At 71.4% G+C, this 55430-nt stretch carries 53 protein-coding genes, 1 tRNA gene and 1 pseudogene (2 of these 55 running past the window's edge); 21 read left to right on the forward strand and 34 right to left on the reverse strand.

The window, feature by feature from the left end; translation table 11 throughout:
• Positions 1 to 1904, reverse strand: partial view of a phosphoenolpyruvate carboxylase gene (gene ppc, locus ACFYZB_RS05825; RefSeq protein WP_388754785.1) — the 5' portion only. Its footprint begins 829 nt before the window's first position; only the first 1904 of its 2733 coding nucleotides appear in the window; its start codon is at positions 1902 to 1904; its stop codon lies off the left edge, out of view.
• A gap of 301 nt (positions 1905 to 2205) precedes the next feature.
• Between ppc and ACFYZB_RS05830 the strand changes: the two genes are divergently transcribed.
• Positions 2206 to 3213 carry an acyl-CoA desaturase gene (locus tag ACFYZB_RS05830; RefSeq protein ID WP_388754788.1) on the forward strand — a complete coding sequence of 336 codons (1008 nt, stop codon included), beginning with the start codon at positions 2206 to 2208 and terminating at the stop codon, positions 3211 to 3213.
• Positions 3210 to 3887 (forward strand): TetR family transcriptional regulator, encoded by a 678-nt coding sequence (locus ACFYZB_RS05835; protein ID WP_388754791.1) that lies wholly within the window; start codon positions 3210 to 3212, stop codon positions 3885 to 3887. The genes ACFYZB_RS05830 and ACFYZB_RS05835 overlap by 4 nt, the downstream gene beginning before the upstream one ends.
• Before the next feature lie 76 nt (positions 3888 to 3963).
• On the opposite strand, the gene ACFYZB_RS05840 is transcribed toward ACFYZB_RS05835, so the two are convergent.
• Complete coding sequence (locus ACFYZB_RS05840; RefSeq protein WP_388754793.1) at positions 3964 to 4344, reverse strand: VOC family protein; 381 nt, start codon at positions 4342 to 4344, stop codon at positions 3964 to 3966.
• A gap of 2 nt (positions 4345 to 4346) precedes the next feature.
• Positions 4347 to 5159: a trans-aconitate 2-methyltransferase gene (locus ACFYZB_RS05845; RefSeq protein ID WP_388754796.1), complete on the reverse strand. Its 813-nt coding sequence runs from the start codon at positions 5157 to 5159 to the stop codon at positions 4347 to 4349.
• An 89-nt stretch (positions 5160 to 5248) separates the two neighbouring features.
• On the opposite strand from ACFYZB_RS05845, the gene tamR reads away from it, so the two are divergent.
• Complete coding sequence (gene tamR, locus ACFYZB_RS05850) at positions 5249 to 5746, forward strand: MarR family transcriptional regulator TamR (RefSeq protein ID WP_351206006.1); 498 nt, start codon at positions 5249 to 5251, stop codon at positions 5744 to 5746.
• Here tamR and ACFYZB_RS05855 read toward each other — a convergent pair.
• Positions 5705 to 6472, reverse strand: coding sequence for a response regulator transcription factor (locus tag ACFYZB_RS05855; protein ID WP_351206008.1), 768 nt, complete (start codon positions 6470 to 6472; stop codon positions 5705 to 5707). The two genes, tamR and ACFYZB_RS05855, sit on opposite strands and share 42 nt — an antisense overlap.
• Positions 6473 to 6857: 385 nt before the next feature.
• Between ACFYZB_RS05855 and ACFYZB_RS05860 the strand changes: the two genes are divergently transcribed.
• The 3 genes from ACFYZB_RS05860 to ACFYZB_RS05870 are packed head-to-tail and all read left to right on the forward strand — an operon-like array spanning position 6858 to position 7455.
• A complete protein-coding gene (locus ACFYZB_RS05860; RefSeq protein WP_388754799.1) occupies positions 6858 to 7148 on the forward strand; it encodes a hypothetical protein in 291 nt (96 codons plus the stop codon).
• Positions 7145 to 7306: a hypothetical protein gene (locus tag ACFYZB_RS05865; protein WP_388754801.1), complete on the forward strand. Its 162-nt coding sequence runs from the start codon at positions 7145 to 7147 to the stop codon at positions 7304 to 7306. Before ACFYZB_RS05860 ends, ACFYZB_RS05865 begins: the two co-directional genes overlap by 4 nt.
• The gene (locus ACFYZB_RS05870; protein ID WP_388754803.1) at positions 7303 to 7455 is read left to right on the forward strand and encodes a hypothetical protein; all 153 of its coding nucleotides are present in this window, start codon (positions 7303 to 7305) and stop codon (positions 7453 to 7455) included. Before ACFYZB_RS05865 ends, ACFYZB_RS05870 begins: the two co-directional genes overlap by 4 nt.
• Positions 7456 to 7487: 32 nt before the next feature.
• On the opposite strand, the gene galK is transcribed toward ACFYZB_RS05870, so the two are convergent.
• The 3 genes from galK to galT are packed head-to-tail and all read right to left on the reverse strand — an operon-like array spanning position 7488 to position 10662.
• Complete coding sequence (galK, locus tag ACFYZB_RS05875; RefSeq protein WP_388754804.1) at positions 7488 to 8642, reverse strand: galactokinase; 1155 nt, start codon at positions 8640 to 8642, stop codon at positions 7488 to 7490.
• Positions 8642 to 9604, reverse strand: coding sequence for a UDP-glucose 4-epimerase GalE (galE, locus tag ACFYZB_RS05880; RefSeq protein ID WP_388754807.1), 963 nt, complete (start codon positions 9602 to 9604; stop codon positions 8642 to 8644). Before galE ends, galK begins: the two co-directional genes overlap by 1 nt.
• Complete coding sequence (gene galT, locus ACFYZB_RS05885; protein ID WP_351206018.1) at positions 9601 to 10662, reverse strand: galactose-1-phosphate uridylyltransferase; 1062 nt, start codon at positions 10660 to 10662, stop codon at positions 9601 to 9603. Before galT ends, galE begins: the two co-directional genes overlap by 4 nt.
• A 179-nt stretch (positions 10663 to 10841) precedes the next feature.
• Between galT and ACFYZB_RS05890 the strand changes: the two genes are divergently transcribed.
• Positions 10842 to 12533, forward strand: coding sequence for a sodium:solute symporter family protein (locus ACFYZB_RS05890; protein ID WP_388754809.1), 1692 nt, complete (start codon positions 10842 to 10844; stop codon positions 12531 to 12533).
• Between the two features lie 21 nt (positions 12534 to 12554).
• Positions 12555 to 12899, forward strand: a complete 345-nt coding sequence (locus ACFYZB_RS05895) for a hypothetical protein (RefSeq protein ID WP_388754812.1) — start codon at positions 12555 to 12557, stop codon at positions 12897 to 12899.
• Positions 12900 to 13060: 161 nt separating this feature from the next.
• Here ACFYZB_RS05895 and ACFYZB_RS05900 read toward each other — a convergent pair whose 3' ends face one another.
• From ACFYZB_RS05900 to ACFYZB_RS05915, 4 genes are all read right to left on the reverse strand, one after another.
• Positions 13061 to 13744: a LuxR C-terminal-related transcriptional regulator gene (locus ACFYZB_RS05900; protein ID WP_388754814.1), complete on the reverse strand. Its 684-nt coding sequence runs from the start codon at positions 13742 to 13744 to the stop codon at positions 13061 to 13063.
• 241 nt (positions 13745 to 13985) lie between these two features.
• The gene (locus tag ACFYZB_RS05905; protein WP_388754816.1) at positions 13986 to 15719 is read right to left on the reverse strand and encodes a PQQ-binding-like beta-propeller repeat protein; all 1734 of its coding nucleotides are present in this window, start codon (positions 15717 to 15719) and stop codon (positions 13986 to 13988) included.
• Positions 15720 to 15801: 82 nt separating this feature from the next.
• Positions 15802 to 17547 carry a PQQ-binding-like beta-propeller repeat protein gene (locus ACFYZB_RS05910; protein ID WP_388754818.1) on the reverse strand — a complete coding sequence of 582 codons (1746 nt, stop codon included), beginning with the start codon at positions 17545 to 17547 and terminating at the stop codon, positions 15802 to 15804.
• Positions 17548 to 17791: 244 nt separating this feature from the next.
• On the reverse strand, positions 17792 to 19600 hold the full coding sequence (locus tag ACFYZB_RS05915) for an ABC-F family ATP-binding cassette domain-containing protein (protein WP_388754820.1): 1809 nt from the start codon (positions 19598 to 19600) through the stop codon (positions 17792 to 17794).
• Positions 19601 to 19757: 157 nt separating this feature from the next.
• Between ACFYZB_RS05915 and ACFYZB_RS05920 the strand changes: the two genes are divergently transcribed.
• On the forward strand, positions 19758 to 20348 hold the full coding sequence (locus ACFYZB_RS05920; protein WP_388754823.1) for a Uma2 family endonuclease: 591 nt from the start codon (positions 19758 to 19760) through the stop codon (positions 20346 to 20348).
• A 4-nt stretch (positions 20349 to 20352) separates the two neighbouring features.
• Here ACFYZB_RS05920 and ACFYZB_RS05925 read toward each other — a convergent pair whose 3' ends face one another.
• From ACFYZB_RS05925 to rsmI, 6 genes are all read right to left on the reverse strand, one after another.
• On the reverse strand, positions 20353 to 21246 hold the full coding sequence (locus ACFYZB_RS05925) for a 4-(cytidine 5'-diphospho)-2-C-methyl-D-erythritol kinase (protein ID WP_388754826.1): 894 nt from the start codon (positions 21244 to 21246) through the stop codon (positions 20353 to 20355).
• Positions 21243 to 22127, reverse strand: a complete 885-nt coding sequence (gene rsmA / locus ACFYZB_RS05930; RefSeq protein ID WP_388754829.1) for a 16S rRNA (adenine(1518)-N(6)/adenine(1519)-N(6))-dimethyltransferase RsmA — start codon at positions 22125 to 22127, stop codon at positions 21243 to 21245. Before rsmA ends, ACFYZB_RS05925 begins: the two co-directional genes overlap by 4 nt.
• 109 nt (positions 22128 to 22236) lie before the next feature.
• Positions 22237 to 23754 carry a ubiquitin-like domain-containing protein gene (locus tag ACFYZB_RS05935; RefSeq protein WP_388754832.1) on the reverse strand — a complete coding sequence of 506 codons (1518 nt, stop codon included), beginning with the start codon at positions 23752 to 23754 and terminating at the stop codon, positions 22237 to 22239.
• Positions 23755 to 23909: 155 nt separating this feature from the next.
• Positions 23910 to 24806 (reverse strand): TatD family hydrolase, encoded by an 897-nt coding sequence (locus tag ACFYZB_RS05940; protein ID WP_351206040.1) that lies wholly within the window; start codon positions 24804 to 24806, stop codon positions 23910 to 23912.
• A gap of 47 nt (positions 24807 to 24853) precedes the next feature.
• Entirely contained in the window at positions 24854 to 25255 is a 402-nt protein-coding gene (locus tag ACFYZB_RS05945) for a hypothetical protein (RefSeq protein ID WP_351206042.1), read from the reverse strand.
• A 371-nt stretch (positions 25256 to 25626) separates the two neighbouring features.
• A complete protein-coding gene (rsmI, locus tag ACFYZB_RS05950; RefSeq protein WP_388754835.1) occupies positions 25627 to 26475 on the reverse strand; it encodes a 16S rRNA (cytidine(1402)-2'-O)-methyltransferase in 849 nt (282 codons plus the stop codon).
• A gap of 110 nt (positions 26476 to 26585) precedes the next feature.
• Between rsmI and ACFYZB_RS05955 the strand changes: the two genes are divergently transcribed.
• Entirely contained in the window at positions 26586 to 28334 is a 1749-nt protein-coding gene (locus tag ACFYZB_RS05955) for a dolichyl-phosphate-mannose--protein mannosyltransferase (RefSeq protein WP_388754838.1), read from the forward strand.
• Between the two features lie 192 nt (positions 28335 to 28526).
• Positions 28527 to 30197, forward strand: a complete 1671-nt coding sequence (locus tag ACFYZB_RS05960) for a penicillin-binding transpeptidase domain-containing protein (protein WP_388754840.1) — start codon at positions 28527 to 28529, stop codon at positions 30195 to 30197.
• Here the strand turns inward: ACFYZB_RS05960 and ACFYZB_RS05965 are convergent, their stop codons facing one another.
• Positions 30198 to 30536, reverse strand: coding sequence for an SsgA family sporulation/cell division regulator (locus ACFYZB_RS05965; protein ID WP_388754842.1), 339 nt, complete (start codon positions 30534 to 30536; stop codon positions 30198 to 30200).
• 158 nt (positions 30537 to 30694) lie between these two features.
• Between ACFYZB_RS05965 and ACFYZB_RS05970 the strand changes: the two genes are divergently transcribed.
• The 6 genes from ACFYZB_RS05970 to ACFYZB_RS05995 all read left to right on the forward strand — a co-directional run bounded on the left by ACFYZB_RS05970 (position 30695) and on the right by ACFYZB_RS05995 (position 35928).
• On the forward strand, positions 30695 to 31750 hold the full coding sequence (locus ACFYZB_RS05970; protein WP_388754844.1) for an energy-coupling factor ABC transporter permease: 1056 nt from the start codon (positions 30695 to 30697) through the stop codon (positions 31748 to 31750).
• Between the two features lies 1 nt (position 31751).
• A complete protein-coding gene (gene cbiQ / locus ACFYZB_RS05975) occupies positions 31752 to 32513 on the forward strand; it encodes a cobalt ECF transporter T component CbiQ (protein WP_388754847.1) in 762 nt (253 codons plus the stop codon).
• Positions 32501 to 33274, forward strand: a complete 774-nt coding sequence (locus ACFYZB_RS05980) for an energy-coupling factor ABC transporter ATP-binding protein (RefSeq protein WP_388754850.1) — start codon at positions 32501 to 32503, stop codon at positions 33272 to 33274. The genes cbiQ and ACFYZB_RS05980 overlap by 13 nt, the downstream gene beginning before the upstream one ends.
• A 360-nt stretch (positions 33275 to 33634) precedes the next feature.
• Complete coding sequence (locus tag ACFYZB_RS05985) at positions 33635 to 34099, forward strand: MarR family winged helix-turn-helix transcriptional regulator (RefSeq protein ID WP_388754852.1); 465 nt, start codon at positions 33635 to 33637, stop codon at positions 34097 to 34099.
• Positions 34100 to 34237: 138 nt separating this feature from the next.
• On the forward strand, positions 34238 to 34684 hold the full coding sequence (locus tag ACFYZB_RS05990) for an organic hydroperoxide resistance protein (protein ID WP_351206060.1): 447 nt from the start codon (positions 34238 to 34240) through the stop codon (positions 34682 to 34684).
• A gap of 83 nt (positions 34685 to 34767) precedes the next feature.
• Positions 34768 to 35928 carry a serine hydrolase domain-containing protein gene (locus ACFYZB_RS05995; protein WP_351206062.1) on the forward strand — a complete coding sequence of 387 codons (1161 nt, stop codon included), beginning with the start codon at positions 34768 to 34770 and terminating at the stop codon, positions 35926 to 35928.
• A gap of 34 nt (positions 35929 to 35962) precedes the next feature.
• On the opposite strand, the gene ACFYZB_RS06000 is transcribed toward ACFYZB_RS05995, so the two are convergent.
• From ACFYZB_RS06000 to ACFYZB_RS06015, 4 genes are all read right to left on the reverse strand, one after another.
• The gene (locus tag ACFYZB_RS06000) at positions 35963 to 36238 is read right to left on the reverse strand and encodes a DUF1876 domain-containing protein (RefSeq protein ID WP_055704292.1); all 276 of its coding nucleotides are present in this window, start codon (positions 36236 to 36238) and stop codon (positions 35963 to 35965) included.
• Positions 36239 to 36304: 66 nt separating this feature from the next.
• Entirely contained in the window at positions 36305 to 37216 is a 912-nt protein-coding gene (locus tag ACFYZB_RS06005) for an NAD(P)-dependent oxidoreductase (RefSeq protein ID WP_388754855.1), read from the reverse strand.
• A gap of 43 nt (positions 37217 to 37259) precedes the next feature.
• Positions 37260 to 38108, reverse strand: coding sequence for an EamA family transporter (locus ACFYZB_RS06010; protein ID WP_388754857.1), 849 nt, complete (start codon positions 38106 to 38108; stop codon positions 37260 to 37262).
• Positions 38105 to 38620, reverse strand: coding sequence for a YbaK/EbsC family protein (locus ACFYZB_RS06015; protein WP_388754859.1), 516 nt, complete (start codon positions 38618 to 38620; stop codon positions 38105 to 38107). The genes ACFYZB_RS06010 and ACFYZB_RS06015 overlap by 4 nt, the downstream gene beginning before the upstream one ends.
• A 224-nt stretch (positions 38621 to 38844) precedes the next feature.
• Here ACFYZB_RS06015 and ACFYZB_RS06020 point away from each other — a divergent pair, with 224 nt between their 5' ends.
• Entirely contained in the window at positions 38845 to 39879 is a 1035-nt protein-coding gene (locus ACFYZB_RS06020) for a PP2C family protein-serine/threonine phosphatase (RefSeq protein ID WP_388754861.1), read from the forward strand.
• A 36-nt stretch (positions 39880 to 39915) separates the two neighbouring features.
• Here the strand turns inward: ACFYZB_RS06020 and ACFYZB_RS06025 are convergent.
• The 3 genes and pseudogenes from ACFYZB_RS06025 to ACFYZB_RS06035 form a co-directional block, all read right to left on the reverse strand.
• Positions 39916 to 40089 (reverse strand): annotated as a pseudogene (locus tag ACFYZB_RS06025) (multiprotein-bridging factor 1 family protein); the annotation flags it as partial.
• A gap of 141 nt (positions 40090 to 40230) precedes the next feature.
• Positions 40231 to 42456 carry an MMPL family transporter gene (locus ACFYZB_RS06030; protein WP_388754864.1) on the reverse strand — a complete coding sequence of 742 codons (2226 nt, stop codon included), beginning with the start codon at positions 42454 to 42456 and terminating at the stop codon, positions 40231 to 40233.
• Positions 42457 to 42608: 152 nt separating this feature from the next.
• Entirely contained in the window at positions 42609 to 43214 is a 606-nt protein-coding gene (locus tag ACFYZB_RS06035; protein WP_388754867.1) for a TetR/AcrR family transcriptional regulator, read from the reverse strand.
• 154 nt (positions 43215 to 43368) lie between these two features.
• On the opposite strand from ACFYZB_RS06035, the gene ACFYZB_RS06040 reads away from it, so the two are divergent.
• The gene (locus ACFYZB_RS06040; protein WP_388754870.1) at positions 43369 to 46737 is read left to right on the forward strand and encodes a S41 family peptidase; all 3369 of its coding nucleotides are present in this window, start codon (positions 43369 to 43371) and stop codon (positions 46735 to 46737) included.
• 126 nt (positions 46738 to 46863) lie between these two features.
• Here the strand turns inward: ACFYZB_RS06040 and ACFYZB_RS06045 are convergent, their stop codons facing one another.
• From ACFYZB_RS06045 to ACFYZB_RS06060, 4 genes are all read right to left on the reverse strand, one after another.
• A complete protein-coding gene (locus ACFYZB_RS06045) occupies positions 46864 to 47094 on the reverse strand; it encodes a hypothetical protein (protein ID WP_351206080.1) in 231 nt (76 codons plus the stop codon).
• A 94-nt stretch (positions 47095 to 47188) separates the two neighbouring features.
• Entirely contained in the window at positions 47189 to 48073 is an 885-nt protein-coding gene (locus tag ACFYZB_RS06050; RefSeq protein ID WP_388754872.1) for an SDR family oxidoreductase, read from the reverse strand.
• Positions 48070 to 49020: an alpha/beta fold hydrolase gene (locus ACFYZB_RS06055; protein ID WP_388754875.1), complete on the reverse strand. Its 951-nt coding sequence runs from the start codon at positions 49018 to 49020 to the stop codon at positions 48070 to 48072. The genes ACFYZB_RS06050 and ACFYZB_RS06055 overlap by 4 nt, the downstream gene beginning before the upstream one ends.
• Positions 49017 to 50597 (reverse strand): flavin-containing monooxygenase, encoded by a 1581-nt coding sequence (locus ACFYZB_RS06060; protein WP_388754877.1) that lies wholly within the window; start codon positions 50595 to 50597, stop codon positions 49017 to 49019. The genes ACFYZB_RS06055 and ACFYZB_RS06060 overlap by 4 nt, the downstream gene beginning before the upstream one ends.
• Positions 50598 to 50773: 176 nt before the next feature.
• Here ACFYZB_RS06060 and ACFYZB_RS06065 point away from each other — a divergent pair, with 176 nt between their 5' ends.
• Positions 50774 to 51403, forward strand: coding sequence for a MerR family transcriptional regulator (locus tag ACFYZB_RS06065; protein ID WP_351206406.1), 630 nt, complete (start codon positions 50774 to 50776; stop codon positions 51401 to 51403).
• Here ACFYZB_RS06065 and ACFYZB_RS06070 read toward each other — a convergent pair.
• Positions 51391 to 52194 (reverse strand): exodeoxyribonuclease III, encoded by an 804-nt coding sequence (locus ACFYZB_RS06070; protein WP_351206088.1) that lies wholly within the window; start codon positions 52192 to 52194, stop codon positions 51391 to 51393. The two genes, ACFYZB_RS06065 and ACFYZB_RS06070, sit on opposite strands and share 13 nt — an antisense overlap.
• A gap of 79 nt (positions 52195 to 52273) precedes the next feature.
• Between ACFYZB_RS06070 and ACFYZB_RS06075 the strand changes: the two genes are divergently transcribed.
• The gene (locus tag ACFYZB_RS06075) at positions 52274 to 52759 is read left to right on the forward strand and encodes a GNAT family N-acetyltransferase (RefSeq protein ID WP_351206090.1); all 486 of its coding nucleotides are present in this window, start codon (positions 52274 to 52276) and stop codon (positions 52757 to 52759) included.
• Positions 52760 to 52808: 49 nt separating this feature from the next.
• Here the strand turns inward: ACFYZB_RS06075 and ACFYZB_RS06080 are convergent.
• The 4 genes from ACFYZB_RS06080 to ACFYZB_RS06095 all read right to left on the reverse strand — a co-directional run.
• Positions 52809 to 52882: transfer RNA gene (locus ACFYZB_RS06080), tRNA-Ala, on the reverse strand.
• Positions 52883 to 52973: 91 nt separating this feature from the next.
• Positions 52974 to 54167, reverse strand: a complete 1194-nt coding sequence (glpR, locus tag ACFYZB_RS06085) for a gephyrin-like molybdotransferase receptor GlpR (RefSeq protein WP_388754881.1) — start codon at positions 54165 to 54167, stop codon at positions 52974 to 52976.
• Between the two features lie 173 nt (positions 54168 to 54340).
• Positions 54341 to 54964, reverse strand: a complete 624-nt coding sequence (locus ACFYZB_RS06090; protein ID WP_351206094.1) for a GNAT family protein — start codon at positions 54962 to 54964, stop codon at positions 54341 to 54343.
• Positions 54965 to 54984: 20 nt separating this feature from the next.
• On the reverse strand, positions 54985 to 55430 hold the 3' portion of the coding sequence (locus tag ACFYZB_RS06095; protein ID WP_388754883.1) for a molybdenum cofactor biosynthesis protein B. The gene runs 55 nt beyond the window's last position; only the last 446 of its 501 coding nucleotides appear in the window; its start codon lies beyond the right edge, outside the window — the gene reads right to left on this strand; it ends in the stop codon at positions 54985 to 54987.

The raw sequence follows: 55430 nt of genomic DNA on the forward strand, positions 1-55430 counted from the left end.
TGTTCGGTGACCTTGATCTCGCCTTCGAGGGTGCCCCAGGGCTGGGCGAGGATGGCGTCGTGGGAGGGGCCGCCGCCGCGGCCGACGGTGCCGCCGCGGCCGTGGAAGAGCCTGAGCCGGACGCCGTAGCGGTGGGCGACGTCGCGCAGCCGGCGCTGGGCGCGGTGGATCTCCCACTGGCTGGTGGTGATGCCGCCGAACTTGGAGGAGTCGGAGTAGCCGAGCATGACCTCCTGGACGTCTCCGCGCAGCGCGACCAGGCGCCGGTAGGAGGGGTCGGAGAGCATGTCCTCGAGGATGGTGTCGGCGGCGCGCAGCTCGTCGGTGGTCTCCAGCAGGGGGACGATGCCGATCTTCGCCCAGCCGGCGTGGAGGTCCATCAGGCCGGCCTCGCGGGCGAGGACGGCGGCGGCGAAGACGTCGTCGGCGCCCTGGCACATGGAGATGATGTAGGACTCGACGACCTCGGGGCCGAAGACCTCCAGGGCCTTCTTGACGGTCTCGAAGACGCCGAGGGTCTTCTGCCCGGCCGCGTCGACGGGTGCCGGGGTGGGGGCGAGCGGCCGGCGGGACCTGAGCTCCTTGGCGAGGAGCTTGGCGCGGTACTCGCGGGGCATGTCGGCGTAGCGCCAGGACTCCTCGCCGAGGCGGTCGAAGAGCTGGCCGAGGGCGTGGTGGTGGGCGTCGGCGTGTTCGCGGACGTCCATGGTGGCGAGCTGGAGGCCGAAGGCGGCCATGGTGCGGATGGTGCGGGCGAGGCGGCCGTCGGCGAGGAGGCCGCCGCGGTGCTCGCGCAGGGAGGCCTGGATGATCCTGAGGTCGGCGAGCAGTTCGCTGGTGCCGAGGTAGTCGCGGCCCACCTCGTGCGGGATGCCCTTGGCGAGGCGCTGCTTGGTGTTCTCCAGCTTCTGCCGGATGCAGGTGGCCTTGAGCCGGTAGGGCTCCTCGGCGTTGAGGCGCTTGTAGCGGGGGCTGATCTCGGGGAGCAGGTCGAGGTCGGTCTGCAGGGACGTGAGGAGCTCTTCGGTGGCGCCGGTGTAGCGGATGGAGTTGGAGAGCAGTCCGCGCAGTTCGTCGATCATCTCCAGGGCGTCGTTGATGCCGTGTTCGTGCTGGAGGATGAGGACGTCCCAGGTGACCTGGGGGGTGACGTTGGGGTTGCCGTCGCGGTCGCCGCCGATCCAGGTGCCGAAGGTGAGGGGGCGGGTGTCGTCGGGGAGCTTGACGCCGACCCGTTCCAGTTCGGCCGTCAGGTCCTCCAGGACGTCGCCGACGGCCTCGGCGTGCAGTTCGTCGAGGTAGTAGATGGCGTTGCGGGCCTCGTCGGCGGGCTCGGGGCGTACGACGCGCAGCTCGTCGGTCTGCCAGACGAGGTCGATGTTCTCGGCGAGGCGGACGTCGTGGCGGCGGCGGTCGGAGCCCTGGACGGGGGTCTCCAGGAGCGCGGCGATGCGCCGGAGCTTGTTCAGCACCGAGCGGCGCGCGGCCTCGGTGGGGTGTGCGGTGAACACGGGGCGAACGTTCAGGTGCTGGACGGTCTGCCTGAGGTGTTCGGGGTCGGCGTCCTTCAGGCGGTCCGCCGTCCGGGCGAGCAGGCCGCCCTCGGCGGCTCGCCGGGTGCGCAGTTCGCGGCCGCGGTGCACCTGCTCGGTGACGTTGGCGAGGTGGAAGTAGGTGGAGAAGGCGCGCACCAGCTTGGCGGCGGTCTCCAGTTCGGTGCCGCGCAGCAGCTCGGCGGCGGCCTCGCCGTCCTCGCGGGTGAGGCGGCGGACCTTCTCGACCAGCTCGAGGAGCTCGGGTCCTTCCTGCCGTACGAGGGTCTCGCCCAGGAGATCACCCAGCCGGCGGATGTCGGCGCGCAGCTCGCTGCTGGTCGTGGTGGTCTGGTCGTCGGCACTGCTCACAGGTGCGGCTCCTTGCAGTGTGGAAGCTCTCTGGGAGGGAACCCGGCCGGCTGCCGCGCGGCGGACGCCGCATACGGGCCGGAGCGTCCGGGAAGGAAACTTCAGCGGACCGCGCTGTCCGACCGAGTTCAAGGATAGGTGTCGATGGGGACGCGCAGGCTCCGGGGCTCTTGCCGCCGCTCGACACGCTGCCATACTTACGACGCCGTAGGTTACGGAACCGTAGGGAAGTGCCGTCGCCTCCTGTCCGGTCCCGGCGGCCCGGCACCTGTCTCGACCCTCGACCCCACAGGGGACGCGCATGACCTCAAGTTCCGATGTGATCGAAGAAGCCCGTCAGGCCACCGACACCTCCACCCCCTCCGCCACGCTGGGCGGCGAGCAGAAGCGCTCGATCGAGCAGATCACGCTGCTTTTGTTCATCACCGTGCCGTTCCTGGCGCTCGTGGCGGCCGTGCCGCTGGCCTGGGGCTGGGGGGTGAGCTGGCTCGATGTGGGCCTGCTGGTGTTCTTCTACTTCCTGGGGTGCCACGGCATCACGATCGGTTTCCACCGGTACTTCACCCACGGTTCGTTCAAGGCCAGGCGCCCGCTGCGGATCGCGCTGGCGGTCATGGGCTCGCTGGCGGTCGAGGGACCCCTGGTGCGCTGGGTGGCCGATCACCGCAAGCACCACAAGTTCTCCGACGCCGACGGTGACCCGCACTCTCCGTGGCGGTTCGGCGAGACGGTTCCGGCGCTGATCAAGGGCCTGTGGTGGGCTCACATCGGCTGGATGTTCGACGAGGAGCAGACCCCGCAGGACAAGTACGCGCCGGATCTGATCAAGGATCCGGCGATCCGGGCGATCTCCCGCCAGTTCGTCCTGTGGACGGCCGTCTCCCTCCTTCTGCCGCCGCTGGTCGGCGGTCTGGTGACGATGTCCTGGTGGGGCGCGGTCACCGCGTTCTTCTGGGGTTCACTCGTACGGGTGGCGCTGCTGCACCATGTGACCTGGTCGATCAACTCGATCTGCCACGCGGTGGGCAAGCGGCCGTTCAGGTCGCGGGACCGTTCGGGCAACGTGTGGTGGCTGGCGGTGCTGTCGTGCGGTGAGTCCTGGCACAACCTGCACCACGCCGACCCGACCTCGGCGCGGCACGGTGTGATGCGCGGGCAGATCGACTCCTCGGCGCGGTTCATCCGCATCTTCGAGCTGCTCGGCTGGGCGTACGACGTGCGCTGGCCGTCACGCTCGCGTATCGATTCGCGCCGGAACACCGAGGAAGGCGGCCTCCGGCGCCGGGGGGAGACCGCGAAGGCGGCATGATTGACGCCGTGGCGACCGACTCCAGCAGCACCTCCAGCAACGACAAACCACGGCGGACCCGCCGGACCCGTATGACCGGTGCCGAGCGCCGCCAGCAGCTGCTGGAGATCGGTCGCACCCTCTTCGCGGCGAAAGGTTTCGAGGGCACCTCGGTGGAGGAGATCGCGGCGAAGGCCGGGGTGTCCAAGCCGGTGGTGTACGAGCACTTCGGCGGCAAGGAGGGCCTGTACGCGGTGGTGGTGGACCGGGAGATGCGCCGCCTGCTGGACATGGTGACCAGTTCCCTGACGGCCGGCCATCCGCGCGAGCTGTGCGAGCAGGCCGCGTTCGCCCTCCTGGACTACATCGAGGAGTACACGGACGGCTTCCGCATCCTGGTCCGCGACTCCCCCATCCCCCAGTCCACGGGTTCCTTCGCCTCGCTGATCTCCGACATCGCCACCCAGGTGGAGGACATCCTGGGCCGCGAGTTCAAGTCCCGCGGCTTCGACCCGAAGCTGGCCCCGCTGTACGCCCAGGCGCTGGTCGGCATGGTGGCCCTGACCGGCCAGTGGTGGCTGGACGTGCGCCGCCCGAAGAAGGCGGAGGTCGCCGCGCACCTGGTGAACCTGGCGTGGCACGGCCTGGACGGCCTGGAGCCGAAGCCGCGGCTGATCGGGCACCGGAGGAGCTGAATCGGCCGACTGCGGGACGGCCCGGTCCAGTGGCCGCGGGCTGCGAGCCGGGGAGGCACCGCCGGCCGCATCCTCGTCACTGACCTCGGCCGGAGGACCTGTTCGGCTCCACGAACTCCAGCCGGTTGCCGACCGGATCCTCCGAGTAGAAGCGCAGATGGCCGGGGAGGTTGTCGTCCCAGGTCACCGGCGCGCCGAGCGAGGTCAGCCGGGCCGCGTACGCCTCGATCCCCTCGACCCGGAGCCCCGGGTGGGCCTTCTTCGCCGGCCGGAAGTCGGTCTCGATGCCCAGATGCAGCTGCACGGCACCCGCCTGGAACCAGCAGCCTCCTCGCGCCGCCAGCACCGGGGGCTTCGGGATCTCCGTCATTGCGAGGACGTCGACGTAGTACGCGCGCAGCGCATCCTCCGAGCCGGGCGGGGCCGCGAGCTGGACGTGATCGACGGCGACGAGCATGTTCAGGCCTCCTTCACGGCGACGGCGAACAGGCGGCGGAAGGGCAGGACGGTGCCGTACGGCGCGCTGGGGTAGGACTGCCGCAGCAGTTCCCGGTACTCGGCCACGAAGGCGTCGCGTGCCTCGGGGTCGTCGGCGAGCGCGGTCAGCGCGGGCCGCAGGCCGGTCCCCTTCACCCAGTCCAGGACCGGGTCCTCGCCCTCGAGGACGTGGAAGTACGTCGTCTGCCACACGTCGGTCGCGCAGCCGAGGCGGGCGAGACGGTCCAGATAGGCGCCGGGGGTGTGCACGGAGTCGGTGCGGCGCAGGACGTCGGCGAGGCGGGACTTCCAGCGGGGGGTGGCGGCGAGTTCGCGCATCAGGGCGTGCAGCGGGGCGTCGATGTTGTCGGGTACCTGGAAGGCGAAGGTGCCACCGGGCCTGAGGCCGGCGATCCAGTCGGCGAAGCGGTCGGTGTGCCCCGGCACCCACTGGAGGGTCGCGTTGGAGACGATGAGGTCGTACGGCTCCTCGGGCGCCCAGGTGCGCACGTCGGCGTGGGCGAAGTCCAGCCGTCCGCCCCCGGCGGTGGGGCCCTCGTGCTCGGTGTGGGCCTTGTCGAGCATCTCGGGCGAGTTGTCGTAGCCGGTGACGTGGGCGGCGGGCCAGCGTTGGGTGAGCAGCAGGGTGACGTTGCCGGGGCCGCAGCCGAGGTCGGCGATGCGGGGCGCCGGTGTGGGCGGGGCGGGGACGCGGGCGAGGAGGTCGGCGAAGGGGCGGGCGCGGTGACCGGCGTGCCGCAGATACTGCCCGGGGTCCCAGATGGGTGTCGTCATGCCCATCACTGTCTCCCGCCATTTATCTCGATGTCAAGAGACTCGACATCAAGAGACTTCATGTCGACACAACCACTACACTGATCTCCATGGAGGACGAGGTCGATCGGCTGGTCGCAGCGTGGCGCCGGGAACGTCCGGACCTCGACGTGGAGCCGCTGGAAGTGCTCAGCCGGGTGAGCCGACTCGCCCGGCACCTGGACCGTGCGCGCCGGCTCGCCTTCGCCGAGCATCAGCTGGAGCCGTGGGAGTTCGACGTGCTGACCGCGCTGAGGCGCGCGGGCACGCCGTACCAGCTCTCCCCCGGTCAGCTGCTGACGCAGACCCTGGTCACCTCGGGCACGATGACCAACCGGATCGACCGGCTGGCCAAGAAGGGCCTGGTGGAGCGGCTGCCCGACCCGAGCGACCGGCGCGGTGTGCTGGTCCGGCTGACCGACACCGGCCGGGACCGCGCGGACCAGGCGCTGGCCGGCCTGCTGGAGCAGGAGCGGGCGATCCTCGCCGAGCTGTCCCGCGCCCAGCGCTCGGAACTGGCCGGTCTGCTACGCCAGTTGACCGCCCCGTTCGACAACATCCCCGGCTAGCTCGGCCGGTCCGACCCCCGCCCGCCGGGCGAGCGCGACGGCGGCCAGGGTGGAGTGGACGCCCAGCTTGCCGAGGACGTTCTGCATGTGGGTGCGCACGGTGTGCGGGGAGAGGAACAGCCGCTCGGCGACGGCCTTGCGGCCGAGGCCCGCGACCATGCAGCGCAGCACCTCCCGCTCGCGCGGCGTGAGGGACTCCACCAGCCGCTCGCTCTCGCTGCGGTGCCGGCGGGCGGCCGTCAGCTCCCTGAGCACACCGGTGAGCAGGGCGGGCGGCAGATGGGTCTCGTCGCGCAGCACACCCCGGATCACCGTCAGCAGCCGGGACAACGAGCAGTCCTTGGCGACCCACCCCGAGGCGCCGGCCTGCAGTGCGAGCGCCGCCCGCCGGGGATCGTCCTTCTCGGCGAGCACGACGATCCGCACGGCGGGCTGGGCGGCGCGCACGCCGGTGACGAGCGAGATCCCGTCGACCAGCCCCTCCTCGTTGCCGTCCTGCACGGGCACGGCCGGGCGGGTGCCGGGCACCTGGCCGCCCAGGTCGGCGTCGACCAGCAGCACGTCGAAACGGCGGCCCTCCCCGGCCGCCCGCTCCAGGCAGCGCAGCGCGGCGGGGCCGCTGCCGGCGGCGGAGACGTCGACGTCGGGCTCGGCGGCCAGGGCGGCGGCGAGCGACTCGGCGAAGATGCGGTGGTCGTCGACGACCAGGACTCGGATACGAACCACGAAACCCCTCCCGGACCGGGCCTGGTCCTGTGGAGAACGAGACCCCGTGCGGCTACGGCACCCACGGAAAAAGGACACGCGCCGCGCGGCCGCCGCCGTCGCGGAAACCACTACCCCCACCGCGGGCACCGTACCCGCGTGTCTCGCCCCCTGATCAGCACCGGCCCCCACCGGTGCTGTTCCACAGAGTACGGATGGGAGCACGCAGCGGAAGGAGATTTGCAGAACTGGCCGTCCAGCACGTTTGTCCTGTGCCACAAGTGTCGTACTGAGGCAGAAGTCGACAAACCCCGACGTGATCTGCTCGCCGGCGACCATGGGACACCCCTGGCCAAGCGGCTCCCCGTACCGTGACACCGACACCGTGAAAGGAGCCCTGGCCGCCATGACCGCAGACCCGGCTGGCTCCCGCCCGCACCATCTCCCGCCCATGCGCACGATCGGCGAACTCCGCGCCGCCCTCACCATGGGCTACGGCTTCCCCGGCGACGCCGACGACTTCGAGGCCGAGCTGGCCCGCGAGATCAACCACGCCGATCCCGCCGATCTCAGCGGCGTCATCCGGCTGGTCGAGGAGTTCCGCGGCCGGATCGCCGCCCGGCAGGATCCCGGCTTCGACGCCGCGGTGGCCACCGCCGTCGCGGAGATCCGGGCCGCCCGGGGGACCGACCGGTGACGGAAAGTCCGCCGCCTGTCATCGCCGAGATCACGCATGAGGCGGTCCGCCGCCGTCAGGCCATCGGCCACGGAGCCCTCGAAGCGGTCGAAGCCCTCCGCGCCGAACTGGAGAAGAGCCCGGCACTCGGTCGGCAGGCACCACCGTCGGTGGCATGAAGCTCTGCACGACGCGCCTCGAAGCCACACAGACCCGCCCGGCTCTCACCGTCACGTCCGTGCATGACGCCCCGCCGCCCGAACCCGGGCTCATCCGCATCGCCCTCGTCTCACCGGTCCGCTTCGCGGGCGGCGGAGCCGAGCGCTGACACCCGGCGCCGCCACACCCCGGGGGCGGACGTCACACCACCCGCCGCGCCCCCGCCGAAGGCACCGCCTCGAAGACCCGCGGGGACGTGAAGGCCGCTGTCGCGAAGGCCTCCTCGATGGCCTTGGTGAGGGTGTCGACGTCCGCCGTCTCGGCCAGGACGATCGCGGAGCCGCCGAAGCCGCCGCCGGTCATCCGGGCGCCGAGGGCGCCGTTCGCCAGGGCCGTGTCGACGACCAGGTCCAGCTCCGGGCAGGAGATGCGGAAGTCGTCGCGCAGGGAGACGTGTCCCTCGGTGAGGACGGGGCCGATCGCGCGGGTCTCGCCGGCACGCAGCAGCTCCACGACCCGCTCGACCCGCCGGTCCTCCGTCACCACGTGGCGGACCAGGCGGACGACCTCCTCCTCGTCGCCCAGGCGGGCGAGGGCCGCGTCCAGCCCGTCGTACGGGATGTCCCGCAGCGCGTCCACGCCGAGCAGTGCCGCGCCCTTCTCGCAGCCGGCCCGCCGCTTGCCGTACTCGCCGCCGCTGTGGGCGTGCTTGACCTGGGTGTCCACGACCAGCAGGCGCAGGCCCTCGGCCGCGAGGTCGAAGGGGATCTGCTGCTGGGACAGGTCGCGGGTGTCCAGGAAGAGCGCATGGCCCTGCTCGCAGCAGGCCGATGCCGTCTGGTCCATGATCCCGGTGGGCGCGCCGACGTAGACGTTCTCGGCGCGCTGGCACAGCCGGGCCAGCTTCCAGCGCGGCAGGCCCAGGTCGTGGAGGTCGTTCAGCGCGAGCGCGATCACGACCTCCAGGGACGCCGAGGAGGACAGGCCGGCGCCGGTCGGGACCGTGGAGGACAGGTGGACGTCCGCACCGGTCACGCCGTGGCCCGCGTCGCGCAGGGCCCAGACCACGCCCGCCGGGTAGGAGGTCCAGCCGTCGTCGCCCCCGGGTACGAGATCGTCCAGGCTCAGCTCGGCCACGCCGCCGTCGATGTCCGCCGAGTGCAGCCGCAGTACGCCGTCGGTGCGGCGGGAGACCGCCGCGATCGCCCGGTGCGGCAGCGCGAACGGCATCACGAAGCCGTCGTTGTAGTCGGTGTGCTCGCCGATGAGGTTGACGCGGCCGGGTGCCGCCCACACTCCCTCGGGCTCCGCGCCGTACAGCTCGGCGAAGCGCTCCGCGACCTGCTGTGCCCCCACTAGTGCTCCCTCGCGATGTGCTGTGCGAACTCCCAGGCGTCCGCGACGATGCCCGCGAGATCCGCGCGGGTCGGGTTCCAGCCCAGCTTCTCGCGGGCCGTGTCCGCCGAGGCGACCAGGACGGCCGGGTCACCGCCGCGGCGCGGGGCCACGATCTCGGGGATCGGGTGGCCGGTGACCTGCCGGACCGTCTCGATGACCTGGCGGACGGAGAAGCCCTCGCCGTTGCCGAGGTTGCAGATCAGGTGCTCGCCCGGGGTGGCGGCCGTCAGGGCGAGGAGGTGGGCCTCGGCGAGGTCGGCGACGTGGATGTAGTCGCGCACGCAGGTGCCGTCCGGGGTCGGGTAGTCGTCGCCGTAGACGGAGATCGCCTCGCGGCGGCCCTGGGCGACCTGGAGGACCAGCGGGATGAGGTGCGACTCGGGGTCGTGGCGCTCGCCGCAGGTGCCGTGGGCGCCGGCCACGTTGAAGTAGCGCAGGGAGACCGCCGCCAGGCCGTGGGCGTTCGCCTCGCCGGTGATCATGTGGTCGACGGCCAGCTTGGAGGCGCCGTAGGGGTTGGTCGGCCTCGTCGGCGCGCTCTCCACGATCGGGACCTGCTCCGGCTCGCCGTACGTGGCCGCCGTGGAGGAGAAGACGAGCGTGCGGACACCGGCCTCGCGCATCGCGGCGAGCAGTGCCATGGAGCCGGCGACGTTGTTGTCCCAGTACTTCTCCGGCTTCACCACCGACTCCCCGACCTGCGAGGACGCGGCGAAGTGCAGCACGCCGTCGTAGGAGGGGTCGAGCCACTTGGCGGCGTCGCGGATGTCGCCCTCGACGAAGGCCGCCCCGGCGGGCACGCCCTCGCGGAAGCCGGTGGAGAGGTTGTCGAGGACGGTGACCTCGTGGCCGGCCTGCAGCAGGTGCTGGGCCACGACACTGCCGACGTAACCCGCGCCACCCGTCACCAGGTACTTCATGAACTCGCTACCTCTCGCAGTCGCTCTGCCGCGCGCTCCGGCGGCACGTCGTTGATGAACACGCTCATGCCGGACTCGGAACCCGCGAGAAACTTCAGCTTGCCGGAAGTGCGGCGGATGGTGAAAAGCTCGAGGTGGAGCGCGAAGTCGTCCCGCGAGACACCGTCGAACTCCTCCAGCGCGCCGAACGGGGCCTGGTGCCAGGCCGCGATGTAGGGCGTGGGCGGCTCACCTTCGCCGAAGATCCGGTCGAAGCGCCTCAAGAGTTCCAGATAGACCTGGGGGAATTCTGTGCGCGCCGCCTCGTCGAGGGCGAGCAGATCGGGGACACGGCGCTTGGGGTACAGGTGGACCTCGTACGGCCAGTGCGCCGCGTACGGCACGAACGCCACCCAGTGTTCACCCTCAAGGACGACCCGGTCCTCGGCGAGTTCCCGCTCCAGGACGGAGTCGAAGAGATTCTCGCCGCCGGTCGCCTCCTTGTGCGCGGCGAGCGAGCGGAGCATCAGCGCGGTGCGCGGCGTGGTGAAGGGGTACGCGTAGATCTGTCCGTGCGGGTGGCCCAGGGTCACGCCGATCTCGGCACCGCGGTTCTCGAAACAGAAGACCTGCTCGACGGAGGGCAGATGCGACAGCTCCGAGGTGCGGTCCGTCCACGCCTCCAGCACCAGGCGCGCCTGCGCGATCGTCAGGTCGGCGAAGGAGGCGTCGTGGTCGGAGGTGAAGCAGACGACCTCGCAGCGGCCGGAGTCGCCGGCGAGGGAGGGGAACCTGTTCTCGAAGACGACGACGTCGTACGACGCCTCCGGGATCTCGCTCAGCCGGTCGCCCCGCGTGGGGCACAGGGGGCACTCGTCGGCCGGCGGATGGTACGTACGGCCCTGCCGGTGGGAGGCGACGGCGACCGCGTCGCCGAGCAGCACATCACGGCGGACCTCGGACGTCGTGTGCGTCCGCTCCAGCGGGCGGCGGTCCACGGCGTCCCGCACGATGTCGTCACGCAGGTCGTAGTAGATGAGCTCACGACCGTCGGCCAGTCGTGTCGAGGTCTTCTTCAACGCCGGACTCCTCTACGTCCCGCACCCAATCACTCAACACAATCAAACATAACAGACCACAACTCGACAACACCCGGGATCATCACGATCAAACAAAGAACACCAACAGAAGTGTTCATTTTATGAACGCGGAGGCGTAGGTTCCGCTCTGATCAGTTCGCGCAACGAAGCGAGTACCCATGCAAACCCCCACAGACAGTCACCTGTATCTGGCGGCGCAGCTACGGCTCCCCACCAACTGGCTGGACTACACGATCCTGGCGATCTACTTCGTCGTCGTGCTCGGCATCGGCTTCGCGGCCCGCCGCTCGGTGAAGACCAGCCTCGACTTCTTCCTCTCCGGACGCTCGCTGCCCGCCTGGATCACCGGCCTCGCCTTCATCTCGGCCAACCTGGCGGCCACCGAGATCCTGGGCATGGCCGCCAACAGCGCCCAGTACGGCGCCTACACCGTGCACTGGTACTGGATCGGTGCCATCCCCGCCATGGTCTTCCTCGGCCTGGTGATGATGCCGTTCTACTACGGCAGCAAGGTCCGCTCGGTCCCCGAGTTCCTGCTGCTGCGCTTCGACCGGGGCGCGCACCTGCTCAGTTCGATCCTGTTCGCGTTCGCCGCCATCCTGATCGCCGGCGTCAACCTCTACGCCCTCGCGATCGTCGTCGAGGCCCTGCTCGGCTGGCCGCAGTGGGTCGCCATCGTGGTCGCCGGCGCCTTCGTGCTCGCGTACATCACCCTCGGCGGCCTGTCCTCCGCGATCTACAACGAGGTCCTGCAGTTCTTCGTGATCCTGGCGGCCCTCATCCCGATCACCGTCCTCGGCCTGAGGAAGGCCGGCGGCTGGAGCGGGCTGACCCACAAGCTCACCGCGACGCACGGAGCGAACTTCACCACCGCCTGGGGCGGCACCGGCATCGGTCACGCCAACCCGCTCGGCGCGAACTGGCTGACCATCGTCCTCGGCCTCGGCTTCGTGCTGTCCTTCGGCTACTGGACGACCAACTTCGCCGAGGTACAGCGCGCCCTGTCCGCGAAGAACCTCTCGGCCGGTCAGCGCACCCCGCTCATCGCGGCCTACCCCAAGATCTTCATCGTCTTCCTGGTGATGATCCCGGGCCTGGTCGCCGCCGCGCTCGTGCCGAAGATCGGCACCTCCGGCTCCGGTCTGCAGTACAACGACGCCATCCCGTACCTGATGCAGGAACTGCTGCCCAACGGCGTGCTCGGCATCGCTGTCACCGGTCTGCTCGCCGCCTTCATGGCCGGCATGGCGGCGAACGTGTCGTCCTTCAACACCGTGTTCACCAACGACATCTGGGCGAAGTACGTGGTGCGCGGCCGTGAGGACGCGTACTACGTGCGGTTCGGCCGCCTGATCACCGTGGTCGGCGTCCTCGCCTCCATCGGCACGGCGTTCCTGGCGTCCTCGTTCTCGAACATCATGAGCTACCTGCAGACGCTGTTCTCCTTCTTCAACGTGCCGATGTTCGTCGTGTTCATCGTCGGCATGTTCTGGAAGCGCGCGTCCGCCAAGTCCGGTTTCTGGGGCCTGCTCGCGGGCACCGTGACCGCGATGATCAACTACTTCGTCTTCTACAAGAAGGGGATCATCGCCATCCCCTCCGACCAGGGCGCCAACTTCGTGTCCGCGATCGCGGGCTTCGTCGCCGGTGCGGTCGTGATGGTCGCGGTGTCCCTGTTCACCAAGCCGAAGCCGGCGCAGGAGCTGCAGGGCCTGGTCTACGGCACCCGCTCCCCCGGCATGTCCGAACCCCCCGCGCCCGGCGACGAGGCCTGGTACCGCAGGCCGGCCCTGCTGGGCTGGGGCGCGGTCGTGCTGGCCGCCGCCTGCTACGTCCCGTTCTCGTTCTGACGCGGGAGGATCGAGGAAACCATGTCTGAACACCCCGAGCGCCCTGACCGCCACCACCACTACACCGAGGACGAGGTGGCGCGTGAAGTCACCGATCTGGAGGGCAAGTCCGCGACCGCGGCCCGCATCTTCGACCTGCGCCGCATCATCGGCGGCCTGTTCGTGCTGTACGGCGTCATCGTCACGATCACCGGCATCACCGACTCCCAGGCCGCCATCGACAAGGCCCAGGGCGTCAACATCAACCTGTGGACCGGGATCGGCATGCTCCTGCTGGGCATCTTCTTCCTGGCCTGGCTGAAGCTCCGGCCGACTCCGCCGCCGCTTCCTCCGGAGGGGTTGCCGGAGGAACGTGAGGGCGAGTAGGCGCCGTTCCCGTGTGCGGGTGCGTGGGGGCGCTGGTCGCGCAGTTCCCCGCGGAGTGACGTCGGCCGGGAGCGGCAGCGCCGTAGGGGCGCGGGCCGTCTCCCGGCCGCGGGTTCGTCGTGGCTGGTCGCGCAGTTCCCCGCGCTCCCTACGGGGCGCCCCTACTCGCTGCCGGTGCCCAAAGGACCCGCCCGGTCCAGCAACCCCGTCCGCGCGGCCAACGCCGCCGCCTCCAGCCGCGACCCGACCCCCAGCTTCATCAGCACGCGCTGGACGTGAGTACGGGCCGTGCTCGGTGCGATGCCCATCCCGGCCGCGATCAGCCGGGTGTCCTCCCCGTCGGCCACCCGCACCAGCACCTCCACCTCCCTCGGCGTCAGCATCGACAGCAACCGCTGGGCCTCGTCATCGGGCTGCGCGGCAGGATTGAGCAGTTCCCCGAACGCGCCCTGCAGCAACTGCGGAGCAACAGCCGCCTCCCCCGCCCGCGCCTTCATGATCGCCCGCTCGACGCCCTCGATCCGCTCGTCGTGACGGACGTACCCCGACGCCCCGGCCGCGAACGCCGCCGCGATCCCCCGCGGCGACGGCACCGGGCCGAGGACCAGCACGGCGACCTGCGGCCGCTCCCGCTTGATCTTCACCACCGGATCGAACACGCCCGGTTCGGCCGGCGCCGCCGTACCCAGCAGGCACACCTCCGGTGCCCGCGCGATCACCAGGTCCGCCGCGCCCGCTGCCGGCGCCGCCGCGGCGAGCACCCGGTGCCCGCGCAGCTTGAGCGCCGACGCGAGCGCCTCCGCGAGCAGGCGATGGTCGTCGACGACCATGAGCCGCACTCCCATAGAGCAACCCCCCAGTCCCCCCCCCATGGATGCCCCACTATGGACGCCCACCGGTCCGCACGGACAGAGGGCCCCCCGGCACCTCGTCCTTCATGCCCCCGGAAGCTACACGCTTGTTCGACGTCGCGCTGCCCCTACTGATGAGAAGTGCCCCGGATCGATGAAATCCGGGGCACTTCTCGGCAAGTCACTCATTCGGGCGAGAGCCGCCGGCGCTCTCGCCCGGCGGTCGGCCGTTCGGTCAGCCGCTCGTGCCGAACACCACCACCAGGTCCTTGCTGAACGACGCCGAGCCCTTCTTGTCGGCGAAGACGTCCGACATGTAGAGGCGTCCGTCTCCGAAGAGGATCTCCGCGGAATCGGGCAGCATGCTGTCCTCCGCGTCGTGCGCGTTCTTCGTGGCCGGGTTCTCCAGCAGCTTGGTCTGCTGGAACGACCCGCCGTCGATGCTGACGACCTGACCGCCCTTGTCGTACGGCGGCCGCTTGTAGGCGAGCAGGTTCGAGCCGTCCATGCGCAGCGGGGAGAGCGTGTAGCCGTCCCCGGCCTCGGCGCGCTGACCGGTCGGCTTGCCGGTGCTCAGGTCGAAGGAGACGATCTCGTTGGTCCTGCTGTACTGGCCGGTGCCGTCGTGCTCGTCGGTCGGCAGGTACAGCTTGCCGTCCCCGACGACGACCTCCTTGCAGTCCTCGGTGCGGCTGCTGTCGCACCTGCCGCCGTAGGTGTTGCTCGGCGCGGAGATGTGCGCGAGGAGCTTGCCGGTCTTGTTGTCGATCGAGAAGTAGTCCTGGGCCTGGCTGTCCTGGCCGGCTTCGGCGGCCACCACCAGCGGGTCGGTGGAGACGACCGAGGCGTACTCGATGCCCGAGTCCATCCGGTACTCGGAGATCACCTTGCCGGTCTTCGGGTCGAGGGTCTGGATGAGCACCCGCTTGTTGTCCGAGTCTCCGCAGTTGCGCACCGCGACGAGCTTGGTGCCACCGCCGTAGCCCGCGTCGTAGCAGTCGTCGCCCGGCTTCGGCAGCCACAGCGCCTTGCCGGAGTCGAGGTCGAAGGCGGCACCGCCTTCGGTGTCGCCGACCGCGACGGTGCGCTGGGCGACCGTCACGTTCTGGTAGTCGACCGGGTAGTCCCCGGACTTGACCGTCTTGGTCCAGAGCATCTTCCCCGAGTCGAGGTCGATCGCCGCGATCTGGGAGCAGCCCGCGATGGTCTTGTTCGTGTCCCACTTCGGCTGGTAGGTGATCGCGGTCTTGTCGTCCGCGGTGGCGTGCCTGCTGGCCGCACAGACCGGGCCGGGCAGCTTGAGCGTCCACAGCTTGGTGCCCTTGACCCGGTCGTAGCCGACGACCTCGGCGACGCCGGTCTTGACGTACGCCTTGTCGGTCAGCCAGGAACCGACGGTCCTGACGATGTCGTTCGCGGTGGGCATGGGCACCTGGTACAGCAGCTTGGCCGAGGGGTCGGCCGGCACCTTCTCCGTGCCGCCGCCCGCGCTCCCGCCGCTGCCGTTCTTGCCGCCGGTGCCGCCGCTGGAGGACGCGGTGTCGTGCTTCTTGCCGTTGTCCCCGGAGGAGTTGCCGTACCAGATGCCGCCGGCGACGATCAGCGCGATGGCTACGACCGCGGCGACGACGATGAACAGCACGGTGTTGTTCCGTCCGCCGCCGGGCTGCCCCGGCTGCGGCTGCATCGGAACCGTCGGCGGCTGGCCCGGATAGCCGTAGCCCGGCTGCGCGGGCTGCGCGTAGGGGTTCTGCTGCGCGCCGGGGTAGCCGTAACCGGGCTGGGGCGGCTGCGGGGGCTGTGGGGCCGAGGCGGCCTGCGGGTAGCCGTAGCCGGGCTGCGGGGGCTGGGGCGCCTGCGGATATCCGTAACCGGGCTGCGGCTGCGGGGGCTGCTGCTGCGGGCTCGGGGGGCCGAAACCGCCCTGCTGCGGGGGCTGGTTCGGCGGCGGAGGGGGCGGCTGGGTCATGAGACGGGTACCTCGGTGTGGCCGTGAAGGCCGGACGGAGAAGGGGATTCGGTGGGACGGGGAACGGACCGGTACGAACGGCTCAGTTGCCGAAGGCCATGATCAGTTTCTCCCTGGCCTGGTCGCTGCCGGACAGGCGGCCGGAGGAGATGAAGAACCGCCCGCCGGACCAGTCCACGACGGCGTCGTAGAAGGTGTCCTCGATCTGGGCCGTGCTCTGGGGGTTCTGCAGCAGCTTGGTGGGCTTGTGGGAGGAGCCGGTGGCCGGGATCTCCACCACCTGGCCGCCCGTGTCGTACGACGGCTGCACATAGGCGACGAGCTTGCCGCCCTCCAGCTTCACCGGAGACATGGGCTCGTCGGCCGGGGACTTGGTCCGCCACCTCGCCTTGCCGTCGGCCAGGCTGATCGCGACGATCTCGTTGGCGGTGGCGGTGGTGTCCGTCGGCAGGTACAGCGTGTCGCCGTCCGCGACGACACCCGGGCAGCCCTGCAGGCCGCGTTCGAGGGCCGCCGAGTCGCAGTGGGGGTTGAACTTCACGTTCGTCCTGACCTGGGACCGGAGCTTGCCGTCCTTGGTGAACGTCAGGATGTTCCAGGAGTTCTTGTCCTGGTTGGTCACATAGACCACCAGCGGGTCGACGGAGAACGTCCGGGTGACCTGCCAGCCCTTCTTGACCGCCTGTGTCCAGCGCACCTTGCCGGTGGCCGGATCCAGTTCCTGGATCTCGTCGTGTTCGTTGCTGCCGCCGACACCGCAGGAGGCCACCTGGATCAGCCGGCCGGTGCCGCCCGCGTACGCCGCCGGGAAGCAGGACGCGCCGTACTTCTCCTTGTCGTACAGCTTCTTGCCGCTGTCGATGTCGTACGCCGTGCCCGACTCCTGACGCCCCACCATCAGCGTCCTGCCGCTCACGGTCAGCTCGATGTTGAGCGTGCTGTCGAACAGCGAGTTGTCGGCGACCGTGGTGCTCCAGCCCTTCTCGCCGGTGGCCAGGTCGATCTGCTGCAGCTGGTTGCACTTGGCGCCGTCGCCCGCGCTGTTCGTGTACGCCACGACGACCTTGTCGTCGTCCGACTTCCGCGCGGTGACCGCGCAGATCTTCTGCGGGAAGGAGATCGTGTCCCACGCGGATCCGCCGGAGGCGACGTCGTACGCGAAGACCTGCTTGTACGCCGCCTTCACCACCGTCTTGTCGGTGACCCACATACCGGGCGCGTCGGCGCCGGCGCCCGGGGCGTCCGGTGCCGACTTGTACCAGAGCACCTTCGACTCACCGGCCTTGCGGCCCGCGTTGAGGTTCTCCGGGTCGCCACCGCCGCCGTACGTGCTCGCACCGCTCGGCGAGGGTGTGCCGGTCGCGGAGTGCTTGGCGTCGTCGCTCTGCTGGGCGACCGGCTTCTTCTTGCCTCCACCGCCGCTCGTGACCGCGTAGACGGTGCCGCCGATGACCATCAGCGCAGCGACCGCCGCACCGATGATCAGCGCGGTCCTCGCCCTGGTCCCGCCGCCCGGCGCGGTGCCGGGGGCGCCCTGGTACGGAGGCTGCTGACCGAACCCGGGCTGGGGCGGCGCGCCGTACGGGCCGGGCTGCTGCGGATAGCCGTAGGGGCCCGGGGTGCCGGGCGGGGTGGGGGCGCCGTACGGGCCCGGCTGCTGGGGGTAGCCGTAGGCCGGCTGGGGCGGCTGCGGCGGGGTGGCGGGCGGCGGGGGCGTGGGGGGTATGCCCGGTGGCGTCTCAGGGGGGCCGAATCCGCCACCCTGCGGCGGGGGGCCCTGCGGCGCTCCGAATCCGCCCTGCGGCGGCTGGTTGGGCGGCTGGGTCATCAGCGCTCTTCCCCCTCGTTCACTGATTTTTCGCCACGCCCTGAGGTTCTTGACGGACCCTGGGTCGTTACTCAGACGTTCTCAGACGGCCCTTTCTATCACCCGGTACTGACAGCACACGGGCTCGGATCCGCCGCTGTTCCCAAGGGACGACCGGCCCGTGATGCCGCCGTTACGCGCCTTCACGCCCCCTTCACGCGGCGCGCGCAACAGCCCCGCGCGCCGGGGCGGGAGCGGGCGCCGCTCACGCGTCTTCGGCCAACTCCAGCCAGCGCAGCTCCAGTTCCTCGCGCTCCCCCGCGAGATCGCGCAACTGGGCATCCAGATCGGCCACCTTGGCGAAGTCGGTGGCGTTCTCGGCGATCTGGGCGTGCAGCCTGGACTCCTTCTCCGAGATCTTGTCCAACTGGCGCTCGATCTTCTGGAGTTCCTTCTTGGCGGCGCGCTGGTCGGCGGCGCTCTTCTCCGTGGTGGCCGGCTTGGGCGCCGCGGCGGCCGCCTGCGCGGCGACCGCCTCCTCCATGCGCTGCCGCCGTTCCAGGTACTCGTCGATGCCGCGCGGCAGCATCCGCAGGGTGCCGTCGCCGAGGAGGGCGAAGACCCGGTCGGTGGTCCGCTCGACGAAGAACCGGTCGTGGGAGATCACGATCATCGAGCCGGGCCAGCCGTCGAGGACGTCTTCCAGCTGGGTCAGGGTCTCGATGTCGAGGTCGTTGGTGGGCTCGTCCAGGAAGAGGACGTTGGGCTCGTCCATGAGCAGCCGCAGCAGCTGCAGGCGGCGGCGCTCACCACCGGACAGGTCGCCGACCGGCGTCCACTGCTTCTCCTTGTTGAAGCCGAACGTCTCGCACAGCTGCCCGGCGGTCATCTCGCGCCCCTTGCCGAGGTCGACGCGCTCGCGGACCCGCTGCACGGCCTCCAGCACCCGCCAGGTGGGGTCGAGTTCGGCGACCTCCTGGGAGAGGTAGGCGAGCCTGACCGTCCTGCCGACGGCGACACGGCCGCCGGCGGGCTGCTTCTCGCCCTCGCTGCGGGCCGCGTCCGCCATCGCGCGCAGCAGCGAGGTCTTGCCGGCGCCGTTCACGCCGACGAGGCCGATCCGGTCACCCGGTCCGAGCTGCCAGGTGACGTGCTTGAGCAGCACCTTCGGCCCGGCCTGCACGGTGACGTTCTCCAGGTCGAAGACGGTCTTGCCCAGCCGCGAGGAGGCGAACTTCATCAGCTCGCTGCTGTCCCGCGGCGGCGGTACGTCCGCGATCAGCTCGTTGGCGGCCTCGACCCGGAAACGCGGCTTGGAGGTGCGTGCGGGGGCGCCGCGCCGCAGCCAGGCCAGTTCCTTGCGGATCAGGTTCTGCCGCTTGGCCTCCTCGGTGGCCGCGATGCGCTCGCGCTCGGCCCGCGCGAAGACGTAGTCGGAGTAACCGCCCTCGTACTCGTACACGTCGCCGCGCTGCACGTCCCACATGCGCGTGCACACCTGGTCCAGGAACCAGCGGTCGTGGGTCACGCACACCAGCGCCGAGCGCCGGTTCCGCAGGTGCTGCGCGAGCCAGGCGATGCCCTCGACGTCGAGGTGGTTGGTGGGCTCGTCCAGGACGATCAGGTCCTGTTCCTCGATGAGCAGCTTGGCGAGCGCGATACGGCGCCGCTCGCCACCGGACAGCGGCCCGATGACGGTGTCCAGCCCCTTCGGGAAGCCCGGCAGGTCGAGCCCGCCGAACAGCCCGGTCAGCACGTCCCTGACCTTGGCGTTGCCCGCCCACTCGTGGTCGGCCATGTCGCCGATGACCTCGTGGCGGACGGTGGCGGCGGGGTCGAGGGAGTCGTGCTGGGTGAGCACGCCGAACCGCAGCCCGCCGGAGTGCGTGACGCGCCCGGTGTCGGCCTCCTCCAGCTTGGCGAGCATCCGGACGAGGGTGGTCTTGCCGTCGCCGTTGCGCCCGACGACCCCGATCCGGTCCCCTTCCGACACGCCGAGCGAGACGCCGTCCAGCAGGGCACGGGTGCCGTACACCTTGCTGACGTTCTCGACATTGACCAGGTTGACGGCCATTTCACTCCTGCGTGCGGGGGTCGGTCAGCCTTCTAGCGTAGGCCCTGCGGGGGTGAGGGCGGGGCGCGAGGGGGTTGTCACTCTTTGTGATGACGTGATCGGGATACGGCCGCTACCGTGGAGGGCAGGCCCCAGGATCTTGTCCATGGGAGGAACCATGACAGCCCAGCCTGCCGAGCGGTCCGGATGGCGGATGCCCCCGATGGACGGCTACACCGTCGATGACCTGTTGACAATGCCGGATCTCCCGCCGCACACCGAGCTGATCGACGGGAGCCTGGTCCTCGTGAGCCCGCAGCGCTACTTCCACTTCGCCGCGATCGACCTGCTGGTAAGCGGTCTGCGCCGCACTCTGCCGACCGAATTGAAGGTCGCGCGCGAGATGACCGTCGTACTCGACCGGCGCAACGGCCCCGAACCGGACATCTCCGTGATCAGGGCAGCTGCCAAGAAGGGGCCGGACCAGACGTACTTCGAGGGCAAGGACGTCGTGCTCGCCGTCGAGGTCATCTCACCGGAGTCCGAAGCCCGCGACCGGCTCACCAAGACGCACAAGTACGCTGCGGCGGGCATCCGGTACTACTGGCTGGTCGAGATGACCGGGCCGGACAAACACCCCGCCATCGACGTCTTCGAGCTGTCGGAGGACACCGGCACGTACCGGTCGACCGGCACCTACCGCGATCGCATCAAGGTCGACAAGCCCTACCCCATCGACATCGACCTGACGGCGATCGACGAACTCTGAAGCCCTAGAGGACCGTCGCCCCCGCCACCGGCCCCGCCGCCGTCCGCACCGCCCTGCACATGCCGGACGCCCGCAGGGCCGCCGCCACCTTATCCGCCGACTCCGCGTCCCGCGCGAGGAAGGCCGTCGTGGGACCGGAACCCGACACCAGCGCGGCGAGCGCACCCGCCCCGCGCCCCGCCTCCAGCGTGTGCGCCAGCTCCGGGAACAGGGACAGCGCCGCAGGCTGAAGGTCATTGGAGACGGCCGCGCCCAGCGCCTCGGCGTCCCCCTTCGCCAGCGCCTCCAGCAGTTCCGCCGAGGCCACCGGCTCCGGGATCTCCCGCCCCTCCGCGAGCCGGTCGAACTCGCGGAAGACCGCCGGGGTCGACAGCCCCCGCCCGGCCATCGCGAACACCCAGGGGAAGCTGCCGCCGACCTCCAGCGCGGTCAGTTGCTCGCCCCGCCCGATACCGAGAGCAGCGCCCCCGACCAGGCTGAACGGCACATCGCTGCCCAACTCGGCGCAGATCGCGAGCAGTTCCGCCCGCGAGGCACCCGTGCCCCAGAGCGTGTTGCAGGCGAGCAGCGCGCCCGCGCCGTCCGCGCTGCCGCCGGCCATGCCGCCGGCGACCGGGATGTCCTTGGCGATGTGGATGTGGACGTCGGGTTCGATGCCCCGGCGCCCGGCGAGGGCGATGGCCGCGCGTGCGGCGAGGTTGGTGCGGTCGAGCGGGACCTGGTCGGCGTCCGGGCCCTCGCAGGTGATGCGGAGTTCCTCCGCCGGGGTCACGGTCACCTCGTCGTACAGGCCGACGGCGAGGAAGACGTTGGCGAGGTCGTGGAAGCCGTCCACGCGGGCGGCGCCGACCGCGAGCTGGACGTTGACCTTGGCCGGGACCCGTACGGTCACGCTCACTTGCTCGTCTCCTTCTTGCTCGTCTCCTTGTGCTCGGCGATCCGGGCGAACTCCTCCACCGTCAGCGACTCGCCGCGCGCCTGGGGCGAGACTCCGGCCGCGACCAGGGCGGCCTCGGCCGCGGCGGCGGACCCGGCCCAGCCGGCCAGTGCCGCCCGCAGGGTCTTGCGGCGCTGTGCGAAGGCCGCGTCGACGACGGCGAAGACCTCGGCCTTGGAGGCGGTGGTCTTGATCGGCTCGGCCCGCCGCACCAGCGACACCAGCCCGCTGTCGACGTTCGGCGCGGGCCAGAAGACATTGCGGCCGATGGCGCCGGCCCGCTTCACCTCGGCGTACCAGTTGGCCTTCACCGACGGCACGCCGTACACCTTGTTGCCGGGCGTGGCGGCGAGCCGGTCGGCGACCTCGGACTGCACCATCACGAGGGTGCGCTCGATGCTCGGGAAGGTGTCGAGCATGTGCAGCAGCACGGGGACGGCGACGTTGTAGGGGAGGTTCGCCACCAGCGCCGTCGGCGGGGGGCCGGGCAGTTCGGTGACGTGCATCGCGTCGGTGTGGACGAGCGCGAACCGGTCGGCGCGCGCCGGCATGCGCGCCCCGATGGTCGTGGGCAGGGCCGCGGCGAGCACGTCGTCGATCTCGACGGCGGTGACCCGGTCGGCGACCTCCAGCAGTGCGAGCGTGAGGGAGCCGAGCCCCGGGCCGACCTCGACGACCACGTCCTCGGGGCGGACCTCGGCGGTGCGGACGATACGGCGGACCGTGTTGGCGTCGATCACGAAGTTCTGGCCGCGCTGCTTGGTGGGCCGGACACCGAGCGCTGCCGCGAGTTCACGGATGTCGGCGGGACCGAGGAGGGCGTCGGGGGTGGGGCTGCTCACGGGACAAGGGTACGGGGATGTTCTTGACCGGGCGGCCAGGTGCCCGGTGCGGGTGCGACGCACCCGCACCGGGGGCCGGCCGGCAGCACGGCGGCGCTGTACCGCCCGGCTAACCGTGCAGTCGCGCCCCGCAGTGCGGCCACGGTGTGGACCCGCGGCGCGTGTACAGCTTCTTCGCGCGGGAGGTCTGTTCCTCCACCGGGGCGTCCTGGGGGCGGCCGGAGCCGCCGAGGGCGTGCCAGGTGCCGATGTCGAACTGGTAGAGCCCGCCGAACGTCCCGGAGGGGTCGACCGCGTGCGGGCGGCCGCCGGACTCGCAGGCGGCGAGTCCGTGCCAGTTCAGGTGGTCGGCGCCGGACGTGGAGTGCGGCCGCGGTTTGGTGCCCACCTTCACGATCTGTTTGCGCGGTTTGCGCACCACCTCGGACGCCTCCCGGTGCGGCTTCTCCCGGACCCCGTTGACGATGCGCAGCAGAAAGGTGTCGCGCCGCAGTCCGGGCTGCCCGGGCTGTACGACGACCTCGGCGCCCACGAAGAGGGTGGGGTCCGCGGTGCGCTCGGTCTCGAAGGGGATCTGCTCCTCGCGGACCTCCCGGCTGCCGCTGACCCGGAGCACGGTCACCGTCTGCCCGTCCCGGGGGAAGCTGTCGAGCGGCACGGAGGTGGTGTCCTGGCCGTGCAGGCCGATCCCGGCCTCCTCGACGGCCTCGCGGACGGTGGCCGCGTTGGTGCGGATGGTCCGGGTCCGGCCGTCGGCCATGATCGTGACGGCGCGCTCGGTGCGTACGTCGAGCGCGAGTCCGGCGCGTCCGATGGGCTGGGAGCGCGAGGTGGACAGGTACGCGCCCTCCGCGCGCACCCCCAGTTCGTCCAGCGCGCCTTCCACCGTGTGCGCCGTGGTCCACACCTCGTGCCGCTGGCCGTCCAGGGTGAGCCGGACGGGGCGTCCGTAGCGCACGGCGACCGTGTCTCCGCCGGCGAGCGGCGCGCCCGAGGCGGGCGAGACCTTGTCGTGCGCCCCCACGCGCACGCCCTCGTCGGCGAGGAGTTCGTGCACGTCGTCGGCGAAGGTGTGCAGGGTGCGCGGTCTGCCGTCGACGGTCAGCTCGACCGCCTTGTCCTTGGCGACGAACGCGGTGGTGCCGCCGGCGAGGAAGGCCACGACCAGCGCCTGCGGCAGCAGACGGCGTACGGCGGACTCCGGGCGCTCGGCGCAGCGCACCCTGCGCCGGCGTGCGGCCCGCCCGGTCACACCGGCGGCCGTCCCGCCCACGTCCGCCCCTTCTCCGGCCGAGGCGCCGCCGTCGCCCGTCGCACTCCCGGCGTCCCCCGGGCTCCCGTCGTATCCCGCGCCGCCCGCCTGCGGCACGCCGCCCCCGCCCTGCCGGGGCAGCACCGGCTCGGTGACGAAGTAGGCCTGCGCCTCGTAGGCGGGCCGGTAGGTGTCCGCGTACAGGCCGTACGACAGGGTCTCCGCGGTGTGCACCGTGCTGTCGGGACCGTAGGGGTCGTAGGGCTCGTACGGGCCGTAGCCCTGGTACGGGCCGTACGACTCATACGGCTCATACGGCTCATACGGCTCATACGGCTCGTAGGTCTCGAACGTCTCGTACTGCGACTTGCTCACGCCGACACGCTCCAGAGGTGCCAGAGGGGTCCGGATCGGGCCCCCAGAACCTAGCGGAGCGTCCGTCACTCTCCAAAGCGACGCGACTACGCACTGTTGCCCGTCGAGTGTGCGCCCACTGCTCGAACAGGCGGCTCAGCGGAACGACGGGCGGCTCAGTAGCCGAAGGCGCGGGCGGTGTTGGCGGCGAGGGCCGTGGCGAGCGCGTCCTCGTCGATGCCGCGCACGGCGGCCATCGCACGCACGGTGACGGGGATCAGATACGGCGCGTTGGGGCGCCCGCGGTACGGCGCGGGAGTGAGGAAGGGCGCGTCGGTCTCCACGAGGACCAGCTCCAGCGGGGCGATGGCGAGGGCGTCCCGCAGGTTCTGGGCGTTCTTGAAGGTGACGTTGCCGGCGAAGGACATGAAGTAGCCCTCGCGGGCGCAGATCTCCGCCATCGCCGCGTCCCCGGAGTAGCAGTGGAAGACGGTGCGCTCGGGGGCGCCCTCCTCCTTGAGCACGCGCAGGACGTCGGCGTGCGCCTCGCGGTCGTGGATGACGAGCGCCTTGCCGTGCCGCTTGGCGATCTCGATGTGGGCGCGGAAGGACCGCTCCTGGGCCGCCTTGCCCTCCGGGCCGGTGCGGAAGTGGTCCAGCCCCGTCTCCCCGACGCCCTTCACCTGGGGCAGCCCGGCGAGCCGGTCGATCTCGGCGAGGGCCTCGTCGAGCGCCGTGTCGCCGCCCGGCTCCCGGGCGCCCTGCCGGGACCAGCCGTCGGGGTCGCCGTGCACGATGCGCGGGGCCTCGTTGGGGTGGAGGGCGACGGTGGCGTGGACGCTGTCGTGGGCGGCGGCGGTCTCGGCGGCCCACTGCGAGCCCTTGATGTCGCAGCCGACCTGGACGACGGTCGTCACTCCCACCGACGCGGCCTTCGCGAGGCCCTCCTCGACCGTGCCGGACTGCATGTCGAGGTGGGTGTGCGAGTCGGCGACCGGAACCCGCAGCGGCGGCGGAAGCGGCGGTGCGGCGTTCTTGTCGCCCTTGGAGGTCTGGCCGGCGTTCGAAGGCATGCCCCGATCCTACGAAAGGGGCATGCCGTCACCGGCCGGTGCTCCGCTCAGCCGGCCTTGCGCTGGAACGGGTGGAGGAGGTCGGACAGGTGCCAGTGGTGCGGTTCCGTGGGCTCCGTGGGCACCTGGGGCGCCTCGACCGGGCCCGCCTGCGGCACGGCGTGGTGCCGCTCGGCGACGCCGCGCACCGACGAGACCTGCCCCGCGCGCATGATCCGCACGACGTGACCGTCGCAGTTCTGGCAGCTGGGCCGGCTCAGCGGCGACGGCACGACCCGGCCGTCGGCCACGTACAGCACGAACTCGTGCCCGTCGGCATCCGTGTGGTGCTCTATCTCGTACGACTGCTCCCAGCCGTGCCCGCAGCGCATGCACGCGAACGAATACGACTCGTGAACGACGGCTGTAGGCGTGCCACGGAGGCCGGTCTGCCCTGCGATCTCGCTCATGCCAGCTCCTCTTGTCCGCTGGACAAAGCGCCCCTCGACGGGGCGTCTCTTCAACCAGTGGACGCCTTCACCAGCGCGAACGCACCAGGGCTGTCGAGTGTTGGAGGCGATTTGGGTCTTCCTTGCCGAAAAGGCCCCGGTCGGCGGCGTTTCCCTTTGCCATCGGCGACGACCCTTTGCCGTCCCATGGCCCACCCGCTCACAAGAGAAGAGCCCTGCTCAGAGGGGTTATCAGTGCAGGCCAGGGGCAGCGCGCCACAGGGGCTCGGGGCCGTATCGACATGCGGTTCCGCCGCTCGGCGCGACAAGCGACGACGGACCCGCGGCCCACCGCGAAACCCAAGCCCGGACGGCGCTGCCCGGCCCCCGGTTCACCCTGCGGAGCTCTTCGCTGCAACCACGGCGTCGAAGACAACCCTCTTCTGCACCCCCGCCTCCACGGCCACCGCCGCGATCGCCTCCTTGCGCCGCTCCCCCGCCTCCTCACGCGCGCGTACCCGACGTACCAGCTCCGCGGCGTCCAGTTCCTCGGGAGCGCTCTCCGGCGCCCCCTCGACCACCACGGTGATCTCCCCGCGGACCCCCTCCGCGGCCCACTGCGCCAGCTCGGCCAGCGGGCCGCGCCGTACCTCCTCGTAGGTCTTGGTCAGCTCCCGGCACACGGCGGCCCGCCGGTCCGCGCCGAAGACCTCACTCATGGCGGCGAGGGTGTCGTCGAGCCGGTGCGGGGCCTCGAAGTAGACCAGCGTGCGCCGCTCGGCCGTGACCTCCCGGAGCCGGGACAGGCGCTCGCCGGCCTTGCGCGGCAGGAAGCCCTCGAAGCAGAAGCGGTCGACGGGCAGTCCGGACAGCGCGAGCGCGGTGAGGACGGCGGACGGCCCGGGTACCGCGGTGACCCGGATGTCCTTCTCGACAGCGGCCGCGACCAGCCGGTAGCCCGGGTCGGAGACGGACGGCATCCCGGCGTCGGTCACGAGCAGCACGCGCGCGCCGCCGAGCAGTTCCTCGACAAGCTCCGGAGTGCGGGCGGACTCGTTGCCCTCGAAGTACGACACCACGCGGCCCTTGGGCATGACGCCGAGGGCCTGGGTGAGCCGGCGCAGCCGCCGGGTGTCCTCGGCGGCGACCACGTCGGCACCGGCGAGTTCCTCGGCCAGCCGGGGCGGTGCGTCCGCGATGTCGCCGATGGGGGTACCTGCGAGGACAAGGGTTCCAGTCACGCTCCCATCCTCGCAGGAACCACTGACAGTCCGGCCGGGGAACGACCGCATCCCGACCGGTACCCCACATGCACGGGACTCGCACAGAACGGTTCCCTACCATGGCGCGGGTGACCAGTACCGCGTCCTCCATGGACCTCCGGCAGGGCCGGACGCCGCACGACCAGCGGCCGTCGTGGCAGCAGCGGCTGCGCCGATTCGGGTACGTACCGGCCGAGGACGCGCCCTCGGGCGACGTGCGCGACCGGCTGGTGCCGCCGTACGCCGAGCCGGGCCCCCGGCTGTGGCAGGTGCTCGGCGTGCCGCCGGTCCTGGCCGAGCGGATCACCCGCTGGTCGGGCTGGGGCGGTCCACTGCTGGTGACGCTGATGGCGGGCCTGATGCGGTTCTGGAACCTGGGCAGCCCGCGCGCGGTGATATTCGACGAGACGTACTACGCCAAGGACGCCTGGGCGCTCGTCCACCGCGGGTTCGAGGTCAACTGGGACAAGAACGCCAACGACCTGGTGCTGCAGACGCACGGCCACCTCGCGATCCCGACGGACGCGGCGTACGTCGTGCATCCGCCGGTCGGCAAGTACGTCATCGGGCTCGGCGAGCTGATGTTCGGGTTCGATCCGTTCGGCTGGCGGTTCATGACCGCGCTGCTCGGGACGCTGAGCGTGCTGCTGCTGTGCCGGATCGGGCGCCGGCTGTTCCGTTCGACCTTCCTCGGCTGCCTCGCGGGCGCGCTGATGGCGGTGGACGGCCTGCACTTCGTGATGAGCCGGACCTCGCTGCTCGACGGCGTGCTGATGTTCTTCGTGGTGGCCGCGTTCGGCTGTCTGGTCGTCGACCGGGACCGGTCACGGGAGAGGCTGGCCGCCGCCCTGCCGGTGGACGCCGACGGCCGGGTCCGCCCGGACGGGCAGGTCGCCGACACCTTCCGCTTCGGGCTGCGCCCCTGGCGCTGGGCGGCCGGGCTGATGCTGGGCCTGGCCATCGGCACCAAGTGGAACGGCCTGTACATCCTGGCCGCGTTCTGTGTGCTGGCGGTGCTGTGGGACGTCGGCGCCCGGAAGACGGCCGGCGCCCACCGCCCGTACGCGGCGGCCCTGAAGTACGACACGGGCATCGCCTTCCTGGCGACGGTCCCGGTGGCGATCGCCGTCTACCTGCTCTCCTGGCTCGGCTGGATCCTTTCTCCGACGGACGGCACCGGCGGCTACTTCCGCAACTGGGCGGCCACCGACGGCAGGGGCGGCAGCTGGACCTTCCTGCCGGACTGGCTGCGCAGCCTGTGGCACTACGAGCACGAGGTGTACAAGTTCCACGTCGGCCTGACCTCCCCGCACACCTACCAGTCCAACCCTTGGAGCTGGATCGTGCTGGGCCGTCCGGTGTCGTACTTCTACGAGTCCCCGAGCCCCGGCGCCGACGGCTGCCCGGCGAACGCGGGCGAGAAGTGCGCCCGTGAGGTGCTCGCGATCGGCACGCCGCTGCTGTGGTGGGCGGCCTGCTTCGCGATCCTGTACGTGCTGTGGCGGTGGGCGTTCCGCCGCGACTGGCGCGCCGGTGCCGTCGCGTGCGGGATCGCGGCGGGGTATCTGCCGTGGTTCCTGTACCAGGAGCGGACGATCTTCCTGTTCTACGCCGTCGTCTTCCTGCCGTTCCTGTGCCTGGCGGTGGCGATGATGATCGGCGCGATCATCGGACCGCCGGGCTCCTCCGACACCCGCCGCGTGATCGGCGCGACGGCGGCGGGCGTCCTGGTGCTGCTGATCGCCTGGAACTTCATCTATTTCTGGCCGCTCTACACGGGCACGGCGATCCCGATCGACTCCTGGCGGTCGCGGATGTGGCTGGACACCTGGGTGTGAGGGGCGGCCGGCGCGCGCCGCCCGCCGCCACGCGCGCGTGCCGGGGGCGTGCGTCCCGCGCGGAATGTCGCAAGCGTGCTACGGATTTGCCGCCGGGATCACCCTCCGAGACGGGGACCTTAAGGTGAGTGGCGTCGTTGGGGAGTGTGAGGGCTACGGGGATCCTGGGGATCGCACGGAGGAACTGAGGCTGTGGGCAAGAGAAGGCACGTCGCCGAGCGACGGAGGACGACCGCGCCCGCCGTGGTCGGCGGGATGATCGCGCTGGCCGTCGGCGGCGCCGGGTTCGCCGTCTACGCGCTGACCGGCGGCGGTGCCGCCGCCGACGAGCGCACGCCCGCCGCGGCCGACCACAAGGCCGTCAAAACCGGCCCGCTCAGCGCCGCGGAGATCCGCACGGCCTCCACCCGTTTCCTCACCGCGTGGCAGCAGGGCAGGATCGGTGAGGCGGCCGCCGCCACCGACGACGCCTCCGCCGCCGGCCGGCTGCTGGCGGGCTACACCAAGGACGCCCACCTGAAGGACGTCACGCTCACCGCCGGCACGCCCACGGGCGCCAAGGTGCCGTTCTCCGTCAAGGCGACGGTGTCGTACCAGAAACTCGCCAAGCCGCTGGCGTACGGAAGTTCCCTCACCGTGGTGCGGCGGGCGAGCGACGGCAGGCCGCTGGTCGACTGGCACTCCTCGGTCGTCCACCCGGATCTGCAGGACGGCGACACGCTCGTGACCGGCGAGTCCGGCACCCCGCCGATCAAGGCGCTGGACCGGGACGGCGGCGAGCTGACGACCGCCAGGTACCCGTCGCTGGGCACGGTGCTGGACGGGCTGCGGGAGAAGTACGGCAAGACGGCTGGCGGCAAGGCGGGCGTGGAGCTGCGCGTGGTGCGCGGCAAGGGCGCGCAGAAGGCCGGGCTGTCCGACAAGACGCTGGTGGAGCTGAGCAAGGGCACGCCGGGCACGGTGAAGACGACGCTGAGCCCGGCCTTCCAGGCGGCGGCCGAGCAACAGGTCGGCAAGCGGGCGAAGGCGTCCGTGGTCGTCGTGCGGCCCTCGACCGGCGAGATCCTCGCGGTCGCCAACAGCGAGCACGGCTTCAACGTCGGCTTCCAGGGCTCCCTCGCGCCCGGCTCGACCATGAAGATCGTGACGTCGACCATGCTGTTCGAGAAGAACCTCATCACCCCGGACGCCTCGCACCCCTGCCCCAAGACGTACAAGCTGGCCGGCTGGACGTTCCACAACGACGGCGACTCGGAGATCAAGAAGGGCACGTTCAAGCAGAGCTTCGGAGCCTCCTGCAACAACGCCTTCATCGACTTCGCGCCGAAGCTGTCCGACAGCGATCTGACGGCGGAGGCCCAGCAGGTCTACGGCCTCGCCATGGACAACTGGTCCATCGGCGTGCCGTCCTTCGACGGCGCCGTCCCGGTGCAGAGCGGCGCGCAGATGGGCGCCTCGCTGATCGGGCAGGGCGCGGTGCGCATGAACCCGCTGAACATGGCGTCGGTGGCGGCCACGGTGGAGTCGGGCGCCTTCCACCAGCCGTACCTGGTGTCCCCGGACGTGGACCACCGCACGCTGGCGAAGGCGGCGCGCACGATGTCCGCGAAGACGCAGTCCCAGCTGAAGGACGTCATGCGGTTCACGGCGGACTACGGCACGGCGGCCAAGGCGATGGCGGGCATGAGCGGCGACTACGGCGCCAAGACGGGCTCGGCCGAGGTCGACGGACAGAAGAAGCCGAACGGCTGGTTCACCGCTTTCAAGGGCGATCTCGCGGCCGCGGGTGTGGTCCAGGCGGGCGGCCACGGCGGCGACACGGCGGGGCCGATCGTGGCGACCCTGCTGAAGATGGGCGGCTGATCAGGTCCGTACCGGCTCGGCCGTGTACGTCCGGCGCAGGAATCTCACCAGCGTCTTCGAATCGAATTCGACCACCTCGACACCGTTGTCCGAATGGAACTCGACAACGGCCTGGACGCGCCCGCACGGCCACACCCGTACCGCGCCGCTCTCGGCCGGTGCCCGCAGGCCCCGTTCGAGCAGCGTCCGGGAGAGGGTCCACTCGTGCGGTCCCGGCAGGCCCACCCGTACCGACCGTGGATCGGAGTCGGGGTCGTACGACAACACCACCGGTACGGCCCCCGGATCCTCCTCGTCCGTGACGATGTGGGCGCGCGCGTACTGTTCGACTACAGACATCGGACCGCCCTTTCACGCTGAGTGACCTACCCTGGAAGCCGCTCTTCTGTACGTCCAATTTCTCCCTAATGTCCCATATTTTTCTATCGGCGCCCTGTCGGGCGGCGAGATCTTCTCTCTCTTGCAAACTACTCGCAACAACAACCTAAAATCATCAGGTGCATGTACCTGACGGATTCATCGACGCCCCCACCTCCGCCGTCACCGGGGTGGTCGCCGCCGGCGCCCTCGCGGTGAGCCTGCGCGGCGCGCGCCGCGAGCTCGACGAGAGAGCCGCTCCGCTGGCCGGTCTGGTGGCGGCGTTCATCTTCGCCGTACAGATGCTCAACTTCCCCGTCGCGGCCGGAACAAGCGGCCATCTGCTGGGCGGGGCACTCGCCGCGGTCCTGGTCGGCCCGTACACGGGCGTGCTGTGCGTGTCCGTCGTGCTGCTCATGCAGGGTGTGCTGTTCGCGGACGGCGGGTTCACCGCGCTCGGCGTGAACGTCACCGACATGGCGATCACCACGACGGTCGTGTCGTACGCCGTCTTCCGCGCGCTGCACGCCGTCCTGCCCCGCAAGCGGCGCTCGGTGACCGTCGCCTCCTTCGTCGCCGCGCTGGTGTCCGTGCCGGCCGCCGCCGCCGTCTTCACGCTCCTCTACGCGATCGGTGGCACGACCGACGTGGCCATCGGCAAGGTCGCGACCGCGATGATCGGCGTTCACCTGCTGATCGGTCTCGGCGAAGCCGCCATCACCGCGCTCACGGTGAGCGCGGTGATCGCCGTGCGCCCCGATCTCGTGTACGGCGCGCGCGGCCTGCGACAGCGGCTCACGTTGCGCGTGCATGGCGCACTCGTGGACGCTCAGGCGCCTGCGGGAGCCTCCACGGCGCCCGTGGCTGCGCGCGCCTCCCGGCGCGCGCTGTGGGTGACCGGCCTGGCCACGTCGCTGGTGCTCGCCGGTTTCGTGAGTTTCTACGCCTCCTCGAACCCCGACGGCCTGGAGAAGGTCGCGCACGACAAGGGGATCGACAAGAAGGAGGAGCGGCACGCCGCCGCCGGCTCCCCCCTCGCCGACTACGCCGTCAGGAACGTCTCCGACGCCCGCCTGTCCGGCGGTCTCGCCGGCGTGACCGGCGTCGGTGTCACGGTTCTGGCGGGCAGTGCGGTGTTCCGGGTGGTGCGCCGGCGGCGGACCGGGGACGTCGCCCCTGCCGACACGGGTCTCTGACATGGGAGCGGGACACGCGCACAGGCTCTACCGGCACGGGGGTTCACCCGTGCACGGCCTGCCCCCGCACACCAAGCTCGCCGCCGCCTTCCTGTTCGTGCTGGTCGTCGTGTCGACCCCGCGCGAGGCGATGTGGGCGTTCGCCGCGTACGCCGCGCTGCTCGCCCGCGTCGCGCACCACGCGCGCGTGCCCGCCGGTTTCCTGCTGAAACGGCTGCTGATCGAGGTGCCGTTCGTGGCCTTCGCGGTGCTCATGCCGTTCGTGGCGGAGGGCGATCGCGTGCACCTCCTCGGCCTCCCGCTCAGCGTGAACGGGCTGTGGGGCGCCTGGAACGTGCTCGCCAAGGGCACGCTCGGCGTCGCCGCCTCCGTGCTGCTGGCCGCCACCACCGAGCTGCGCGAACTGCTGCTGGGGCTGCAGCGGTTGAAGCTGCCGCCGCTGCTCGTGCAGATCGCCGCCTTCATGATCCGCTACGGGGACGTCATCACCGACGAGATGCGCCGCATGCGGATCGCCCGCGAGTCGCGCGGCTTCACGGCGAAGGGCGTGCGGCACTGGGGCGTGCTCGCCAGGTCCGCCGGCGCGCTGTTCATCCGCTCCTACGAGCGCGGGGAGCGCGTGCACCTGGCCATGGTGAGCCGCGGGTACGCCGGTTCCATGCCGGTCATCGACGAGGTGACGGCCTCCCGCGCCCAGTGGTCGTACGCCCTGGCGCTCCCCTCCGCCGCCCTTGTCGTCCGTCTGCTGGGATGGATCCCGTGACACCTTCGCTGGAAGTGACCGGCCTGGCCTTCGCCTACCCCGACGGCCACCAGGCCCTGTACGGCGTCGACTTCACCGTCGCCCGCGGGGAACGGGTGGCGCTGCTCGGCCCGAACGGCGCCGGCAAGACCACCCTGGTGCTCCACCTCAACGGCGTCCTGGGCGGCGGCGCCGGCACGGTGACAGTGGCCGGACTGCCCGTCGGCAAGCGGCACATGGCCGCGATCCGGCAGAAGGTCGGCATCGTCTTCCAGGACCCGGACGACCAGTTGTTCATGCCGACCGTGCGTGAGGACGTCGCGTTCGGGCCGGCGGCGGCCGGGATCAAGGGCGCGGCTCTGGAGGAACGGGTGCGCACCGCCCTGGAGCGGGTCGGCATGCGGGACTTCGCCGACCGCCCGCCGCACCACCTGTCCTTCGGGCAGCGCCGGCGCGTGGCCGTGGCCACCGTGCTCGCCATGGAACCGGAGATCCTCGTCCTCGACGAGCCGTCATCCAACCTCGACCCGGCCTCCCGCCGCGAACTCGCCGACATCCTGAGCTCCCTGGACGTCACCGTCCTCATGGTCACCCACGACCTCCCGTACGCCCTTCAGCTGTGCCCGCGCTCGCTGATCCTCGGCGACGGCGTGATCGCGGCCGACGGCCCGACCGGAGAGCTGCTCTCCGACGAGGAACTGATGCGGGCACACCGGCTGGAGCTGCCCTTCGGCTTCGACCCACGCGCGGTGACCCCTGCGCCTGGGGTGGGGCGGGGGTGAGGGTGCGTGCGCTGGGCGGGGCGACGGGGTGCGCGCCGGGCGGGGGTGACGGCGGGGGCGCCGGGCCGGGGGGACGCCGAGAGCACCGAGCCAGGGTGACGGCGAGAGCACCGAGCCAGGGTGACGGCGAGAGCGCCGTGGTGCCGGCGGCGCGCGTGACCGGGGGTCGATGGGGCGCGTGGTGGTGATCCGGGGGCGCGGGGCCGTGGTTGACGGCGCGCCTGTCGGTGATCGGCGGGGGCGGGGCCGGTGGTCGGTGACGTTTGTGGCGGTGATCGGCGGGCGCGGGGCCGGTGGTCGGTGACGTTTGTGGTGGGGTGGGCGCGGTGCCCGGCAGGGCGCGTCCGTGACAATGGGCGCGTGACGAACGAGGACCGCGCCGCCGAGGGGTCGCTGCTGCTGGACGACCAGCTGTGCTTCGCGCTGTACGCCGCCCAGCGGGCAGTGACCGCCGCATACCGTCCACTTCTGGACGACCTCGGGCTCACCTACCCCCAGTACCTCGTGCTCCTGGTGCTGTGGGAGCGCGGCGAGACCAGCGTGAAGGAGCTGGCGCGCGCCCTGCGGCTGGACTACGGGACCGTCTCGCCGTTGCTGAAGAGGCTGGAGGGGGCGGGGCTGGTGCGCAGGGAGCGCGCGGTCGGCGACGAGCGCTCGGTGCTCGTCGCGTGCACCGGGCGCGGAGAGGAACTCAGGGAGCGCGCGGCACGCATACCCGGCGCGCTTCTCACCACGACGGGCCTCGGCGCGCAGGAGGTCGCGTGCTTGCGCGAGGCGCTGTGGACACTCACCGAGCGCGCCGACGCTGCGGCCGACCGGCACTGATCCGGCCCTGACGCCCCCCTTGCCCGACCGATCTCGCGTTACCCACGGTTGCCACCCCCTGGTGCCGCCTGCTGACCTACCGGCCAGTACCTTGTGCACGATGTACTTGTGCGCCACTTGTTCCGGGGGAGGCCGGCCATGACCGAGGACACCGCTGTCGACACCCGTCCGACGAAGATCATGTACGTCGCCGAGGCCACCGCCCACGGCGGCCGCGACGGTTATGTCACCAGCCAGGACGGCCGGATCGAGCTGAGGGTCTCGATGCCCCCGGAGCTGGGCGGCGACGGCAACGGCACCAACCCGGAGCAGCTGTTCGCGGCCGGTTACAGCTCCTGCTTCCACAACGCGCTGATCCTCGTCGGCAACCGCGCGGGCTACGACCTGACCGGCTCCACGGTGTCCGCCAAGGTCGGCATCGGCCCGAACAGGCACCGCGGCTACGGCCTCGCGGTCGCCCTCAGCGTCTCCCTGCCGGTGCTGGACGCGGAGGTGGCGGCCCGGCTGGTGGACGCGGCGCACGAGGTCTGCCCGTACTCCAACGCCACGCGCGGCAACATCGATGTAACGATCCTGCTGGGCTGATCCCACCAAGGAATCACAGGCTCGTGGCCCGCGTTGCACCCACTGTCGCAGGCGATGGGACAGTGATCGAAAGGACGGCGGGCGTGGACGTGAACGGCACAGTGGCCGAGGGCTTCGAGCCGGTCAGGGAGGCGTTCGCAGCGAACTTCGCGCTGCTCGGGGAGCGCGGCGCGGCCGTCGCCGTGTACCGCGACGGGCAGAGGGTCGTCGACCTGTGGGCCGGCACCAGGGACGTGGACGGTACGGCGCCCTGGGAGCCGGGGACCGCGCAGATCGTCCGCTCCGCGACCAAGGGTGTCGTCGCCGCCGCGCTGCTGCTCCTGCACCAGCGCGGCGAGCTGGACCTGGACGCCCCGGTCGGCGCGTACTGGCCCGAGTACAAGGCGGCCGGCAAGGAGCACACCCTCGTGCGGCACCTGCTCGCACACCGCGCGGGCGTGCCCGTGCTGGACCGCCCGCTGACCCCCGCCGAGGCAGCCGACCCCGATCTGGGCGCCGCGGCCGTCGCCGCGCAGACGCCGGTGTGGGAGCCGGGCACGGACCACGGCTACCACGCCCAGACCTACAGCTGGCTCACCGGCGAACTGATCCGGCGGATCACCGGCCGTCCGGTCGGCGAGTGGATCGCGGACGAGATCGCGCGTCCCGTCGGCGCGGACCTCTGGCTCGGACTGCCGGAGTCGGAGCACGCGCGCGTGGGCCGCGTCGGCCCGGTCGAGGCACCCGAGGCGGTGGGCGGTCTGAAGACCCGCCCCAAGCGCGCGGTGGCCGAGGCCTACGCGGACCCGGACTCGCTGACCCGGCGCGCGTTCGCGGCGATCACCCCGCTGCCCGACGAGAACGATCCGGCCTACCGCGCGGCCGCCCTGCCCGCCTCCAACGGCATCGCCACCGCCGACGGGCTGGCCCGCTTCTACGCCTCGCTCATCGGCGCGGTGGACGGCGGCATCCGGCTGTTCACCCCGCGGACGACGGAACTGGCCCGGGCCGAGCAGTCCGCCGGACCGGACCGGGTCCTGGTGGTCGGCACCCGGTTCGGCCTCGGCCACATGCTGCACGGCGCCGCGTCCCCGCTGCTCTCCCCCGGTTCCTTCGGCCACCCCGGCCGGGGCGGCGCCCTCGCGTTCGCCGACCCGGAGACCGGCATCGCGTTCGGCTATGTCACCAACGGCTTCCGCAAGAGCGTGACGGCGGACCCGAGGGCCCAGGCGCTGGTGCGGGCGGTGCGCACGGCGCTCGCGTAGGGCCGCCGTACGCGAGGCGTCCGGTACGGCGGTGTCACACGTTGATCGTGTGCGAGGTCCGTCCGGACGCCGCGTCGATCTCGTCGTGCGCCTTGGTCAGCAGTTGCATGGCCAGTTCGTTGAGGGCACGTGCGCCGGCTATCTCCTCGCCGACCCTCGGCTGGTTGGAGTCGACGCGGTGCCGGGTGGCGTGGCCGTGCGCCCGTACCTCCGTGCCGTCGGGCAAGCGCACCAGGGCCGCCGCTTTGGTGTGCTGATCGTCCTCCTTGAACTCCAGCTCCACATGCCATCCGACAGCGGTGTGCATCATGAGGATCACCTCCGGGAACCGCTGGAATTCCAGCTGTTTCCAGGGTGCTCCCGTGTGCGGGGAACGTCACCTCGGCGGGACGGTCCCGCCTTCCTGCCCGGACTCGCCGAAGCTGGCGAAGTACGCGGCGGCCATGTCCTCGTCCGCGTGCCCCTGGGCGGCGGCGCGAGCGAACCGTGCCGCGGCCGCGGCGGCGACGTCGAGCCGTACGCCGCCCCGCTCACCGGCCTGGACGATGAGCCGGGCGTCCTTCTCCGCGGTGGCCACCGCGAACGACGGCGGGGTCAGCTTCCCGTCGAGCACCAGCGCGGACTTCGCCCGCAGGTATCCCATGTCGAGCGGACCGCCCTCGATGAGGTCGAAGAAGCCCTGCGGATCCACGCCGAGCGCCCGGGCGAGGGCGAGGACCTCACCGGCCGCCGCCGTGGCCGCGAGCACCCAGCTGTTGGCGACCAGCTTCAGCCGGCTGGCGCTGCCCGCGCCGGCGTCGGACCCGGTCCACATGGTCGTGGCGCCGACCGCGTCGAAGACGGGCGCGACCGTCCGCCGCCCCTCCTCCGGCCCGGCGGCCAGCACGGTGAGCCGACCGGCCTCGGCGGGTTGCCTGGTGCCGAGGACGGGTGCGTCGTAGAAGACGAGACCGTGCTCGCGGGCGAAGGCGGCCAGGTCGGTGACCAGCTCGATCCCGGCGGTGGTGCACTGCGCCCACACCGTGCCGGGCCGCAGCCCCGGCACGGCCTCGCGCATGACGTCCAGGACGGTGTTGCCGTCGTACAGCATCGTCAGGACGACGTCGGCGCCCTCGACGGCCTCCGCCGGGGTGCCGGCGATCCGTGCCCCGTCGGCGGCGAGCGGCTCGGCCTTCTCGCGCGTACGGTTCCACGCGCGGACCTCCAGCCCGGCGCGGCACAGGTTCCGGGCCATCGCGGCCCCCATGATCCCGGTCCCCAGTACGCTGACGGTCGGCTTGTCGGTCATGGACGGCTCCCTCGTACGGCTTGTCGTGGTCGGTGTCATCCTGCTACCCGGCGCGCAGCATCAGACCGATTCCCACGACCAGCACGCCCGCCGCCGCGATCCGGGGCGCCCCGAAGCGCTCCTTGAAGAAGAGGGCGCCGATGGCGGCACCGACGATGATCGAGGACTCGCGCAGGGCTGCCACAGGGGCGAGGTCGGCGCGGGTCTGCGCCCACAGGACCAGGCCGTAGGCGGAGACGGACAGCACGGAGCCGAAGAGGCCGAGGGCGGCGAAGGGGCGCAGGACGGTCACCGTCTCGCGCCGCCACCGGCAGCAGACGGCGTACACCGGGATCGCCACGCCCTGTACCACCATCAACCAGGCGGTGTACCCGAGCGGGGAACCGGAGGCGCGGACGCCGAGCCCGTCGACGAGCGTGTACGAGGCGATGGACAGCCCCGTGGCGAGCGCGGCCCCGATCGCCGCCCAGTCCGGCCGGCGGCCGCGCAGCCCCCACAGCGCCACGCCGGTCAGGCCGGCGCACGACAGGGCGATGCCCCCGGCCGCCCAGCCGTCCGGCACCTCGTGCGCGAACACGGCCGCGAACACGGTGACCAGCAGCGGCGCACTGCCCCGCGCGATCGGATAGGCCTGGCCGAAGTCGCCCAGCCGGAACGACGCCATCAGCAGGACGACGTACACGACGTGGATGGCCGCCGAGAGGACCAGGTACGGCCACGCGCCCGCCGCCGGGAGCGCCGTGAACGGTGCCAGCAGCAGCCCGATGAGCACACCGCCCGCCAGGATCAGCACGAACCCGACCAGCTTGTCGGTGATCCGGTGCGCGATGGCGTTCCAGCTGGCGTGGGTGACGGCGGCGAACAGGACGGCGGCCGTGACGAGTGGCGTCACGCGGTCTGCTCGCGCACGTCCACCAGGTCGGCAGCGGCGTGGGTCACGAGCGCCTTCGGCTCGATCGGGAAGACCGTGTGCGGCGTTCCGGCGGCCGCCCACACCACGTCGTGGGCGAGCAGCGAGCGGTCGGCGAGGACACGCGTGCGTGTGCGGTGCCCGAAGGGCGGCACGCCACCGATGGCGTACCCCGTGGTCTCGCGCACGACACCGGCGTCGGCCCGGGTCACCCTGCCCGCGCCCAGCTCCTCCCGTACCCGCTCCACGTCCACGCGCGAGGCCCCGTCCATGAGGACCAGTACGGGCACCCCGTCGGCCGCGAAGATCAGCGACTTGCAGATCTGGCTGAGCTCGCACCCGATGGCCGCGGCGGCCTCGGCGGCCGTACGGGTGGCGTCCGGGAACTTCCTGGTCCGGGCAAGTACGTCGTCGAGGCCCAGCGCGCGAAGGGCTTCGGCGAAACGGGGGTGGGCTCCGGATCCGTCGGCGTCAGTGGCGGCTGTCGTCGTCATACGGGGCACGGTAGCGGTCGGTGTACGGCGCACGCGACTGAGTTGCCACGCCCGCGCCGGCCGCCACACACCCATACGGCCGCCGCACGATTGGCACGCGTCATCGCCCCTGAGGATGCTTGGGCTCGTGCCGTACGGCGCGACGGAGACGGGAGCGGCACATGAGGGCAGCGAGCGGGGGGCGCGCCACCGTCGGAGGCTGGTTTCTGCGCCACCTTCAGCTGGTGCCTGTCGTCCTGCTCGTCGGAGGCGCCCTCTTCGACTACAACACCGCTCCGCATGTCAGTGGAGAGGCCTTCTACACAGCCGCGCCGATGGCAGCCGCCGCACTGCTGTCGCTTCGCGCGACGGTGCTGGCGGGCGTCGCTGCCTGCGCCACCGACATCGCGCTGCTCGCCCACTTCGGACTCCTGGGAGATGCCGGTGGGCAGAGCGAACTTGCTGCGGTCGCGACGGTCTCGGCCCTCGCCGTCGTCGTCAACCGTCTCATGCACTACAGCAACCTGCGTCTGGAGTCCGCACGCAGCATCGCCCTGGCCGTCCAGCGCGCCGTGCTGCCGCAACTGCCGTCCACGATGGGCCCCCTGCGGATCGCCGTGCGCTACCAGGCAGCCCTGAAGGACGCCCAGATCGGTGGCGACCTGTACGGCGCCCAGACCACCCCGTACGGCGTGCGCTGCCTGGTCGGGGATGTACGGGGCAAGGGCCTGGACGCGGTCCGGGTGGTGGACGTGGCCATGGGGGTGTTCCGGGAGGCCGCCGAGGAGGAATCCACGCTCGTCGCGATCACGGCCAGGCTGGAGCGGGCACTGCTACGGGAAAGAGAGCGGCGGGCGGGACCCGAGCGGACCGAGGGGTTCGTCACCGGCGTTCTCGTCGAGATCCCGCCCCGCGGCGATGAACTGCGGCTGGTCAACCGCGGCCACCCGGCGCCTCTGCTCCTGCACGCCGGCCAGGTGCGCAGCGCGGAACCGTCCGAACCGGCCCTTCCCCTGGGACTGGCGGAGCTGAGCGCCGGCCAGGACCGGACCGACACGGTGCCATTCCCTCCTGGAGCGACTCTCCTGCTGTACACGGACGGGTTGACCGAGGCACGGAACCGCGCCGGGGACTTCTACGACCCCGCAGCCGGGCTGACCGGACGCGACTTCGCCGGACCGGACGCGCTGCTCGACGCCCTTCTCGCCGAGGTGAGCCGCCACACCGACGGCCGCATCACCGATGACCTGGCACTGCTCGCGGTCACCCGAGATGGCTGAGGAAATCGGCCCGAGCGGACGGGGCAGATGCCCCTGCGCCTTGAGAACCGTGTCCGCCTTCTCCAGGAACTCCGGCCGGGGAATCCGCTGCCCCCGCTCGATCTCGCGGATCAAGTCCTCGCCGTAGCCCATGACTTCGGCCAGGCCGGCCACGCTCGTGCCGGCCGCCTCCCGGCAGACCTTGAGCAGGCGCCCCACCGCCTGCACCATCGGCTCGATCTCGTCGCCGGGTTCGACGTCCCAGACAGCCAAGACAGCCGAGACGAACCCGGGACAGAAGAAGGCCGGTGAGGGTGCAGCCCCGTCCCCACGGGCACCCTCACCGGCCGGTCCGGTGTCAGCGGCGGTACGTCAGACCCGTACCAGCTCCCTCTCCTCGTCGGGGTCGGCGTCCTTGCCGCCCGCGGGGGACTCCGTGTGCAGGCCCTCGCCCTCGACGTCCACGTTGGGCAGCGCCCGCTCCAGCCACTTCGGCAGCCACCAGGCGCGCTTGCCGAGCAGGGCGAGGACCGCCGGGACGATGGCCATGCGGACGATGAACGCGTCGAAGAAGACGGCGATCGCGAGGCCGAAGCCGATCATCTTGATCATTGCCTCGCTGGACCCCATGAAGCCGGAGAAGACGGCGATCATGATGACGGCGGCGGCCGTGACGACCCGGGCGCCGTGCTTGAAGCCCGTGACCACGGCCTGGCTCGGCTTCTCGCCGTGGACGAACGCCTCCCGCATCCGGGTCACGAGGAAGACCTCGTAGTCCATGGCGAGACCGAAGACGACACCCACCATGAAGATCGGCATCATCGACATGACCGGCCCGGTCTGCTCGACGTTCATCAGGCCCGACAGCCAGCCCCACTGGAAGACCGCGACGACCGCGCCGAGGGCCGCCATCACGCTGAGCAGGAAGCCGAGGGCCGCCTTCAGCGGGACGAGGACCGAGCGGAAGACCACGATCAGCAGCAGGAAGGCGAGACCGACCACCAGCGCCAGGTACGGCAGGAGCGCGTCGTTCAGCTTCTGCGAGACGTCGATGTTCATCGCCGTCGTACCGGTGACGAGGACCTTGGAGTCGGTCTTCTCGGCGATGGCCGCGCCCTTGTCGCGGATGGCGTGCACCAGGTCCTCGGTCGTGTGCGAGGACGGCTTGGACCCCGGTACGACGGTGATCGTCGCGGTGTCGCCGGCCTTGTTGGGCACGGCCGGGGTGACCGTGACGACGTCCTTCAGGCCCTTGATCTCGTTGCCGACCTCGGTGAACGCCTTCTTGGGGTGGGCGCTGTCCTTCGCGTCGACCACGATCATCAGGGGGCCGTTGAAGCCCGGCCCGAAGCCCTCGGAGAGCAGGTCGTAGGCGCGGCGCTGGGTGGTGGAGGTGGGCTGGGCGCCGTCGTCGGGCAGGCCCAGTTCCAGGGAGGCGGCCGGGATCGCCGCGGCGCCGAGGCCGAGCACGCCGAGCAGCAGGACGGCGACCGGGCGGCGTACGACGAAGCTCGCCCAGCGGGTGCCCATGTTGGGACGGCCCGGCTTCTTCGGAGTGCGGCCGCCGCCGAGCAGCCTGCTCTTCTCGCCCGCCGGCTTGACCCTGCGGCCCGCGTAGCCGAGCAGCGCCGGGATCATCGTCAGCGCGATGAGGACGGCGATGGCGACGGTGCCCGCCGCGGCGATGCCCATCTTGGTGAGCATCGGGATGTCGACGACCGACAGGCCGACCAGGGCGATGACGACGGTGAGGCCGGCGAAGACCACGGCCGAGCCGGCCGTGCCGACGGCGCGTCCGGCCGCGTCCTCGCGCTCGCGGCCCTCGGCCAGTTCGGCGCGGTAGCGGGAGACGATGAAGAGGGCGTAGTCGATGCCGACGGCCAGGCCGATCATCGACGCCAGGGTGGAGGTGGTGGAGCCGAGGTCCAGGGCGCTGGCGAGCGCGGTGATGGCGGAGACGCCGATGCCGACGCCGATGAGGGCGGTGAGCAGCGGGAATCCGGCCGCGAGCAGCGAGCCGAAGGTGATGACGAGGACGACCGCGGCGATCCCGATGCCGATGACCTCGCTGGAGCCGGTCTCCGGCGTCGCGGTGAGCGCGTCACCTCCGACCTCGACGGTCAGCCCCGCGTCGCGTGCGTGCTGGGCGGCCTCCTTCAGGGCGTCCTTCGAGGAGTCCTTCAGCTCCATGCCGGAGACCTTGTACTTCACCGAGGCGTAGGCGATCGTGCCGTTCCTGCTGACCGCGTGCCCGGCGTAGGGGTCGGCGACGGAGGCGACCTCGGAGCCGCTCTCCAGCTCCTTGACGGTCTTCTCGACGGCCGCCTTGTTGTCGTGGTCGGTCATCTTCTCGCCGCCGGGCGCCTTGAAGACGACGCGCGCGGTGGCGCCGTCGGCGCTCATGCCGGGGAAGCGCTGTTCCAGCAGGTCGAAGGCCTTCTGGGCCTCGGTGCCGGGGATGGAGAAGGAGGTGTTGCCGGCGGGCGGCGCGGAGGCGGCGCCCACCCCGGCGAGGGTGAGCAGCGCGACCCATATGAGGGCGACGAAGTGCCGTCGCCGGAAGGCGAGCCGGCCGATCTTGTAGAGAAACGAGGCCACGGAGGCGTACTCCCGGTCAGGTCGTGGGGTTCATCTGGGCAGGGGTGATCAGCCCGACGACGTGAGCGGTGACGTCAGGTGGTGGGCTTGCTCGGGGATCAGAAGGGGATCAGAGGGGATCAGACAATGATCAGGCGGTGATCAGAAGGTGATCAGCTGGTGGGAGCGCCGAGGGCGGGGAGGACCACGGCGTCGATGTACGACAACAGGAAGGCCTGTGTCGGCGGCTGCTCGTCGATGAGCGAGCGGGCGGCGAACCCGCCGATCATCATGTGCATCACGTAGTCGATCGCCGGGTTGTCCGCACGGACCTCACCCCGGTCGATCGCCCGCTGCACCACGCGCCGGAACTCCGCCAGCTCCGGCTCGATGAGATGGTCCCTGAACGCCCGCAGGAGGTCGGGATTGCCGTGTACGGCCATCGCCAGACCCCGCATCAGCGCGGAGTTCTGTTCCATCTCGCAGTCGTCCGAGCGCAGGGTGAGGGCGTGCAGATCGCCTCTGAGCGATCCGGTGTCGACGCCGTCGGTCGAGCCGCCCCGCTTGTTGTGCCGCACCGCCTTCGCCACCAGCTCGGCCTTGCCGCCCCACTGGCGGTAGAGCGTGGCCTTGCTGGACCGGGTGCGGGCGGCGACGGCGTCCATGGTGAGGGCGTCGTAGCCGACCTCCCGGAGCAGGGCGAGCACGGCGTCGTACAACTCGGCCTCGCGCTCGGGCGTGATCCGGCTGCGACGTGCCGTTGCGGCGACCTCGGTCATGCCACTCGCCTTCCCACCGCGGAGCCTCCTGCTTCGTACACCCTGAAGATACCCTGAGAGCGTTCGAAACGAAACCGTTTCGTACGTGCTCTGGGTCACGAACGTCAGCGGCGCATAAGTTGCTGGGGCCCAGCGGGCGGAAAAGCATGGGGAGGTGAGCTATCTGCGCCATCCCCACCTCAGCGGCGACCTGCTGTGCTTCGTGGCCGAGGACGACCTCTGGCTGGCCCCTCTCGACGCCCCGGGCAGGGCCTGGCGGCTCACGGTGGACCGCACGAAGGCCGGGCACCCGCGCTTCTCGCCCGACGGCCGCCACATCGCCTACACGACCTGGCGCAGCCTCGTGCCCGAGATCCACCTCGTGAGCGTCGACGGCGGTCCCGCGCGGCAGCTGACGTACTGGGGCAGCACGGACACACAGGTCTGCGGCTGGACGCCCCCGGAGGAGGACGGCACGAGCGACATCCTCGCCGTCGCCTCCCACGGCGAGCCCTTCTCCTACTTCACCTGGGCCTACAAGGTGTCAGCCGACGGCCACCCCGGCCGCAAACTGCCCTGGGGTCCGGTCGCCGACATCCAGGTCGCCGACATCGACGGCGAGCACCGGACACTGCTGCTCACCGGCACCCCGCCGCACGAACCGGCCTCCTGGAAGCGCTACCGCGGCGGCGCCACGGGCCGCCTCTGGCTGCACGGGCGGCGGCTCGTGCCCGACATCGGCGGCCATCTGACCTGCCCCATGTTCGTCGCCGGCCGGATCGCCTTCCTCTCCGACCACGAAGGCGTCGGCAACCTCTACTCCTGCGCGTACGACGGCACCGACCTGCGCCGTCACACCGACCACGACGCCTTCTACGCCCGGCACGCCGCCGGCGACGGCACGCGGGTGGTCTACCAGTGCGCGGGCGACCTGTGGCTGGTGGACGACTTCTCCCCCGGGGCCGTACCGCGCCGGCTGGACATCCGCCTGGCCGGGCCGGCCACCGGGCGCCGCCGCTACCCGGTGCCGGCCGCGCAGAACGTCGACGGCATCTCCGTGGACGAGACCGGCCGGGCCAGCGCCGTCGTCGTACGCGGCAGCCTGTACTGGCTCACCCACCGCGACGGCCCCGCCCGTACGATCACCGACTCGTCCGGCGTGCGGGTACGGCTGCCGGAGATGCTGGGCACGACCGGCCAGGTCGCCTACGTCACCGACGCGGAGGGCGAGGACGCCGTGGAGATCGTCCAGCTGCCCCGCGCCAGCGGCGACCGCGCGCCCCGCCGGCCGGCCTCCGGCCGGCTGGGCCGCGTCCTGGAGATGGCCTCCGACCCGCTGGGCGAACGGCTGGCGGTCGCGTCGCACGACGGGCGGCTGCTGCTGATCGATGTGACGGAGGAGGGGACGGAGGAGGGCGAGGAGTCCGGTGGTACCGGCGATCGCGTCGCCGAGGAAGCGGCGGACGCAGGTGATTCCGGGGACCCCGGGAACTCCGACACGGCCGGTGCCGACGCCGGCGGCGAGCGGGTGACCGAGCTGATCCGGTCCGTCAACGGCCCCGTGCGCGACCTCGCCTTCTCCCCGGACGGCGCCTGGCTCACCTGGTCCCACCCGGGCATCGGCCGCTCCCTGCGCCAGATCAAGCTGGCCCGCATCAAGGACCGGCTGATCGTGGACGTGACCAACGGCCGCTTCGAGGACGAGAACCCCGTCTTCACCCGCGACGGCCGCTATCTCGCCTTCCTCTCCTGGCGGGGCTTCGACCCGGTGTACGACGTCCACACCGGCGACCTGTCCTTCCCGCTCGGCTGCCGTCCGTACCTCGTGCCGCTGAACTCGGCGACCCCCTCCCCCTTCGCCCTGAACCCCGAGGGCCGTCCGGCGGCCGGCGGGCTCGACCCGGCCGAGGAGGAGGAGACAGGGGAGGCCGGCACGGTGACCGTGGAGGTGGAGGGCCTGGAGAACCGGGTCACGCCGTTCCCGGTGATCGCCTCCAAGTACTCCGGGCTGCACCCGGTCGCCGGCGGCGGACTGGTCTGGCTGCGCTGGCCGATCTCCGGCGCGCTCGGCGAGACCTTCGTCAACCCCTCCGACATCAGCGGCCGTCCGACCCTGGAGTACTTCAACCTCACCAAGGCGAAGAAGTCCGAACTGGTCGACCACCTCGACTGGTTCGCGGTCAGCGGCGACGGCACCCGGCTCGTGGTCGTGGACGAGGGCGAGCTGCGCGCGGTGCCCTCCACGGAGATGGGCGACAGCGACACGACCGTCTGGATCGACCTGCGGCGCATCCTGCACGTGGTCGACCCGCCCGCCGAGTGGCGCCAGGCCTTCGACGAGGCGGGCCGGATCATCCGCGCCTACTTCTGGGACCCGGGCATGTGCGGCATCGACTGGGACGCGGTGCTCGACCAGTACCGCCCCCTCGTCGAACGGGTCGCCTCCCCCGACGAGTTCGCCGACCTCCTCCGCGAGGTCCTCGGCGAACTCGGCACCTCGCACGCCTACGTCACCGCCGCCCGCCGCAACGAGGGTCCGGCCCCCTACCAGCGCTGGCAGGGCCTCCTCGGTGCCAACCTCGTGCACCGGGAGGAGGGCTGGGTCGTCAAACGCATCCTGCCCGGCGACTCCTCCGACTCCAAGGCCCGCTCGCCGCTGGCCGGCACGGGCATCCGTGAGGGCGCGATCCTCACCCATGTCGACGGCCGCCCGGTCGATCCGGTGACCGGCCCGTATCCGCTGCTCGCCGGCTCCGGGGGGACGACCGTGGAGCTGACGTTCGTCCCGGCGGACGGGGAGCCGGGCCGGGCCCGCCGGGTCGCCGTCGTCCCCCTCATCGACGAACGGCCGCTGCGCTACCAGGACTGGGTCGCCAAACGCCGCGCGGTCGTACGGGAGTTGAGCGGCGGCAAGTGCGGCTATCTGCACATTCCCGACATGGGCGGCTCCGGCTGGGCCCAGTTCAACCGCGACGTGCGCATGGAGGTGTCCCGGCCCGCCCTGATCGTGGACGTGCGCGGCAACGCGGGCGGGCACATCAGCGAACTCGTCATCGAGAAGCTGACCCGGACGATCCTGGGCTGGGACCTCACGAGGGACGCGCAGCCGGTGTCGTACACCTCGAACGCACCGAGGGGCCCGGTGGTCGCCCTCGCCGACGAGGCGACCTCCTCCGACGGCGACATGATCACGGCCGCCTTCAAGCTGCTCAGGCTCGGCCCGGTGGTCGGCCAGCGCACCTGGGGCGGCGTGGTCGGCATGACCGGCCGGCACCGGCTGGGCGACGGCACGGTCATCACGGTCCCGATGAACGCGGCCTGGTTCGACGCCTACGGGTGGTCCGTGGAGAACCACGGCGTCGCCCCCGACGTGGAGAGCCTGCGCACGCCCCTGGACTGGGCCGAGGGCCGCCACGTCGAGATGGACGCCGCCATCGAACTGGCCCTGGACCTCCTGACCACCAACCCGGCCGCAATGCCCCCCGGCTACCAGGACGTCCCCAACCGCTCCCGCCCGCAACTCCCGCCCAGGGACGCGCCCTGAAGGGGCGCGGGGCTGTATCGACATGGCGGCTCCGCACCCCAGGTGGCGCACGCCGAACAACAACGCAGGGCACCCTCCAAGAAGAAGGGCGCCCCACGCCGATCCGGCCAAAGCCGAGCGCAGCGACTACGCGTCGTAGTCCCGGTCGAAGCGGTCTTCCATCTCCGCTTCCGTGTCCTCGATGTCGCGCAGGTTCTCACGGCCGCGCTGCGGCTGCTGGCCACGCTGGGACTGCTGCTGGCCGCGCTGCGGCTGCTGGCCGCGCTGGGACTGCTGCTGACCGGCCCGCTCACGGGCGTCACCGATCTTCTGCTTGCCCTGTTCCTGCCACTCGTTGGCCTTGTCCTTCATACCCATGTGGGTTCACTCCCGTGGTGGGTGAGGTGGGGGAAACGGCCCCTCGGTGGGACCTCACCCAGATTCACACGGGCGACCACGGAGCGCATGTGGATCACTTACGGTGCGTAGTGCGCGCTGCCTCGTCGGCCGCCCCACCTGCACCGACGAGCCCGGAGCGCATCCCCTGCAGCCGGGGCGCGAACCGCTTCATCTCGCGCTGTCCCACCGTCCCGATGAGCGCCGGCAGATAACCGCGCACGCCCTGCATGCCGCGCAGCCACCACTGCCCGTAGACATGCGCCGAGCGCCGCTCGATCCCGGCGACGAGCCGGTCCACCGTCGGCCCCAGCGGGTACGTCTTGTTGGACGGCCACACCAGCCGCTGCCGCAACTCCCGCATGACGTCGTCCTGGTCGGCGCCGCGCACCATGTCGGTGTCGGTCCAGGACAGGTACGCGACGCCCACGCGCACGCCCTGGTAGCCGACCTCGGCGCGCAGACTGTGCGCGTACGCCTCCACGCCCGACTTGGACGCGCAGTACGCGGTCATCATCGGCGCCGGGGTGATCGCGGCGAGCGAGGCTATCTGCAGCAGGTAGCCCCGGCTCTCCACCAGCACCGGCAGGAAGGCCCGCGCGGTCACCGCCGATCCGATCAGGTTCACCTCGATCACCCGCCGCCAGGCCTGCGGATCGGAGTCGATGAACGGACCGCCCGTCGCGACCCCGGCGTTGGCCACCACGATGTCGACCTTCCCGAACCGCGCCTTCACCTCCTGCGCGACCCGGCTCATCGCCTCGTGGTCGGTGACGTCGGCGTACCAGTGGGCGCTGTCGCTGTGCAGGCGCGAGGAGACGTCCTTGAGCGCCTCCTCCTCCAGCCCGACCAGCGCCACCTTCGCGCCGCGCGCGGAGAGCTTGCGCGCCAGCAGCTCACCGACGCCGCGCGCCGCTCCGGTGACGACGGCGACCTGCCCTTCGAGGCTGACCCTGCTCATGCGCCCTCCTTGATCTGCACGCCTGTGGCCTTCTTGGGGGTGACGTAGGTGGTGACGAGTTCCCGGATCCTGCCGGTGACCAGGTCGGGGGCCTCGATCGGGGTCATGTGGCCGACGCCGGCCAGCTCGGTCAGGCCGATGCAGTGCGGCAGCGCGGCGACCAGCGCGCGGGCGTGCACGGGGGGCGTGAGCCGGTCGGAGGCGCCGTGCACGATCGCGGTGGGCGTGTGCAACTCCCGTACGCCGTGGTCGAGATCGAGCGCCTCGAGCACGGCCGCCCAGGCATGGCGCACGGTGCGCGGGCAGGCGTGCACGATCCGCGCGCACGCCTCCACCATGTGCGGGGCGGAACCGGCGCCCATGGTGGCGTACTTGAGGATGCTCTTGGCGACCGGCGTGACCGGGCCGAGCGGGGCGCGCGAGCCGAGAACGCGCCCGGTGATCCAGGTGCGCACGCGCCCGGCGCCGAGCGGCACCACGCGCGCCTCGGCGACCAGCCGCGAACTGCCGGTGCTGCACAGCAGGACGGTGGCGGCGTGGTCGCGGAAGCGGGGGCGCGTGGCCGCGGCCATGACGGTCATCCCGCCCATGGAGTGACCGACGATCAGCGCCTTCTCCCCGGGCGCGAGCGTCTGCGCGAGCACCGCTTCCAGGTCGTCCGCCAGCGCTTGCGTGGTGCACGCGGGGCTTGCGGGACTACGCCCGTGCCCCCTCTGGTCGTACGCGATCACGCGGTGGTCGGTCGCCAGCTCCCGTATCTGCGCCGCCCAGAAGGCGGTCGAACAGGTCCAGCCGTGGGAGAGGACGACGGGGGGCGCGTGCTCGGGGCCGTGCACCTCGACGTGCAGCCGCGCGCCGTCGGCGGAGACTACGGTGAGTTCGCGGGCGGGGGTGGGCGGGGCGTACGGTCCGCAGGTCACGGAGGCCGCGGGGGCGAGCCGGCTCATGCGGCGCCCTCGCTCTGCGGCACGGCGGCCACCGTCTGCACGGCCGCACCCGCCGCCTCGTTCTTCGGCGCGGCCGCACCGGCCGGCTTCCTGTCGGGCTTCCTGTCGGGCTTCCGGATGACCTCGTACTCCGCCAGATCCACTCGCCGGGTCGCGCGCCGGAACTCCGATGTCGTGCCGGGCCAGATGGTGGTGTTGCGGCCGCTCGGGTCCAGGTACCAGCTGGTGCAGCCGCCGGTGTTCCACACGGTGCGCTTCATGCGCTCCTGGACCCTGCGGTTCCAGTCCTCGACGGCCGCGGGCCGGGCATCGAGGGCCGTACGGCCGCCGAGGACGTTCAGCTGGCGCAGATAGTCGGCCATGTAGTTCAGCTGGGACTCGATCATGAGGATCATGGAGGAGTTCCCGAGGCCGGTGTTGGGCCCGATGATCGTCATCCAGTTCGGGAACCCGGCGGCCGCGGCGCCGCGCAGCGCCTGCATGCCGTTCTTCCAGGACTCGGCGAGCGTGATGCCCTCCGCGCCGACCACCCGCTCGGCGATCGGCATGTCCGTGACGTGGAAGCCCGTACCGAAGATGATCGCGTCGACCTCGGCCTCGGTGCCGTCCGCCGCGACGACGGTGGACCCGCGGATCTCGCTCAGCCCACTGGCGACGACGTCCACATTCGGCTCGGCCAGCGCCGGGTAGTACGTGCTGGAGAGCAGGATCCGCTTGCAGCCGATGCGGTAGTCGGGGGTGAGCCTGGCGCGCAGGGCCGGGTCCTTGATGGCGCGGGCCATGTTGCGCTTGGCAAGCTGCTCGACCAGGCCGAGTTCGTCGGGGTGCTTGGTGAACGCCTGGACCTGCAGTTCCCGGATGCCCCACAGCAGGCCGCGCCGCAGTTGGGTGGTGAAGGGCAGCATCCGGTGCAGCCCGCGCTCGGCGCCGCTGATGGCGCGGTCGACGCGGGGCATGACCCACGGCGGGGTGCGCTGGAAGAGGGTGAGTCGGCCGACCTGCGGCTGGATGGAGGGCACGATCTGGATGGCGGAGGCGCCGGTGCCGACCATGGCGACGCGCTTGCCGCGCAGGTCGTAGTCGTGGTCCCAGCGGGCGGAGTGGAACACCTTGCCCGGGAAGGTCTCCAGGCCCGGGATCTCGGGGATCTTCGGGTCGGACAGCGGTCCGGTGGCGGAGACGACGACGTCGGCGGTGAGCGTGCCGCGCGCGGTCTCGATCTCCCACCGCAGGTTCTCGGCGTCCCAGCTCATCAGCTTGACCTCGGAGTCGAAGCGGATGTGCGGGCGCAGTCCGAAGAGGTCGGTGACGTGCTCGAGGTAGGCGCGGATGTGCTGCTGCCCGGAGAAGGTGCGCGGCCAGTCGGGGTTGGGCGCGAAGGAGAAGGAGTAGAGGTGGGAGGGCACGTCACAGGCGCACCCGGGGTAACTGTTGTCCCGCCAGGTACCGCCGACGCTGTCCGCCCGCTCCAGGACGGCGAAGTCGGTGATTCCTTCGCGGCGCAGCCGCACGGCGGCCCCCAGCCCGCCGAACCCGGACCCGATCACCGCCACCCGTACATGCTCGTGCTCGGCCATCCCGAAGCCTCCACGCATCACCTTGGACTCTGCCAGTGAATACTGGCGCAATGGGACTGTAGAGCAGCTCCGTACCGAGCGGTAGGGGTCGGCGAGGGAAAGTTACCGGCGGTACAACATAGGCTTCGGGCGTGGCAGAGGACGCAGAACGCAAGGAGGGCGGGCGCGAGTACCGCATGGAGGAGCTGGCCCGGCTGGCCGGCATCACCGTGCGCACGCTGCGCTTCTACCGCGAGCGCAAGCTGATCCCGCCGCCCCGCCGCGAGGGCCGTATCGCCTGGTACGACGACCATCACCTGGCCCGTCTGCGCACCATCGCCGCCCTGCTGGAGCGCGGCCACACCCTGAACGGCATCGCGGAACTCGCCGAAGCCCTCGACCAGGGCAGGAACGTCGCCGACCTGCTCGGCGTCGGCGCCCCCACCGAGGAGGAGCCGGTCCGCCTCACCCCGGAGGAACTCGCCGCCCGCTTCGAGGGGGAGGTCACCCCCGAGAACCTCGCCGCCGCCATGGAGCTGGGCTACCTCGGCACCGACGGCGACGAGATCGTCCACATCAGCCGGCGCCTGCTGGACGTCTCCTCCGCCCTGGTCCGCGAGGGCATCCCGCTCGCCGAGGTCCTCGCGGCCGGTGCCCGCGTACGCGAGCACGCCGAGGCCCTGGCCGAACTCTTCAGCGACCTGATCCTGCGCCACGGTCCCGAGGAGGACCTGCACCGCCTGCGCCCGCTGGCCCGCAGCGTGGTGGAGGCCGAACTGTCGCTGGCGCTGGACCGGCGGATCGGCAAGCGGGATCAGAGGTCGTAGACGACGGTCACCGGCGCGTGGTCCGACCACCGCTCCGCATGCGTGGCCGCGCGCTCGACGAAGCCCTTGACGGCCCTGCCGGCGAGACCGGGCGTGGCGACCTGGTAGTCGATGCGCCACCCTGAATCGTTGTCAAAGGCCCGCCCCCGGTACGACCACCAGGTGTACGGCCCCTCGACATCCGGGTGCAGGGCGCGGACGACATCGACGTAGCCGCCCTCCTCGGCGGCGAACACCCGCCCGAGCCACTCCCGTTCCTCGGGCAGGAAGCCGGAGTTCTTCGTGTTGCCGCGCCAGTTCTTGAGGTCGGCCTGCCGGTGGGCGATGTTCCAGTCGCCGCAGACGACCACGTCGCGCCCGTCGGCGGCGGCCCGCTCGCGCAGCGCCTTGAGGTGGGCGAGGAACTCGCCCATGAAGCGGACCTTCTCGTCCTGCCGCTCGGTGCCGACCTCACCGGAGGGCAGGTAGAGGGAGGCGACCGTGACGCCGGGCAGATCGGCCTCGACATAGCGTCCGCTGCCGTCGAACTCGGCCGAGCCGAAACCGACCCGGACGCGGTCGGGCTCGCGCCGCGTGTAGAGGGAGACCCCCGCACGGCCCTTGGCGGCGGCCGGGGCGTGCACGACGTGCCAGCCGTCGGGCTGCCGCACCTCCTCGGGCAGCTGGTGCGGCTCGGCGCGCACCTCCTGCAGGCAGACGACGTCCGCTTGCGTCTGTGCGAGCCACTCCACGAAGCCCTTCTTGGCGGCGGCTCGCAGTCCGTTCACGTTCACCGAGGTCACAGTCAGCACCCCGGCACGATACCGGCACACTGGTCGGAGCCCTCACAGCCCGAGGCCCCACCGATTGCATAGAAGTACGATACCCAGCATGAATATACGACGCGTTCGTTTCGATCACCCCGACGCCGTGAAGCTCAACGACGAGGTCCAGGCCGAGTACGCCGAGCGCTACGGCGACGACGGCGACGCCACCGCCCTCGACACGGCGGACTTCGACCCGCCCCACGGCGTCTACCTGATCGCTTACGACGAGTTCGACCGCCCCGTGGCCACCGGCGGCTGGCGCAGCCGGGACCGCAACGAGGAGGGCAACGAGGACGGCGACGCCGAGCTGAAGCGCATGTTCGTCATCGCGCAGATGCGCGGCCGCGGCCTGGCCCGCCGGATCCTCACGGCCCTGGAGGAGGACGCCCGCGAGGCCGGCCGGGTCCGCATGGTCCTGGAGACCGGGACCAAGCAGCCGGAGGCCATCGCCCTGTACACCTCCAGCGGTTATGAGCCGTGCGCCAAGTTCGGCTACTACCGCCACCATGAGGACAGCCGCTGCTTCGCGAAGAAGCTGAGGAAGCTGTAGACACGATGAAGCCCCGGTCGGCTTTCGCCGATCGGGGCTTCATGCTGCGTGGACCTGAGGGGATTTGAACCCCTGGCCCCCTCGATGCGAACGAGGTGCGCTACCGGACTGCGCCACAGGCCCTTGCAACGAGTGAAACTTTAGCATCCCGATCGGGGTGCTTGGAAATCCGTTCCCGGACTGGTCAGCGCGCCTTCCCCAAGTGTGGCGGGCGTCACTCGTTGGCCGCGCGGGGGCGGTCACCGTCCTCGTACTGATCGAAGAGGGGCGTGCGTCCCCCACGCTCGCGCGCCCTGCGCGCGGAGGCCGCGCGGCGCGCGTCACCGCGGCCGCCCGCCGGCTTCTCCCCGGAGGCGGACGTCTGCTCGTCCGCCTCGGCCTCCGGCGTGCGGCTCGCCTCCTGCTCCGGCGCGACCGAGCTGGAGCGCGCCGAACTCCATGTGTCGGGCGCCCCCAGATCCACGTCGGACGTGGCGCGCGGCGCGACCGGCGCGGTCACGTACGTCGGCAGGGGCACCGGCACCGGGTCCCAGCTGTCCCCGCCGGGCCGCCGCTGCCGCTCGCGCTGCTGGTCGACCCACTCGGCGTGGTCGGTCTGCTCGACCAGGGCGCGCCGGTCCGCGGCGAGCGCGGCGAGCCCGGTGTCCGTCTGGGTCCCAGGGGCTTCCTCCGGATCGTCCGCGCCGGGCCCCGCGTCGAGGGGCGCGCGGCGGCGCGGCTGGCGCTCCCGGTCCCGCAGCCGCTGGGCGGCCACCTCGGCGCGCCGGCGGTCCATCTGGTAGGCGAAGCGCCGGCGCTCCTGGGAGCGCAGGTAGGCGATGTACCCGCTGAGCAGCACGGCCGGCACGGCGGGCACCCACAGGAAGGCGAGCCCGCCGACGGCGGCGACGATGGCGCCCAGCGTGAAGGCGAGGAAGAGGACCACGGTGGTGCGCCTGCGGCGCGCGAGGACCTTCGAGCGCCGGGCACGCGCTGCGGCCGCCTGCGCTGAGGCCGTGCTCCCGGCCGCGGACGGCACCCGCTTCTTCGCGGGCGCGGGGCCGGAGCCGGGCGCCCCTGCGGCGCCCTGTTCCCGCGCCGGTTCCGCCCTCCCGGGCGCCTCGGGTTCGGGGTCGGCGTGCACCTGACGACGGGTCGGAGGCATGGCGAAGGCCCGGACGTCCACCGAGTCGGTGACGGCGTCCGGATCGCCGGAGTCCGGCTCCCCCTCCTGGGCGGAGCGCGCCCGCAGGTCCTTGGCGTACCGGCGCTCCATTCCCGCCCGTCCGGACAGCAGCCGGATGGCGGTGCTGAAGCGTTCCGTCGGACGGGCCTCGTTCAGCTCGTCCTGCCTACGGAGCCACATCGGCACCAAGTAGGCGGCCCAGGCCCCGACAATGACTGCGTAGATGAGGCCGCTGCTGCTCACGTCTCACACCGTAGAGGGGTTTGCGTGAGGCCATCCGCCAATTGGGCCGGTGTGTCGCACGATCTGGCTGATATTTCCAGCTTTTTTTGCGACCGATGTGATCAACCGACCGTCTCATGACCGAATTCAATGCCTTCGAGGCGGTCAACAGCCGATCAATTTCGAACACATATTCAATTTCCCGTGCTCTGGGGTTTCTGCCGCACCTGCTGGGAGCGTGCCCGCCGCCACCGGGCGAGCAAACCGTCCGGCACCTCTTCCGCGGTGAGCGCAAACACGAGATGGTCGCGCCAGGCCCCGTCGATGTGCAGATAGCGCGGCCGGAGCCCCTCCTCGCGGAATCCGAGTTTCTCCACGACCCGGCGACTGGGCCGGTTCTCGGGCCGAATGCAGACCTCGATGCGGTGCAGTCCGACGGCGCGGAAACAGTGGTCCACCACCAGCGCGACGGCCGTCGGCATCACACCGCGCCCGGCCACCGCCTCGTCCACCCAGTAACCGACGTGCCCCGAGCACATCGATCCCCAGGTGATCCCGGCGACGGTCAGCTGCCCGACGAGCCGTCCCTGGTACTCGATGACGAACGGCAGCATCCGGCCCGCATTGGCCTCGGAACGCAGGTGCCGGACCATCTGGCGGTAGGTCGGCCGGTGCGCGATCGGGCCGCTCGGCGTGGGCGGCGGAATGGTCGCCTCCCACGGGCGCAGCCAGTCCCGGTTGCGCCGGTTCACCTCGCGCCAGGCCCGCTGGTCGCGCAGCCGTATCGGCCGGAGGACGACATCGCCGTCCGCCAGCACGACGGGCCAGGAAGGGCTGTTCAGCTCGCACCCCCGCTGCTGGGTCTGGGGTGGTCGCCGCCGCGGATCTGGTCGACGGCGTGGGTCAGCAGGGGCTCCAGCACGGCGAGGCCGTCCTTCACCCCGCCCGTGGAGCCCGGCAGGTTGACGATCAGGGTCCGCCGCACGACCCCGGCCAGGCCCCGGGAGAGCGCCGCGGTGGGTACCTTCTGCCGCCCGTAGGCCCGGATGGCCTCCGCGATGCCCGGCACCTCGTGGTCGATCACCGCACGGGTCGCCTCGGGCGTGCGGTCGGTGGGCGAGATCCCGGTGCCGCCGGTGGTGACGATGACGTCGTAGCCGGCGTCGGCCCCCGCACGCAGCGCCGCCTCCACGGGGTGCCCGTCGGGGACGACCCGAGGGCCGTCGACGTCGAAACCGAGGCTCTTCAGGCCGTCGGCCACCAAGGGGCCGCCCTTGTCCTCGT

Source organism: Streptomyces sp. NPDC001852 (assembly GCF_042891825.1).
Classification (GTDB): Bacteria; Actinomycetota; Actinomycetes; order Streptomycetales; family Streptomycetaceae; genus Streptomyces.

What these genes read in the sequence shown, in the direction of transcription:
- ACFYZB_RS05860 (WP_388754799.1), top strand. Translation starts at nt 6,858, where the DNA reads ATGACCGCAGACCCGGCTGGCTCCCGCCCGCACCATCTCCCGCCCATG.
- ACFYZB_RS06060 (WP_388754877.1), bottom strand. Translation starts at nt 50,597, where the DNA reads ATGGCCGAGCACGAGCATGTACGGGTGGCGGTGATCGGGTCCGGGTTC.
- ACFYZB_RS05830 (WP_388754788.1), top strand. Translation starts at nt 2,206, where the DNA reads ATGACCTCAAGTTCCGATGTGATCGAAGAAGCCCGTCAGGCCACCGAC.
- ACFYZB_RS05870 (WP_388754803.1), top strand. Translation starts at nt 7,303, where the DNA reads ATGAAGCTCTGCACGACGCGCCTCGAAGCCACACAGACCCGCCCGGCT.
- ACFYZB_RS05835 (WP_388754791.1), top strand. Translation starts at nt 3,210, where the DNA reads ATGATTGACGCCGTGGCGACCGACTCCAGCAGCACCTCCAGCAACGAC.
- ACFYZB_RS06075 (WP_351206090.1), top strand. Translation starts at nt 52,274, where the DNA reads ATGAATATACGACGCGTTCGTTTCGATCACCCCGACGCCGTGAAGCTC.
- ACFYZB_RS05915 (WP_388754820.1), bottom strand. Translation starts at nt 19,600, where the DNA reads ATGGCCGTCAACCTGGTCAATGTCGAGAACGTCAGCAAGGTGTACGGC.
- galE (WP_388754807.1), bottom strand. Translation starts at nt 9,604, where the DNA reads ATGAAGTACCTGGTGACGGGTGGCGCGGGTTACGTCGGCAGTGTCGTG.
- ACFYZB_RS05890 (WP_388754809.1), top strand. Translation starts at nt 10,842, where the DNA reads ATGCAAACCCCCACAGACAGTCACCTGTATCTGGCGGCGCAGCTACGG.
- tamR (WP_351206006.1), top strand. Translation starts at nt 5,249, where the DNA reads ATGGAGGACGAGGTCGATCGGCTGGTCGCAGCGTGGCGCCGGGAACGT.
- ACFYZB_RS06000 (WP_055704292.1), bottom strand. Translation starts at nt 36,238, where the DNA reads ATGATGCACACCGCTGTCGGATGGCATGTGGAGCTGGAGTTCAAGGAG.
- ACFYZB_RS05990 (WP_351206060.1), top strand. Translation starts at nt 34,238, where the DNA reads ATGACCGAGGACACCGCTGTCGACACCCGTCCGACGAAGATCATGTAC.
- ACFYZB_RS05920 (WP_388754823.1), top strand. Translation starts at nt 19,758, where the DNA reads ATGACAGCCCAGCCTGCCGAGCGGTCCGGATGGCGGATGCCCCCGATG.
- ACFYZB_RS05965 (WP_388754842.1), bottom strand. Translation starts at nt 30,536, where the DNA reads ATGTCTGTAGTCGAACAGTACGCGCGCGCCCACATCGTCACGGACGAG.
- ACFYZB_RS05945 (WP_351206042.1), bottom strand. Translation starts at nt 25,255, where the DNA reads ATGAGCGAGATCGCAGGGCAGACCGGCCTCCGTGGCACGCCTACAGCC.
- ACFYZB_RS06015 (WP_388754859.1), bottom strand. Translation starts at nt 38,620, where the DNA reads ATGACGACGACAGCCGCCACTGACGCCGACGGATCCGGAGCCCACCCC.
- ACFYZB_RS05900 (WP_388754814.1), bottom strand. Translation starts at nt 13,744, where the DNA reads ATGGGAGTGCGGCTCATGGTCGTCGACGACCATCGCCTGCTCGCGGAG.
- ACFYZB_RS05940 (WP_351206040.1), bottom strand. Translation starts at nt 24,806, where the DNA reads ATGCCTTCGAACGCCGGCCAGACCTCCAAGGGCGACAAGAACGCCGCA.
- ACFYZB_RS05905 (WP_388754816.1), bottom strand. Translation starts at nt 15,719, where the DNA reads ATGACCCAGCCGCCCCCTCCGCCGCCGAACCAGCCCCCGCAGCAGGGC.
- ACFYZB_RS05910 (WP_388754818.1), bottom strand. Translation starts at nt 17,547, where the DNA reads ATGACCCAGCCGCCCAACCAGCCGCCGCAGGGCGGATTCGGAGCGCCG.
- ACFYZB_RS06065 (WP_351206406.1), top strand. Translation starts at nt 50,774, where the DNA reads ATGGAGGAGCTGGCCCGGCTGGCCGGCATCACCGTGCGCACGCTGCGC.
- ACFYZB_RS06045 (WP_351206080.1), bottom strand. Translation starts at nt 47,094, where the DNA reads ATGGGTATGAAGGACAAGGCCAACGAGTGGCAGGAACAGGGCAAGCAG.
- cbiQ (WP_388754847.1), top strand. Translation starts at nt 31,752, where the DNA reads ATGGGAGCGGGACACGCGCACAGGCTCTACCGGCACGGGGGTTCACCC.
- ACFYZB_RS05845 (WP_388754796.1), bottom strand. Translation starts at nt 5,159, where the DNA reads ATGACGACACCCATCTGGGACCCCGGGCAGTATCTGCGGCACGCCGGT.
- ACFYZB_RS05980 (WP_388754850.1), top strand. Translation starts at nt 32,501, where the DNA reads ATGGATCCCGTGACACCTTCGCTGGAAGTGACCGGCCTGGCCTTCGCC.
- ACFYZB_RS05840 (WP_388754793.1), bottom strand. Translation starts at nt 4,344, where the DNA reads ATGCTCGTCGCCGTCGATCACGTCCAGCTCGCGGCCCCGCCCGGCTCG.
- ACFYZB_RS06005 (WP_388754855.1), bottom strand. Translation starts at nt 37,216, where the DNA reads ATGACCGACAAGCCGACCGTCAGCGTACTGGGGACCGGGATCATGGGG.
- ACFYZB_RS06035 (WP_388754867.1), bottom strand. Translation starts at nt 43,214, where the DNA reads ATGACCGAGGTCGCCGCAACGGCACGTCGCAGCCGGATCACGCCCGAG.
- ACFYZB_RS06055 (WP_388754875.1), bottom strand. Translation starts at nt 49,020, where the DNA reads ATGAGCCGGCTCGCCCCCGCGGCCTCCGTGACCTGCGGACCGTACGCC.
- ACFYZB_RS06050 (WP_388754872.1), bottom strand. Translation starts at nt 48,073, where the DNA reads ATGAGCAGGGTCAGCCTCGAAGGGCAGGTCGCCGTCGTCACCGGAGCG.
- ACFYZB_RS05895 (WP_388754812.1), top strand. Translation starts at nt 12,555, where the DNA reads ATGTCTGAACACCCCGAGCGCCCTGACCGCCACCACCACTACACCGAG.